A 56,192-nucleotide genomic window follows, 5' to 3' on the forward strand; every position below is an offset into this window, starting at 1 on the left:
GGGTCAGCGACAGGATCTGCTCGCCGGAGCGAGGAAGTGCCTGGCAGAGAAGGGCTACTCGCGCACCACCGCGCGTGACATCACCGCCGCTTCGGGGGCGAACCTCGCCGCCATCGGCTATCACTTCGGCTCCAAGGAGGCGCTGCTGAACGCCGCCGTGCTGGAATCCTTCGATGAGTGGGGCAACGCCATCGAGGAGGCCATGGCGGTTCCCTACGAAGGCGAGCCGATCGACCGACTCGAGGGGTTCCTCGCCCTCTTTCTCGCCGGCTCCGCCGAACATCGCACGACGCTCGTGGCGAGCGTGCAGGCGTTCGCCGAGGCCGAGTTCGTCCCTGAGATCCGCCAGCAGCTCGCCGCCGCCTACGATGGGGCCCGCCGCGGGATCGCCGCCATGTTGCTCGACGTCGAGCCCGATCGCGTCCGCGCGGAGGACCTAGCGCTCGGATCCCTCGCCCTGGCGATCATCAGCGGCATCGCGCTGCAGCTTTTCATCGCGCCCGAACCCACGCCGTCGGCCCGAGAACTCGCTGTAGCGATAAAGACTCTCGTTCACAACTAAACCGCGGCGCAGGACGAGCCCCGTTGGCGGCTCGACCCGCCTTCGCATCCCGTCGAGAGATTTCTACGTCTGCCGGGCCCCGCAGAGGTCACGGGCAGAAGTTGAGCTCGACTGCGCGCCGCAGTCGAACAGACTTCTCGTCGCCGTTGCCGTCCGGGTCGCGGAACTGCACGAACGCCACGCTCCCGATGTCGGCGACCTTCGAGGCGAGAGGGATATCGAGCCGTCCGAGGTGGTCGATGACAGCCGAGAGATCAGCGCCCCAGGCGAACCTCTGCGAGCGAGCGGATCACACGTTGAACCGGAACTCCACCACGTTACGTAGCGCACCACCATCTAGCTGATGCCCCAGCGCCACTCTTCGACTAGCGCGATGCGGGCAGTCACGTCGCGGACATGGGGCCTAAGACGGCACCTTCACCGGCCGGCCGCACCTGTAGCCTGAGTCCGTCAACTGCATGAGACGAACGGGTGAACACAGTGAGCGATCTCGAATCGGAGCTCGAAGAAGCGCGAAGGAACATCTCGACGGACAGCTACCTGCACGAGAAGAACGACGAGGAAATCGCAGGTATCCGCAACTTCCAGGATGGACTTGAAGAATTTGCCATCGACCTCGCTCTGAAATTCGAGGCTAACTACATGGAGCGCTCCGAAAACACTTTCCGCGAGACCTTCGACCGCCTACTGCAGGCGGATGAACGGATCCTCGGGAAGTGGGATGCCAGCAAGGGCGACTTCAAGGGAGGTTTCTTGAACTCGTCTTTTGAGGCGCTTGCGATCAGCCTCGGTTTCCTCCTGAGGAGCGGCTCGGAGGTGAAGACCGATCTGCGGCAGTGCGCGATTGACTTCTGGAGCCTACCCGAAATGACCACCCGGTTCGCGACTGGAAAGTCGACTGAAGCACGGCTCAACATGATGGTCCCCGCCGGTCGAAAAATCATCAGTGCGTGATGGCCAAGATCCGGTCGGTTGAGGCACTCGATGATGCCATTTCGGCCGAGATAGCCTGGCGCAAGCAAGAGCTCAGCACAGCACGGAAGCTAATCCACCGAAGTAGTGGCCCAGCGCTGCAGGCGAACCTTCGCTCAGGAGTCGTCATCCTATACGCGCACTGGGAAGGGTGGGTGAAGGCAGTAGCGCAGCTCTACATCAGATATGTGAACACAAAGGCGTTCCCATATGACCAGCTGAGCACCGCTTTTCTCGGCACCGCGCTTGAGACCAAGATGTCAGGAATCGATGAGGCGAGCAACCCTTTGATACACAACAGCTTCGCCGCTTTTATCCAGGACCATCTCTCGGAGCGCGCCTCAATATCCGAGTCTTTGGTTCGGACGGAGAGCAATCTGTCATCTAGCGTCTTCCTCGCGATCATCGATCGCTTGGGTCTCGAAAGACGAGAAAAGTACAAGCTTCGAGCGAACATGATTGACCATGACCTCGTAAATCGCCGCAACACAATAGCCCACGGCGAGTATCTCGACCTGGGCGTCGATGATTTCACAACGCTTCGAGCCAATACGCTCGACCTACTTGAGCTCTTCACGGACGATGTACGAAATGCCGCCTCGACGGGTCGACATCTCAAGTTGCCGACTGCTCAACAATAGGTGGCGCCAGACGGCACGGGACCGCCGGAAGACGCTACACCAGGGGTTGCACGGCGAAGCGGAACTCCACCGGGTTACGTAACCGATAAACATCACACCGTTGGGCAACGGCGAGCTCTGGACGAGCGACGCCTCACCGCCACTAGGGCAACCAGATCTTCAGCGATGCATTGCCACCGGTTAGACGGGTCCAGTACGCATGCCCAAGCGCGAGACCAACGGACGTCAACGTCATTGCGCTTAGCCCGGTCTGTTCGTTCTCCCATGCGTCACGCAGGTGAGCAATTCGAGGAACTCTGTTAATAGCCTCGTTCGCCACATCTTCCTCTGACATGCGCCCGCGCGTCACTACCGTCTTGAGGTCCGGGATCCGAGCGGCGAGGCCCGCCTTGGTTGCCTGCTCGTCGAGATCCTCGTCGGCGAGAAGTTGCAACTGTAACCGACCCGGGTCTCGCAGCGCCGGAATCACGAAGTTGCGGGTCCTCAGCTCCGCCAATAGGTCTGCGTCAATCTCAGAGGCGGCGAAGCCTGTAGTGTACAGGCCCTCCACACCGGACATAATGCCTTTTGCGAATGTGGTGGTGCCAATGCTCAACGACCCGGCGCCGACATACTCGATGTGCTGATAGTCCGCCTGGCCGGTAGGCACGTCAACCCCAAGCGCAGAAGTCTCCCGCTCGAGTCTGGAATAGTAGGCATCTGGCGTGCCAACACCGACAGGTCTCGTGTACCTCAGGTAGAAAACCCACGCGATCGCGCGTCGCTGCTTCTCAGTCAGCTTCGGCGCCGATGCTATGGCCTCGTTGAGCGCGAGAGTCCGCAGATTGCGGTCGTCCTCGCCGACACGTTGGGCGAGGAGGTCCACGAGCGCGACTCGGAGATCTTCCTCTCCCGATCGGGCGAACTCCCTCTGCGCCTGAAAGACGACACTCTGAACATCTGGGTCCGCGAGTGCGTTGGCGCGCTCGGGCATCTCTGCCTCGAGCTTCGTCAGAAAGTCATTGGTGAGCTGCTCCGCACGTGCAACGGCGATCGACTGGGCAACACCGGCAAGTTCGATGGCGTTGGCCTTGAACACGTCAAGTGCCACCGTTCGCGCTTCGTCAACGGTTAGACCGTGAACATGGATATCTTTCCCGGCTTGGTAGTTTGTCGAGTAGTCGCCGGCATCTTGGCTCTGTCCTCCCCTACCGGTCGGCGTCACTGTTTCGCCCAATCGTCATGTCCCTGCCCGCCTGGTAATTGGTCGACCGCTTCCCACCGCTCTGCTTCAACGTTTCCGCGGGGGTTTCGCGCCCGAGTAGCCCGAGCACGAGCAGCAACAGACCAAGACCCGTCGCGACAACCGCTGCCACGCCCGGCCAGGACCAAAATGGCTGCGCGGATTCTAGCGAGTAGATGTAATACGCGACGCCTAGCGCTCCGCCCAAGCCGACGATCGCCCCTCCGGCCGCAACTAGCTTGTCCGCTGTGCTCACACGGAAAGAGTATCGACAAGCTGGTACACGGCGTCGTTACCCGTTCGGCCAGTTCGACGCTGAACCTCTTGGCCTCAAACCACCCAACGATGGACTACACATTAAATCTAAACTCCACGACGTCGCCGTCCTGCATGACGTAGTCCTTGCCCTCGATGCGGACGCGGCCCTTCGACTTGGCCTCGGCCATCGAGCCGGCCTCGTCGAGGTCCGCGAACGAGACGACCTCGGCCTTGATGAAACCGCGCTCGAAATCGGTGTGGATGACGCCGGCCGCCTGCGGGGCGGTCCATCCCTTGCGGATCGTCCAGGCGCGCGACTCCTTGGGGCCCGCGGTGAGGTACGTCTGCAGGCCCAGGGTCTCGAACCCGACGCGGGCGAGCTGGTCAAGGCCCGACTCCTGCTGGCCCAGCGACTGCAGCAGTTCGAGCGCCTCGTCGGGGTCGAGGTCGATCAGCTCCGACTCGACCTTCGCGTCGAGGAAGACGGCCTTCGCCGGCGCCACGAGGGCGGCGAGCTCGTCCATCCGCTCAGGGGACGTGAGCACGCCCTCGTCGACGTTGAAGACGAACAGCGTGGGCTTGGCCGTCAGCAGGCCCAGCTCGCGGATGGGCGTGACGTCGAAGCCCGCCTGGAAAAGGGTCTTGCCAGAGTCGAGCACGTCCTTCGCCGCCTGGGCGGCCTCGAGCACCGACGCGTCGGCCTTCTTGCCCTTGACCTCCTTCTCGAGGCGCGGGATCGCCTTCTCGAGCGTCTGCATGTCGGCGAGGATCAGCTCGGTGTTGATCGTCTCCATGTCGGACGCGGGGTCGACCCTGCCGTCGACGTGCACGACGTCCGAGTCGGCGAAGCCGCGCACCACCTGGGCGATCGCGTCGGCCTCGCGGATGTTCGCGAGGAACTGGTTTCCGAGGCCCTCGCCCTCGCTGGCGCCGCGCACGATGCCGGCGATGTCGACGAACGACACGGGCGCCGGCAGGATGCGCTGCGAGCCGAAGATCTCGGCCAGACGGTTCAGGCGCGGGTCGGGCAGCTCGACCACGCCGACATTGGGCTCGATGGTCGCGAACGGGTAGTTCGCGGCGAGCACCGTGTTCTTGGTCAGCGCGTTGAAGAGGGTGGACTTGCCGACGTTGGGCAGGCCGACGATGCCGATAGTGAGAGCCACGGGAGACCAGTCTACGCGGGCGCCCGCAGCTCACCCATGCCCGCCCGCCCCTCCGAGCAAGCGTGGAGGTGCAGATGCGAGCCTGGAACGATGAGCACCAGCGCGCCTTCCTCCCCTGCCGCCGCGCCCGCGAATCGCGACCGGCGGTTCTTCGGGCATCCGCTGGGGCTCTTCACCCTCTTCACGACCGAGATGTGGGAGCGCTTCAGCTTCTACGGCATGCGCGCCATCCTGCTGCTGTTCCTCACGGCCGAGCTGGCCGAGGGCGGTCTCGCGCTCGACGACACCACCGGTCAGGCACTCGTGGCCATCTACGGCACCGGCGTCTACCTGCTGACGATCGTGGGCGGGTGGCTCGCCGACCGGATGATCGGCTCGCGCCGCGCCGTGCTCTCCGGCGGCGTCGTGATCGCCGCGGGTCACGTCAGCCTGGCGCTGCCCGGGGCGGCGTTCACATTCCTCGGCATGATCCTGGTGGCGGTCGGCACAGGGCTGCTGAAGTCGAACGTGTCGACCATGGTCGGCGACCTGTACACGCGCGACGACCCCCGCCGCCAGTCGGCGTTCTCGATCTTCTACATGGGCATCAATCTCGGCTCGTTCTTCTCGCCGCTGATCATCATGCCCGTGCGCCTCGCGTTCGGGTTCCACGCCGGATTCCTCGTCGCGGCGATCGGCATGGCCTTCGCTGTGGCGTTCTTCGTCGCCGGGCGCCGCCTGCTCGCCGCCGAGGGGGATGTCGTGGCGAACCCCATCGCGCGCGACGAGGTGCCGAAGGTGCTCCGGATGATCGGGATCATCCTGGTCGGCGTGGCGATCGTCGCGGTGATCGCATCGATCCTGCAGGGCGGCTGGGGCCTGGGCGCCATGATCGACACGCTCAGCTACGTGGCGCTGATCGCCCCCGTGGTCGCGTTCGTGCTCATGTACCGCTCGCCGAAGGTCACGGCCCCCGAGCGCAGCCGCCTGCTGGCCTACATCCCGCTGTTCATCGCCGCGATGCTGTTCTGGATGATCCTGGATCAGGCCGCCACCACGATGACGACCTTCGCCGACCAGCGCACCGATCTGCACATCTTCGGGCTGCAGCTGGGCGCCGAGCTGTTCCAGTCGATCAACCCGTTCGTGATCTTCGTGTTCGCGCCGGTGTTCGCCTGGATCTGGGTCAAGACCAACGACCGCCCCGCGGTCCCGTACAAGTTCGCGATCGGCCTGTCGCTCGCCGCCGTGTCGTTCGTGGTGCTCGCGGGCGGGGCCTGGCTCGCGGGCGACGGCAAGGCCCCCGCCATCCTGCTGATCACCGTGTACGTGATCCAGACGATCGGCGAGCTGTTCCTCTCGCCCGTGGGGCTGGCGGCCACCACGCTGCTGGCGCCGAAGGCGTTCCGCGGGCAGGCCATGGGCCTGTGGTTCCTCGCCCCCGCCGCCGGCTCGGCGATCACGGCGCAGGTCGTGCAGGCCACCGAGGGCGCGTCGGATGTCGCCTACTTCGGCTGGACGGGCGTGATCGCGGCGGTCTTCGCCGTGGCGCTGTTCGCCGTGTCGCCGTGGGTGCGTCGCCTGATCCACGAGGCCGACCGCGCAGAAGGCGTGCACACCTCCGGCGACTGATCGCCCGGACTGCGGAGCGGCGTCGATCGAGGCCCCGGCGGCGCGCCTGCCGGGGCCTCGTCGCGCCGGCACGCACACTCGATGGGTGGCACTGGACTTCACGGCGATCGACTTCGAGACGGCGAACGGGTCGAGGGCGTCGGCGTGCCAGGTCGGCCTGGCGCGCGTGCGCGACGGTGTGGTCGTCGAGAAGACCGGATGGCTCATCCGCCCGCCCGCAGGACACGACGAGTTCCTCGAGTGGAACACGCGCATCCATGGCATCACCGCCGCCGACGTCGCGGATGCCCTCGGCTGGGACGAGCAGATCGAGGATCTGATCGGGTTCGCCGGCGACGACGTCCTGGTCGCCCACAATGCCAGCTTCGACATGGGCGTGCTGCGCGCGGCGTGCGAGGCGACGGCGTTCGACCTGCCCGCCTACCGCTACGTCTGCAGCCTGCAGGTGGCGAGGAAGGCGTACACGCTCCCCTCCTACCGCCTGCCCGTCGCGGCCGAGGCGGCCGGGTTCACGGGCTTCGCACACCACGACGCGGTGGCCGACGCCCTCGCCTGCGCGCACATCGTGATCGACGCGGCACGGCGCATGGCGGCCGGCGACGTCACGACGCTCGCCGAGACCCTGAAGGTGCGCGTGTCCGCCCTGGCTCCGGCAGTCGTCGCGGCCTGATCCGTGCGGTGAGCCGCAGGATGTCGGTGGCCCCCCGCATGATGGGGGCATGGACGCACTCGCCCTGATCCTCGCCGTCGCCGCGCTCGTCGTGGGCGGGGCGATCGGATGGCTCGCTCGGGCCGCCCGAGCGACACAGGATGCCGCCGACGCACGCGCCCTGCTCGCCGCACGCGAGACCGAGGCCGTGGCCCTGCGCGAGGCGCTGGAGCGCCAGGAGGATCTGCGCCGGGACGCGATCGCCCACGAGCAGGCCCAGCGCGCCGCCGCGGAAGAGCGGGCGCGACGCGAGAACGCCGTGCTGACGGCGCTCTCCCCCGTACGCGAGAGCCTCACCCGCATGCAGCAGCGCGTGGACGAGATGGAGCGCGAGCGCCACAGCCAGTTCGGCACGCTGGCCGAGCAGCTGCGCCGGGCGCAGCAGTCGGACGAAGCGCTTCGCGCCACGACCGAGTCGCTGGCGGGGGCTCTGCGATCGACCACGGCGCGCGGTGTATGGGGCGAGGCGCAGCTGCGGCGTGTGGTCGAAGCCGCCGGTCTCGTCCGCCACGTCGACTTCGACACCCAGGCCGTGCTGACCGAGGGCGACACGGCCGGTCGTCCCGACATGGTGGTGCGCCTTCCTGGCGACAAGGCCATCGCCATCGACGCGAAGGCCCCTCTCGACGCCTTCCTCGACGCAGCAGCGATCCCCGAATCGGCGAACGGCGACGAGGCTCGCCGCCGCCGCGAGCTGCGGGCGCGGCATGTCAAGGCGGTGCGCGCGCACGTCGACGCGCTCGCGAAGAAGGCGTACTGGACAGGCCTTCCCGCGAGCCCCGAGTTCGTCGTCTGCTTCCTGCCGAGCGAGTCGATCCTGGCGGTCGCGCTGGACGAAGACCCGGGCCTCCTCGAATACGCGTTCTCCAAGCGCGTCGCGCTCGCGTCGCCCGTCAACCTGTGGGCCGTGCTCAAGACCGTCGCGTACGCCTGGACCCAGCAAGAGGTGTCTGACGAGGCGCGCACGCTCTTCACCCTGGGCAACCAGCTCTACGAGCGCCTCGGCACGCTCGCCCAGCACGCCGACGGTCTGCGCCGCGCGATCGAACGCACGGTCGACAGCTACAACACCTTCGTGGGATCGCTCGAGTCGCGCGTGCTCGTCACCGCCCGCCGGTTCCCCGGCGTGGACGAGACGAAGCTCGCCGCCACGTCGTCGCCGGCGGTGCTGCACGCCGCGACGAGGCGGATGACAGCCCCCGAGCTCATCGAGGCGCTCGACGAGGCCCCGCTGACGGAGTCGATCGCCTCACGCCTGGATCAGTCGCGCCTGGGCGCGGTCGACGCGGGAGACGGTGCCACGAGAGAAGGCGTGATGGACCCGGGCCTGCGGGGCGACGAGACGATCGGCGACGAAGCGATCCGTGACGGCGCCGAAACCGGCGTCAGCCGGGGATCAGGCTCAGCAGCGCGGTGACCGCGCCCGAGAACACGACGAACGCGCCGACGAACCACCAGGCGCTGGGCTCCTGACCGGGAGCGCGACGCACGCGCAGCAGCACATCCGGGCGACGAGCGGGATCCGCGGCCACCTGCTGCGGGGTCTGCTGATCCGGCACATGCTGAACCGACGCGTGCTGAACTGACATGCCTCTGAGCCCCCTGCTGTGTCGGACGTTCCGCCGCGCCCATTCTCCCAGACCGAACCTCCGAACTCGGTCACAGGTGCATCACGCGTGGCGGACGGAACCCGCGCCTCTCAGGCGCGCCCGATCAGAGCCACTTCGAGACCATGTGATCCGACGAGATGCGACGCAGCGTGCCCGAGTGGCTGCGCAGCACGACGCTCTCGGTGTACACGTAGTCCCCCTGGCGACGCACGCCCGCCACCAGCTGGCCGTCGGTCACACCGGTCGCGACGAAGAGGGTGTTGTTGCCCGCGACGAGGTCGTCGGCCTCGTACACATGGTCCATCTTGAGCCCGGCGTCGATGCCCTTCTGCCGTTCCTCGTCGTCGCGCGGCCACAGGCGCCCCTGGATGTGCCCGCCCAGCGCCTTGATCGCGCACGCCGTGACGATGCCCTCCGGGCTGCCGCCGACCCCCACGCACATGTCGGTGCGCGCGTCGTGCCGGGCGGCGTTGATCCCGCCGGCCACGTCGCCGTCGCTCATCAGGCGTGTTCCCGCGCCGGCCTCGCGGATCTCCTGGATCAGCTTCTCGTGGCGGGGACGGTTCAGCACCGACACGACCATCTCGTCCACGGGCTTGCCGAGCTCCTTGGCGAGGAGGCGGATGTTCTCGCCGATCGGAAGGCGGATGTCCACCACGCCGACACCGGCCGGGCCGGTCACGAGCTTGTCCATGTAGAACACGCTCGACGCGTCGAGCATCGTCCCGCGATCCGACATCGCGATGACCGACAGCGCATTCTGGCGCCCGGCGGCAGTCAGCGACGTGCCGTCAATCGGATCCACCGCGATGTCGTACGAACGTCCCTTTCCGGTGCCGACGTGCTCGCCGTTGTAGAGCATCGGGGCGTTGTCCTTCTCGCCTTCGCCGATCACCACGACGCCGTCGAAGTCCACGGTCGTCAGGAACGCGCGCATCGCGTCGACCGCCGCGCCGTCGGCCGCTTCCTTGTCGCCACGGCCGATGAACGGCACGGCCCGGATGGCGGCGGCCTCCGTGGCGCGCACCAGCTCGAGCGCGATGTTCCGGTCGGGGTGGAGCGGGGACATGTCGGAGGTCTGCATGCCTCGAGCGTATTGCGATCCGCGGGGGGATTTCCGCGCGTGTCCGCCACAGGAACCTGCCTTCTTTCCAAAACGGCAAAGGTCCGCTTCCCGAGCTGTCCCGTCGGGGCAGGAACGGCCGAGTTTCCCTAGACTGGCGAGGACTCATCGGCTACCCCCCAAGGAGCAGACATGGCCTTCGCCACCCCGGATCAGTACGCAGAGATGCTCGACCGTGCGAAGGCCGGCGGCTTCGCGTATCCGGCGATCAACGTCTCCAGCTCGCAGACCATCAACGCCGTGCTGCAGGGTCTCCAGGAGGCCGGCAGCGACGGCATCCTGCAGGTCACCACGGGCGGTGCCGACTACTTCGCGGGTCACACCGTGAAGAACCGCGCGGTCGGCGCGATCGCCATGGCCGAGTACGTCAAGCGCGTGGCGGCCTCGTACGACATCACGGTCGCCGTCCACACCGATCACTGCCCCAAGGATGCGCTCGACAGCTTCCTGCTGCCGATCGTGGCGGCGTCGGAGGAGCAGGTGAAGGCCGGCGGCGCGCCCATCTTCCACTCGCACATGTGGGACGGCTCGGCCGTGCCGCTCGACGAGAACATCGAGATCGCCGGCGAGCTGCTCCCCCGCATGCACGCCATCGGCTCGATCCTCGAGATCGAGGTCGGCGTGGTCGGCGGCGAGGAGGACGGCGTCCGGCACGAGGGCTCCAACGACGCGCTCTACACGACGGTGGCCGACGTCGCGAAGGCGGTCGAGGCGCTCGGCCAGGGTGAGAAGGGCCGGTACATCTCGGCACTGACGTTCGGCAACGTGCACGGCGTCTACAAGCCCGGCAACGTCAAGCTGCGCCCCGAGCTGCTCGGCGAGATCCAGGAGGGCATCGCCGCCCAGTTCGGCACCGACCCCAAGCCGCTCGACCTGGTCTTCCACGGCGGCAGCGGCTCGACCGACCAGGAGATCGCCACCGCGGTCGCCAACGGCGTCATCAAGATGAACATCGACACCGACACTCAGTACGCGTTCACCCGCTCGATCGCCGGCTACATGTTCTCGAACTACGACGGCGTGCTGAAGGTCGACGGCGAGGTCGGCAACAAGAAGCAGTACGACCCCCGCGCATGGGGCAAGGTCGCCGAGACCGCCATGGCGGCTCGCGTGGTGGAAGCCACGAAGCAGCTCGGCTCGCACGGCCAGTCGCAGAAGGCCTGATCCGCCGCTTCCCGGACAGGCCGCTTCCCGGACAGGCCGCTTCCCAGACAGGCCGCTTCCCGAAGGCCCAGCCTCCCCGAACGCCCCGGCGCGACTCGACGCGCCGGGGCGTTCGCCGTCCCTCCGCCGTTCGCGGCTCGCACCCGTTCGACTGCACACCAATGTGCGTGTGCACTCGAAGGCGGCCGAGGACACACGCACATTGGTGTGCATACGAGCCTCGCTCAACCGCCGCGCCGACGCCCCGGCGAGCGCCCCGCCCGCGAGGTCGCCGCGCGGCGGGTCAGTCCGCGGCGGGTCAGTCCGCGGCGGGTCAGTCCGCGGCGGGTCGCCCCGCGGCGGGGTCAGCCCTCGGCGAGAAGCGCCTCGACGTCGGCGTACAGCGACCGGGACTCGATGAAGCGCGCCTCGTCATCGGCCTGCGACAGCACGACCGCGAACACCCGCACCGTGCGCTCGCCCACGACGATGTCCTTCGCCGAGAGCAGGTTGCTTCCCTCCAGCGTGCCGGTCTTGATGCCCACCACGCCGGGGTCGGACAGCAGGTCGTTGGTGTTCTCGACGAGTCCCGCACCGGGAAGCTCGGCCGAGGACTGCGCCACGATCTCGGCGATCACCGGATCGGCGAGCGCCAGGCGCCCCAGCTCGATCAGCGCCGAGGGGGTGGCGGTGTTGGCGGGATCGATCCCAGTCGGCTCCACGACCGTGATGCCGCCGAGACCCTTCTCCTCCAGGAACTCGCCCGCCGCGGCGGCGAACGCGGCGTCGTCGCCCCAGATGTCGGCGACGAGGATGTCCGTGTAGTTGCAGGCCGAGCCGAGCAGCATCCCCTGCAGCAGCTGATACTGGGTGAGCGTGCCGCCCGCCGGCACGGGAAGCGCAGACTCGTCGCGGTAGAGGTACTCCTCGTACGAGTCGTTCCACTTCTCGACGAAGTGGTAGTCCGGCCCCGTCTCACCGGGCCGCAGCGGCTTGGCCTCCAGCACCATCAGCGCGGTGAGCAGCTTGGTGATGCTCGCCATGGCGTGCGGCTCATCCGCGCTCGTGAGCGTCGCGCCCTCGCCGACCGCCACGGCGGATGCGCCCGTCGCCGGCCACGTGATGTCCGCCGCCTCGATCGTGGCGACCGGGGACGGCCCGGCGACGACGGGCTCCTCGGCCACAGCGGCCGGCGCCGCGTCGCGCGGCGCGACGGCCGAGTTCGCGAAGGTCGTGATGCCGGCACCGAGGCCGACGGCGAGTGCGACGAACAGCCCGAAGCGGGCGAGGCGCAGGCGGCGGCGACGGCTGAAGGGACTCATGTCGCTCCAGTCTCGTGGCGACCGGCGCGCGCGGCGTGAGGCGCTCCGGTATTTCGCGGTATCAGCCGCCCGACTGGCGCAGCACAGCGTCGAACACGGCCGGATCGGCCAGCAGCCCGATCGCCATCATCACGCCCGACACGGCGTTGAAGACCAGCCCGCCCGCGAGCGGGATCCAGAACACGACCCACCCGCGGCGGTGCGCCCTCCACGTGAGCCACGCCGTGAGCACCCACCCCAGCACGAGCACCGCGATCGCCGCGACGCCCCAAGCGCGCGTCGCGGCGAGCCCCGCCGGGTCGACATCGAGGGCGAGCAGGTCCAGCAGGGCGGACGGATCCAGGATGGCCGGAATCGCGTTCGCGAGACTCAGCAGCCCGTACGCCAGCAGCGCGACGGCCGCACCACGGTCGACGACGCGGCCCGGAGTCATGGCGGCCGGCGTCCGCACGCCCGGCGTCGCGACCGGCGGCGCCGCCGGGGCGGGTGCCGAAGACAGCGGCGGCAGCGGCTGGCGGATGCGCGCGGCCTGTTCCTCCGGCGTCGCGTACTCGCCGTACTGCGGGCGCGGGCGGGACGCGTCGCCGTCGGTCACGCACGCCCCCGGCCACCGAGCGCGCGCTCGTCGCGGCGACCCGTCGCATCCTGCCGCAGCTCCTTCGGCAGCGAGAACATGAGGTCCTCCTCCGCCGTGCGGACCTCGTCGACGTCGCGATACCCGGCGCCTGCGAGCTCGGACAGCACCTCCTGCACGAGCACCTCCGGCACGGACGCCCCGCTCGTGACGCCGACGGTCTCGACGCCCTCGAGCCACTCCTGCCGGACCTCGTCGGCGTAGTCGACGCGGTACGCCGCCTTGGCGCCATGCTCGAGCGCGACCTCCACGAGTCGCACGCTGTTGGACGAGTTCGCCGACCCCACCACGATCACGAGATCGGCGTGCCGCGCGACCTTCTTGATCGCGACCTGACGGTTCTGCGTGGCGTAGCAGATGTCATCGGACGGCGGATCCTGCAGCTCCGGGAAGCGGGCGCGCAGGCGGCGCACGGTCTCCATGGTCTCGTCGACCGACAGCGTGGTCTGCGAGAGCCAGACGACCTTGCTCGGGTCGGCGACCACCACCGTGTCGGCCTCCTCCGGAGAGTTCACGATGGTGACGTGGTCCGGCGCCTCACCCGCGGTGCCCTCGACCTCCTCGTGCCCGACGTGGCCGATGAGCAGGATCTGGTAATCGTCTCTCGCGAAGCGCACGGCCTCGCGGTGCACCTTGGTGACGAGGGGGCACGTGGCGTCGATCGCCTGGAGGCCCCGGTCCGAGGCGGCGTCGACGACCGCGGGAGAGACGCCGTGGGCGCTGAAGACGACGTGTGCGCCCGCGGGGACCTCATCGACCTCGTCGACGAAGATCGCGCCCTTCGCCTCGAGCTCGGTGACGACGTGGATGTTGTGCACGATCTGCTTGCGCACGTAGACGGGCGCTCCGTAGCGCTCGAGCGCCTTCTCCACCGCCACGACCGCGCGGTCGACGCCCGCGCAGTAGCCGCGCGGAGCGGCCAGCAGCACCCGCTTGTGTCCGGGCACGGGGATATCCTGAAGGGGCTCGCGACGCACCTGCACGCGGCGTGCCGGGATCGCAGGTACGGGCAGCGAGATGGCGGTGGCGCTCACAGCTCGATTCTACGGGCGTGCCCCTGGGGGCGGCCCGAGTGCCGGCCACGCGCGGATGCGCGATCCGCCGCACCGACCCGAGACGAGAGATGGCATGACGTCGTTCCAGCCCGTGACCGTGCCCGGCGAGGCGCCGCCTGCCGACAGCGTCTCGCCCCGCGACTCCACGCCGCAGGCGCCCACCTCGATCGGGCGCCTGAACCAGACCATCAAGGGCTTCATCGAGCGCTGGGGATCGGTGTGGGTCGAGGGCGAGATCACGTCGTGGAACGTGCGCGCGGGAGCCGTGTACGCGCGGCTGAAGGATCTGCAGGGCGACGCGCAGATCTCGATCCGGATCTGGTCGAGCACGCGAGGCCGCATCCCCGCCGACCTCAAGGTGGGCGACCACGTGGTGGCATGCGTTAAGGCCGACTACTACGTCAAGGGCGGCGACTTCAGCTTCCAGGTCTCCGCCATGAAGCACGTCGGCCTGGGCGAGCAGCTCGAACGGCTCGAGCGCCTGCGCGCGCGGCTGCGCTCGGAGGGACTGTTCGACGCCGCGCGCAAGAAGCCGCTGCCCTTCCTGCCCCACTGCATCGGGCTGATCACGGGCGAGCGCAGCGACGCCGAGAAGGACGTGCATCGCAACGCCGAGCTGCGCTGGCCGCAGGTGCGCTTCCGCACCGCGTACGCCGCCGTGCAGGGCGACCGCTGCGTGCCCGAGACGCTCGCCGCGCTGCAGCGTCTCGACGCCGACCCCGAGGTCGACGTGATCATCATCGCGCGGGGCGGGGGCGACCCGCAGACGCTGCTCGGCTTCAGCGACGAGAGGCTGCTGCGCGCCGTGGCCTCGGCTCGGACGCCCATCGTCAGCGCGATCGGGCACGAGAACGACCATCCGCTGCTGGACGACGTGGCCGACCTGCGCGCCTCGACCCCCACCGATGCGGCCAAGCGCGTCGTGCCGGATGTCGGCGAGCAGCGCGCGATCGTCGCTCAGCTCCGCTCGCGCATGACGATGCGCCTCACGCAGCGCGTCGCCCACGACATCGCCCAGCTCGAGCAGCTGCGGTCACGACCGGCGCTGCGCTCCCCGGAGCATATGGTGCGCACGCGCACGCAGGATGTCTGGCAGCTCCTCAGCCGCGGGCGCGATCTCGCGCAGCGCCGCGTCGAGAAGGGGCGGCTGCGCACGGCCGAGCTGCGCGCGTCGCTGCGGGCGCTCTCCCCGGCCGCGACGCTGGCCCGCGGCTACGCGATCGCCCACGCCGAGGGCGGGGTCATCCTGCGTGACGCCTCGCAGGCGCCCGCCGGCACGCGCATCGTGGTCACGCTCGACCGAGGCTCGCTCGGCGCGACCTCGACGGGCGAGCTGGCCGAGGGGCCCACCACCTCGGCCGACCGGGCCGAGACGTCGGAGGCCGGAAAGTAGGATGGATGCCGTGACCCCCGACCCCGCCCGCTCCGCATCGGAGCCGTCCGACGTCGCCACGTTGTCGTTCGAGCAGGCCCGCGACGAGTTGGTCCGCGTGGTCGGTGAGCTCGAGCAGGGCGCGCCCACGCTCGAGGAATCGCTCGCGCTCTGGGAGCGCGGCGAGGCCCTCGCGGCCCGCTGCGACGAGTGGCTGCGCGGCGCCAAGCGGCGTCTCGAGGCCGCGCAGGCTGCCGGCGATGCGGGAGACGAGGCCTGATGGCGCGTACACCCCGCGTGGTGGCCGAGCTGGGCCGCCCCGAGACGGCGGAGGAGACGGCCGCGCGCAAGGCCGCCAACTCGAAGGCCTACCGCGAGAGCCAGAACTTCCGCAATCTCATCGTCGCGATGGCCGCGACGCTCCTGATCGTGGCGGTCGTCTGGCTCATCGTGCCGCGCGGCGGTCCCGTCTCGGAGGGCGGCAGGGTCGATGCCGGGGCCGCCGGCGAGCTGGTCGCCTCGTCGTACGACCGAACCGTGATCGTGCCGGATGTGCCCGAGCCCACGGGAAGAGAGGGCAACGGCTGGTTCGTCAACGAGGCGAAGGTCGTGCCGGGCTCGCCCGCGTCCTGGCAGGTGCTGTACGTGCCGGGCGACGACAGCTTCCTGCGCTTCGTGCAGGGGTTCGACGCCGACGCCACCTGGGCCGCGCAGCAGCTGGGCGGTACCGCACCGACCGGCGAGACCACCATCGACGGCGTCACCTGGCAGACCTACGACATCGACCCGCGACGCAATGCGAACGTCAGCTATGCGCTCGGCACGCAGGCGGGCACCGACCACGTGCTGCTGTACGGCTCGGCGACACCCGAGAAGACCGCTGAGGTGGCGGAGATGATCGTGCCGCAGGTGCGCGCACTGGCAGAGGAGCAGGGATGACCCAGACCGAGACCGCTCGCCCGGCCACGCCCGACGAGGCGTGGAACGAGATGCTGGCGGGCAACGCGCGCTTCGTCGCGGGCACGCCCGAACACCCGCACCAGGACGTGGAGCGTCGCAGCCTGATCGCCGCCGCACAGACTCCGCGGGCCGCGCTGTTCGGCTGCTCCGACTCGCGGCTGGCGGCCGAGATCATCTTCGACATGGGCCTGGGCGACCTGTTCGTGGTGCGCAACGCCGGCCAGGTCGCGGGCGACTCCATCGTCGGCAGCCTCGAGTACGCAGTCGAGGTGCTCAAGGTGCCGCTCATCGTCGTGCTCGGCCACGACGAGTGCGGTGCCGTACGCGCGGCCATCGAGAGCACGTACACCGACGCCCCGGTGCTGCCGCCGACGATCTGGCGCCTGATCGCCCCCATCGTCCCCGCCGTGCGCCGCGTGCTCCGCGCGGGGGCCGCCGAGGGCGTGACGCCCGAGACCGTCGACTCCGAGCAGGTCGGCCGCGAGCACCTGCGCGACACCGTCACCGCGCTGCTGCAGCGCTCCGAGCTGATCAGCACCGCGGTCGCCGAGCGTCGCCTTGCGATCGTGGGCGCCAACTACCGCCTGGCCGAGGGCTCCGTCGTGTCCGACGTCATCCTGGGCACCGAGAACGACGCCGCCTGACCCCTACCCCTACCCGGAGGACAACGAAGTGACCGAGACCGAGTACCGCATCGAGCACGACACCATGGGCGAGGTGCGCGTTCCCGCGTCCGCCCTCTACCGCGCCCAGACACAGCGCGCGGTCGAGAACTTCCCGATCTCGGGCAAGGGCCTCGAGTCGACGCAGATCGCCGCGCTCGCGCGCATCAAGAAGGCCGCAGCGCTTGCCAACAAGGAGCTCGGCACGCTCGACGGCGCGATCGCCGACGCGATCGCCGCAGCGGCCGACGAGGTCGTGACCGGCCAGCACGACGCCCACTTCCCCGTCGACACGTACCAGACGGGTTCGGGCACGTCGTCGAACATGAACATGAACGAGGTGCTCGCCACCCTCGCCACGCAGAAGCTCGGCGCCGACGTGCACCCGAACGACCACGTCAACGCATCGCAGTCGTCGAACGACGTCTTCCCGACCTCGGTGCACGTCGCGGTGACGCAGGCCCTGATCGAGGACCTCGTGCCCGCCCTCGACCACCTCGCGAAGGCTTTCGAGGAGAAGGCCGAGCTGTGGAAGGACGCGGTCAAGTCGGGACGCACGCACCTCATGGACGCGACGCCCGTCACGCTCGGTCAGGAGTTCGGCGGGTACGCCCGTCAGATGCGCCTCGGCATCGAGCGCGTGGAGGCGGCGCTCCCCCGCGTCGCCGAGGTGCCGCTCGGCGGCACGGCCGTGGGCACCGGCATCAACACGCCGCTCGGCTTCCCGCAGAAGGTCATCGAGCTGCTCGCGGGCGAGACGGGCCTGCCCATCACCGAGGCGAAGGACCACTTCGAGGCTCAGGCCAACCGCGACGGTCTCGTCGAGGCGTCGGGCGCCCTGCGCACCATCGCCGTGTCGCTCACCAAGATCAACAACGACCTGCGGTGGATGGGATCGGGCCCGAACACGGGTCTGGGCGAGCTGCACATCCCCGATCTGCAGCCCGGCTCGTCGATCATGCCCGGCAAGGTCAACCCCGTCGTTCCGGAGGCCGTGCTCATGGTCGCCGCGCGTGTCATCGGCAACGACGCCACGGTCGCCTGGGCCGGCGCTTCGGGCTCGTTCGAGCTCAACGTCGCGATCCCGGTCATGGGCACCGCGCTCCTGGAGTCGATCCGCCTCCTGGCCAACGCGTCGCGCGTGCTGGCCGACAAGACGGTGACGGGCCTCGAGGCCAACCTCGAGCGCGCCGCGGCCTTCGCCGGCATGAGCCCGTCGATCGTGACGCCGCTCAACAAGCTGATCGGCTACGAGGCCGCCGCCAAGATCGCCAAGCACTCGGTCGCCAAGGGCATCACCGTGCGCGAGGCCGTGATCGACCTCGGCTACGTCGAGCGCGGCGAGATCACGGAGGCGCAGCTCGACGAGAAGCTCGACCTGCTGTCGATGACCCACGCGGGCTGATCGATCAGCCCTGAGAGGGCGGCGAGCTTCGGCTCGTCGCCCTTTCCCATTGCCGGACGGCCCAGGCACGCGACCTCGCCGCCAAGGCCACAGAGAAGGGCCCGGGGAACATCCCCGGGCCCTTCTCACGTCAGCAGCAGCGCGACCCGGGATTGGCGTCCTGATCGCGGTAGACGCACCGCCAGTACTCGCGCTCGGTCATCGGCTCGCGGTCGGGATGCGCGGCGCGTTCGTGGGCGAGATACGCCGCGTACCTCGATTCGCCCGTCAGCCCGTTGACGTACCACCGGACGGCACCCCAGGCCCGGCCCAGCGCCACGCGGACGCTGAGCCGGGCCGACGCGGTGTCAGTGGCCACGAGTGGGCTGCATCTCCGTGGGAAGCGCGTTCCACTCCTTCTCGAGCGCGCGCTCCTCGGGCGAGGCGACGAGCCCGGCGGGGGCGAACCGCTGCGACGGAACCGCCGGGTCCTCCCTGTCCACCACCTCGGTGGCGCGGAACGCCTTGACCACCTGGATGACCGCCACGGTGATCACGATGGCGGCCAGCACCAGGAAGACGACCGAGAGCGTGCCCTGCACGGCCGTGTTGCGCACGGTGGCCTCCGCGGCCGCCAGCTTGGCGGCATCGTCGGCGCCGGGCGCGAACTCGGTGTACGACCCGTCGGCGATGCCGTTGCGGAACCGGACGTGGTTGGCCCAGTAGCCCACCGCCGGCGTCGGCGAGAAGATCTTCAGCACCGACCCCGTGAAAGTGACCACCGTCACGAACGCGAGCGGCACGGCCACGACCCACAGGCCCTTGAACGTGCGCCGGCGGGCGATGATCACCATCACGACCGCCAGGGCGATCGCCGCGAGCAGCTGGTTCGAGATGCCGAACAGCGGGAACAGCGTGTTGATGCCGCCCAGCGGATCGGTGACGCCCATGAGCAGCACGGCACCCCAGCCGGCGACCATGATCGCCGTGCACAGCCAGGCGCCGACGCGCCACGACGTGTCCTTGAACTTGGGGATCACGTTGCCGATCGAGTCCTGCAGCATGAAGCGCGCCACGCGCGTGCCGGCGTCGACCGCCGTGAGGATGAACAGCGCCTCGAACATGATCGCGAAGTGGTACCAGAAGGCCATCCACGATGTGCCACCGAGCCACTGGTGCAGGATGTGGGCCAGACCGAAGGCGAGCGTGGGTGCGCCGCCCGTGCGGGAGATGATCGACTCCTCGCCGACGTTCGCGGCCGCGCCCGTGAGCTGCTCGGCCGTGACGTTCACGCCCGTCAGACCGAGGCTGTTGATGAACGCCACAGCGCCCTCGACGGTGCCGCCGGTCGCGGCGGACGACGAATTCATCGCATAGTAGATGCCCTGGTCGATCGAGATCGCGGCGACGAGCGCCATGATCGCGACGAACGACTCCATGAGCATGCCGCCGTAGCCGATGAAGCGGGTCTGCTTCTCCTTCTCGATCATCTTGGGCGTCGTGCCCGACGAGATGAGCGCGTGGAAGCCCGAGAGCGCGCCGCAGGCGATGGTCACGAAGAGGAAGGGGAACAGGCTTCCGGCCCAGACCGGTCCCGTCTCGCCCGCGGCGAAGATGCTGAACGCGGGCATCTCGACCACGGGACGCACGAACAGGATGGCCACGGCCAGCAGCACGATCACGCCGATCTTCATGAAGGTCGACAGGTAATCGCGCGGGGCGAGCAGCATCCACACGGGCAGCACCGCGGCGATGAAGCCGTAGATGATGATGCACCAGGCGAGCGTCGTGCGGTCGAGACCGAACACCGCCTGCCCCCACTCGCTCGCGCCCACGTACTGGCCGGCGACGATCGCCGCCATCAGCAGCACGAAGCCGATGATCGACACCTCGGTGATCTTGCCCGGGCGGATCCAGCGCAGGTAGGCGCCCATGAAGAGGGCGATCGGGATCGTCATGGCCACCGAGAACACGCCCCACGGGCTCTCGCCGAGGGCGTTGACCACCACGAGCGCCAGGATGGCCGTGATGATGATCATGATGAGCAGCGTGGCCAGGATGGCGGCCGCGCCGCCGAAGCGGCCGAGCTCGTCCTTCGCCATCTGGCCCAGCGATCGTCCACCGCGGCGCATCGAGAAGAACATCACGAGGTAGTCCTGCACGGCACCAGCCAGCACGACGCCCACGATGATCCAGATGGTGCCGGGAAGGTAGCCCATCTGCGCCGCGAGCACGGGGCCGGTGAGCGGGCCGGCGCCCGCGATGGCCGCGAAGTGGTGGCCGAACAGCACGCGACGGTCGGTCGCGACATAGTCCTTGCCGTCCGCCTTGTACTCGGCGGGCGTCGCGCGGCGGTCATCCGGCCGCACGATCAGGCGCTCGATGTACTTCGAGTAGAAGCGGTAGAAGATCAGGTACGTGCAGACGGCGGCGAACACGAACCAGATCGCGTTCACGCTCTCGCCGCGGACGATCGCGAGCATCGTCCAGCCCAGGCCGCCGAGCAGCGCGATCACGGCCCAGACCGCGATCTTCACCGGGGTCCATCTGGGCTTCTCATCCACCGCCACGGGCGGAAGCGCCCGTTCGGGCGCGGTCTTGGTCTCGGACACGGGGTGCGTCTCCTTCGTCAGTGAGGGATCCTCGATGCAGGGAATGGGAGCGGTCGGCGTCGACCGCATCCTCCGAGTCTAGGAATCCGCTGAGTGCGACGCAGGACGGATGCCGCCCCCAGACGCCGCGGTGCCCGGGGACTTCTGCCCCGGGCACCGGCGACCGCTGGATGAGCGGCTCATGCGAGCTCGCCGACCTCCAGCAGGTCGGTGACGAGCGCCGCGATCGCGGAGCGCTCCGAGCGCGTGAGCGTCACGTGGCCGAACAGCCCATGACCCTTCAGGGTCTCGATCACACTGGCGATGCCGTCGTGACGCCCGACCCGCAGGTTGTCGCGCTGGGCGACGTCGTGCGTGAGCACGACCCGCGAGTTCTGCCCCATACGGCTGAGCACCGTGAGCAGCACGTTGCGCTCGAGCGACTGCGCCTCATCGACGATCACGAACGCGTCGTGCAGCGACCTGCCGCGGATGTGCGTGAGCGGCAGCACCTCGAGCAGCCCGCGCTGCACGACCTCGTCGAGCACGTTCGCCGAGACGACCGAGCCGAGCGTGTCGTAGACCGCCTGGCCCCAGGGGTTCATCTTCTCGGCCTGGTCTCCGGGCAGGTAACCGAGCTCCTGGCCGCCGACCGCGAACAGCGGGCGGAACACGATGATCTTCTTCTGCTGCTGCCGCTCGAGCACGGCCTCGAGACCCGCGCACAGGGCGAGCGCCGATTTGCCCGTGCCGGCGCGTCCGCCCAGAGACACGATGCCGACCTCCGGGTCGAGCAGCAGGTCGATCGCGATGCGCTGCTCCGCCGACCGGCCGTGCAGCCCGAACACGTCGCGGTCGCCGCGCACGAGCCGCAGCTCGCCGTCACCCGTGACGCGTCCGAGCGCGGACCCTCGCTCGGACTGGATGACCAGGCCCGTGTTGACCGGCAGTCCGCGCACGTCGTCGTGCGACGCGACCTCGCTCTCGTACAGGTCGGACATGTCGTCGCCCGAGAGGTGCAGCGGGGCGATGCCGGTCCATCCCGAGTCGACGGCCTGCTCGGCGAGGTACTCCTCGGCCGAGAGGCCGAGCGACGCGGCCTTCACGCGCATCGGCAGGTCCTTCGAGATCACCGTCACGTCGTTGCCATCCTGCGCGAGGTGCGTCGCGACGGCCAGGATGCGGGTGTCGTTGTCGCCGAGGCGGATGCCGCTGGGCAGCACGTTCGCGTCGGTGTTGTTGAGTTCGACACGCAGCGTGCCGCCCTCGCCGACCGGCACGGGGAAGTCGAGACGTCCGTGCTCGACCCGAAGCTCGTCCAGGTGACGCAGCGCCTGACGCGCGAAGTAGCCGAGCTCGGGATCGTGCCGCTTTCCCTCGAGCTCCGAGATCACCACCACCGGGATGACGACCGAGTGCTCCGCGAAGCGGAAGAAAGCCCGCGGATCGCTCAGCAGCACCGACGTGTCGAGCACGTAGGTGCGCAGATCCTGCGCGCTTCGGCTGGGTGAGGCCTCGCGCGCGGCCGCGGCCCGACCGTTGTTCTGGTCAGTGGCGGTGCTGCTGCGACGGCTGGCCTGCTGAGTTGTGCTGATGGTCACGCCCCACTCCCGACCCGGGAACCTGCCCGGCTTCAGACGAGTCGACCTGGGGCCACGAGTCGCGATCCTGGATGGCCGACTCGACCGGGCGCCTTGCCCGATGCGGCCAAGCTACGACCATGTCGGCGGAATCCGCCACGAATCACACGCGTGTCGTTCGTTACGAACGTGTGAACAAAGTCGGGACGAACCGGCGGACCGTTCGCGATGAGACGGTGACGAGACAGCGCCCCGTGCGCGCTTCACGCGCGCTGTTGCGCGAACGCGGCGCACGCCTCGTCGAGCAGGGCCAGCGTCTCGTCGTCCGTGCCGACATGGGGAGCCACGCGAAGCATGCCGGCGCGCGCCGTCGCGGTCACGCCGCGGTTCGACAGCTCGGCGCCGAGTGCGGCGACGTACTCGGGTCGCGGGGCCAGCGCGACGATCCCTGCCCGACGCCGCGGGTCGAGCGGCGTGATCACCGGGATGCCGTGACGCTGCGCGATGTCCATGACGCGATCGACGCGCTCGCTCAGCGCCGCCTCGATCTCGGCCACCCCCACGCGCGCGATCTCGTCGAGCGAGGCGGCGAGCCGGGCCGCTGCCAGCGGGTCGGGGACCGTCACGGTGTAGGCCTGCGCCGACGCGGCGGGCGGCGGCACGGCGTCGACCGTGAGGCCGCCGTCCACGGCCGCGAATCCCGACAGCACGGGCGCGATGCTCGCGCGGGCACGCCCGCTGAACCACGCGAATCCGGTGCCCCGCCCGGCGCGAAGCCACTTGTAGCCGTTGCCGCACACCACGTCCGCGACGGACCAGTCGACCTCGATCATGCCGAACCCCTGCACAGCGTCGACGATGAGCAGCCGGTCGGGGCCGATGACCTCGCGCAGCGCGGGGAGATCGGCGCGGTACCCGGTGCGGAAGTCGACGAGGCTGACGGCGAGCGCTGCCGTGTCGTCGTCGATCGCGTCGGCCACGAGCTCGGGGGTGACCACTCCATCGGGCGGCGTCACCCACTGCGGACGCACGCGGCCGGTCGCGTCAGCCGCGCGCGTGAGCGCGGTCGGGATCGTGGGGAACTCGGCGGTCGAGGCGATCACTCCCCCGTCGATCCCGTACACCGCGTGCATGATGCCGTAGGAGGTCGACGGCTGCAGCGTGACCTCGTCCGCCCGGGCTCCGAGGAGCCGCGCCACGAGCCCCCGCGCCTCCTCCTCACGCTCGGCGACATGCGCGATGCTGCTCGGCCGGCCGGTGCCGAGCATCTCGAGGTCGGCCACCACCTCGTCGCGCACCGACGGCGAGAGCGGGCCGAACGACGCCCAGTTCAGGTACCCGGGCTCGCCCACGAACGTCGCGCGATAGTCGTCGATGCTGCTGCTGGTCACACCGACATTCTGGCAGGTCGAGGCGGCGCATATGCCTCAGCACCGCTCGCTGGCCGCAGTCGGCCGGTCAGCCGCCGAAGCGACGCTCTCGCGAGGCGTAGTCGCGGATGGCCCGCAGGAAGTCGACCTCGCGCAGGTCCGGGCCGAGCGCCTCCATGAAGTAGAACTCGCTGTGCGCGCTCTGCCACACGAGGAAGTCGCTCAGCCGCTGCTCGCCGCTCGTGCGGATGACGAGATCCGGATCGGGCTGCCCCCCCGTGTACAGGTGCTCGCCGATCGCCTCGGGCGTGAGATTCTCCGCGAGCTCCTCGAGCGTGCCGCCGCGCTCGTCGTGCTTGACGATGATGCGCCGCACCGCGTCGACGATCTCGTGACGCCCGCCGTAGCCCACGGCGAGATTCACGTGCAGGCCCGTGTGATCCCGGGTGCTCTCCTCCGCGTCGCGCAGCGCATCGGCGAGCGAGGCGGGCAGCAGCTCGGCGCGACCCGCGTGCTGCACCCGCCAGTCCCCGTCTGCCGCCAGCTCCCGGGCGAGGTCGGCGATGATGTCGATGAGATCGGCGAGTTCTCGCGAGTCGCGCTTGCGGAGGTTGTCGTTCGAGAGCAGGTAGAGCGTGACGACCTTCACCCCCAGCTCCTCGCACCAGCCCAGGAAGTCGATCATCTTCGCCGCACCGGCGCGGTACCCGTGCGCGACCGTCTCGTACCCCAGCTGACGCGCCCAGCGACGGTTGCCGTCGATCACCATCGCGACGTGATGCGGCACCCGCGCGGGGTCGATCTGGCGACGCAGCCGGGAGCTGTACAGCCGGTACAGCGGGCCGCGGCCCTCGGCCTGACGCATGGTTCGCACGCCAATACGCTACTCCGCGGCGGTCGCGTGCCGCGTACGGCATGCATTCGCACGTACGCTCTGAGCATGACGCGCAGGCCCGATGACTCCCCCGCTTCGGCCGACGGCGTGCCCCAGCTTCCGCTGCTGGACGCCGCTCACCGAGACGCGACGGTCGAGATCAGGCCGACCTGGCGCGGCTGGATCCACGCCGGCACCTTCCCCGTGGCCGTGGCCGCGGGGATCGTGCTGATCTGCCTCGCCCAGGGGTCCGCGGCGAAGTGGGCCTCGGCCGTGTTCATGGCCTCGTCGCTACTGCTGTTCGGGAACTCGGCCGTCTATCACCGCTTCGACTGGCAGCCCCGGGTGAAGGCCGTGCTGCGACGCATCGATCACGCGAACATCCTGCTGCTCATCGCGGGAACCTACACGCCCATCGCGGTGCTGGCCCTGCCGCCCGCCAAGGGCACGCTGCTGCTCGTCGCCGTCTGGGGCGGTGCCGTGCTCGGCATCCTGTTCCGGATCTTCTGGCTCGGCGCGCCCCGGTGGCTGTACGTCGCGCTCTACCTCGCACTCGGCTGGGCGGCCGTGATGTACATGCCGGATCTGTTCCGGGCCGACGCGGCGATGATGGTGCTCGTGATCGTGGGCGGCCTGCTCTACTCGTTCGGCGCCGCGGTGTACGCGTTCAAGCGCCCGAACCCGTGGCCGGGCCACTTCGGCTTCCACGAGATCTTCCATGTCTGCACGGTGCTCGCGTTCCTGTGTCACTGGACGGGCGCCCTGCTGATCGCCCTGGAGCCGGCATTCAACGGACCCGTGTGACACATATGGCGGGCACCGCGCGGCGCCCGCCAGCCGACAGGTCTCAGGCCCGGGGGTGGTCGCCGTCGTCGGCGCTCTCGCCCGCGGCCTCGCGACGGGAAGCGGCTTCCTCGGCGTCGAGCGCCTCGTTCGCCTCGGCGCGATAGCGCGTGCGGCGCACGCGGCGCAGCATGTCGAACACCAGCAGGGCGACCAGCACGACGAGGATCGCGATGACCGTGAAGCCCTCGGGCCCGGGGGTGACCAGCTCGGGGTCGACCGTCGGCGTGGGGGTGGGCGTCGCGCCGAGAAGGTACATCGCTGGCTCCTGTTCTAGCCTGGAGTTCCCAGCCTAACTTTCCGAGGAACACCCGATGACCACGCAGGCCGAGCTCGACGACCGCTACGGCCGAACGCGGAATCCCGCCCGCCGGCGCCTCCTGTGGATCGGGGGCATCGCCCTCGCCGCGGCCGGCGCCGGATGGCTCGGCTGGACGGCCGTCGCCAACTCGATCGACGCGGTGTCGGTCGACGGGCTCGGCTTCGAGGTGCGTGACGAGCACACGGTCCAGGTGTCCTTCCAGCTCACGGCTCCCGCGGGTCGCTCGGTCGCCTGCGCCGTGCAGGCGCTCGATCAGGAGTTCGGCGTCGTCGGCTGGAAGATCGTGGAGTACCCGGGCGGCGACGACCACAGGATGCGCTTCACCGAGACCGTGCCGACCGTCGCCGAGGCCACGACGGGTTTGGTCGAATCCTGCTGGGTCACGTAGTCTGAACCGCAGAACTCCGACGCCCCGGCCGAACGCCGGGGCGTCTTGCACTATCTCCGCCCGATCGAAGGGGGTTCGCCATGTCGAACAACGCGCCGACGAACGATGCTCAGGTCACCTTCCTCACGCAGGAGGCGTACGACCGGCTGGCCGCCGAGCTCGAGGAGCTCTCGACGACCGGCCGCGAGGAGATCGCCAAGCGCATCGAGATCGCCCGGGAGGAGGGCGACCTCAAGGAGAACGGCGGCTATCACGCCGCGAAGGACGAGCAGGGCAAGATCGAGATGCGCATCCGCCAGCTCCAGGGGCTGCTGAAGGGCGCCGTCGTGGGCGAGGCGCCCGAGTCGGACGGCACCGTGCAGTCGGGCACCGTCGTGACCGCGCTGGTGCTGGGCGACGAGGAGCGCTTCCTGCTCGGCAGCCGCGAGATCGCCGGCGGCACCGACCTCGACGTCTACAGCGAGCAGTCGCCCCTGGGCGCCGCCATCCTGGGCCTGAAGGAGGGCGAGAAGACCTCGTACAAGGCCCCGAACGGCAAGGACATCGCGGTCGAGATCGTGAAGGTCGAGACGTTCACCGGGTGAGCTCCTCCCTTCGGTCGCGCATGGAGCGTTCGCGACCGCCATCGAGACGGTCGTGGGTCGCTTCGCTCCACTCGCTTTGCTCGCAGCTGCCTCGAGGCACGCGTGACAAGAAGGCTCCCGTTCCTCGCGAACGGGAGCCTTCTGATTAATCCGGCAGCACCTCGGGGCGGAAGCCGGCGTCGCGCAGGATCTGCAGGGTCAGCTCGCGATGCTCCTGACCGCGGGTCTCGACCGAGATCTGCAGGATGACCTCGCTGATCTGCAGGCCCTGGCCATGGCGCGTGTGCAGCACCTCGATCACGTTGGCCCCGGCCTCTGCGAGCAGCTCGGAGACCTGCGCGAGCTGGCCCGGGCGATCCGGCAGCGGGATGCGGATGGTCATGTAGCGGCCCGAGGCCGCGAGGCCGTGCGACACGACACGCTGCAGCAGCAGGGGGTCGATGTTGCCGCCGGACAGCACCGCGACGGTGCGACCGGTCGCGCGCACCTTGCCGGCCAGGATCGCGGCGACGCCGACGGCTCCCGCCGGCTCGACGACGACCTTGGCGCGCTCGAGAAGCACCAGCAGCGCGCGAGCGATGTCGTCGTCGCTGACCGTCACGACCTCGTCGACGAGCTCGCGGATCACGGCGAACGGCACATCGCCCGGGCGGTTCACCAGGATGCCGTCGGCGATCGTGGGCTGCGTGGTCACCTGCACCGGCTGGCCGGCCTCGAGCGACACCGGCACGGGCGCGGCGTTCTCGGCCTGCACGCCGATGATGCGCACGTCGCGCCCCTCGGCGGCAGCACGGGCCTTGGCAGCCGCGGCGACGCCAGCGATGAGACCGCCCCCGCCGATCCCGACCACGATCGTCGTGACATCCGGCGCGTCATCCATGATCTCGAGCCCCAGAGTGCCCTGACCGATCACGATGTCGCGGTGGTCGTACGGATGGATCAGCACGGCGCCGGTGCGGGCGGCGTGCTCAGCGGCGCGGGCGAGGCCCACGTCGACCGTCGCGCCCTCGAGCACGACCTCGGCGCCGTAGCCGCGCGTCGCGAGCAGCTTCGGCACGGGAACGCCGAGCGGCATGTAGATCGTGGCGGGGATGCCGAGCTGCTGCGCGGCGAGAGCGACACCCTGCGCGTGGTTGCCCGCGGACGCGGCGACCACGCCGCGCGCCCGCTCCTCGGCCGTCAGCTGCGCGAGCCGGTACGTCGCACCACGCACCTTGAACGAGCCCGTGCGCTGCAGGTTCTCGAGCTTCAGGTCGACACGTGCCCCCAGCACCTCGGTCAGGTGCAGCGAGTACTCCATCGGCGTGTGCTCGATCACCCCCTCGAGGCTGCGCGCCGCCGCCTCGATCTCGGCCAGCGCCGGAATGGCCGCGGGGGCCTCGGTCGCGGCGTCGGCGGACGGAGTGGGGCCGGGGGTCGTCACAGTGCGGTTCCCTTCGAGGGGTCGGAGGGACGCGTCGCGGTCGGCGCCCCCGTGGCGGGGTTCGGCCTCACGGGGCCGATCGACTTGGGAACGGTGTCCCAGATGAGGTCGCCGTGCAGCGGCTCGCCCGTGCGCCAGGAGCCGGACGAGAGCGTGACCGCGACGACGTTGACGAAGGCCGCGAGCGGCACCGCGAACAGGGCGCCCGGGATGCCCGCGATCATGGAGCCGCCGGCGACGACCATCACGACCGCCAGCGGATGCACCTTCACGGCCGATCCCATCAGGATCGGCTGCAGCACGTGGCTCTCGAGCTGCTGCACCGCCAGAACGACCGCGAGCATCGCGATCGCGATCAGCGGGCCGTTGTAGACCAGCGCGATGAACACCGCCACCGCTCCCGTCAGGATCGCGCCGACGAGCGGCACGAACGAGCCGAGGAAGACCATCACCGCGATCGGGATCGCGAGCGGCACGCTCAGCGCGAACGCTCCGATCCCGATGCCGACCGCGTCGATCGTCGCGACGAGAAGCTGCGTGCGCGCGTAGTTGATGACGGTGCGCCAGCCGTTGCGCGCCGCCGTGTCGACGGCCGTGCGGGCGCCCTTCGGGAACAGCCGCACGGCCCAGCGCCAGATGCCGCCCCCGTCGGCGAGGATGCAGATCAGCGCGAACAGGGTCAGCAGCAGGCCCGCCGCGAGGTGCCCGACCGTCGTGCCGACCGCGAGCGCGCCGCTCATCAGGGTGCCCGACTCCTCCTGCAGCAGCGCGAGGCCCTGATCGATGTAGCCGTCGATCTCGGCCTGCGAGACGCCGATGCCCACGAGGAAGCCGCGCAGCTCGTCTACCGCGACGACCACGCGGTCACGGACGGCGCTGAACTCGCTGGAGACCTGCCAGGCGACGAGCCAGACGAGACCGCTCACGATCGCGATCGTGCCGACCAAGGTGAGCACGATGGCGGCCCACCGGGGCACGCGATGGCGCAGCAGCCACGACAGCGCCGGCCAGACGAGCGCCGTGATCAGGATCGCGACCAGCAGCGGGATCACGAGCAGCTTGAACTGGATCACGAGCCACACGACCACCCCGACCGCGGCCGCGACCACGAGGAACCGCCACGCGTAGGCCGTCGCGATGCGCAGTCCGGCCGGGACCGCGGCCTCCGCTGGAGCCGCCGCCGCGGGCTCGACGGAGCGCGACCGCAGCAGGTTCCAGATCGGGGTGCGGGTCTTGTCGTCGCTCATCCCGGTCAGTCTAGAACCGCGCACCGCTGCGCCGAGGCGCCCGCGTCGCGTCGCCCCTCGTGGCGATGTCGGCACCGCTGGGTAACGTGAGCGGCGTGAAGCAGCATCTTTCGCTCCCGGAGGCGCGCCGCGTGGCGCTCGCCGCGCAGGGCTTCGCGCGCCCCCGCCCGGCCGCCCCCGGCGTCCGTCAGCTGAACGCCGCGATCGCGCGCATGGGCGTGCTGCAGATCGACTCGGTCAACGTGTTCGCGCGCTCGCACTACATGCCGCTGTTCTCGCGGCTCGGCGGCTATGACACGACCGACCTCGACCGCCTCGTTCTGCGGCACGGCGTGGGCGGGCGGCCCCGCAGCACGGGCGCGTACATCGAGTACCTGGCGCACGAGGCCACGTTCGTGCCGCTGGCCGACTGGCCGCTCTGGCGTTTCCGGATGGAGGCCATGCGCGCCAAGTACGGCGGCCCGGGCACCTGGTACGCCGAGAACCGCGCGACCGTCGACTGGGTGCGCTCCGAGCTGGCCGAGCGCGGTCCGCTCCGACCCGCGCAGATCGAGTCGGACGCCCACCGTGGGCAGCGCGGACCCTGGTGGGACTGGGATGTCGTCAAACGCGCGCTCGAGCTGATGTGGCGCTTCGGGGAGGTCGCGATCGCGGGGCGGCGCGGGTTCGAGCGCCGGTATGGCCTGGCCGAGCATGTCGTGCCCGCGCACCTGCTCGACACCGAGGTGCCGCGCGCCGACGCGATCCGCGAGCTCGTGCGCCGTTCTGCCCGTGCGTCCGGTGTCGCGACGGCATCGGATCTGGCCGACTACCACCGCATCCGCGACCGCCGCGCCGTGCTCGCCGCGGTGTCCGACCTGGTCGACGCGGGCGAGCTCGCACCCGTCACCGTCGAGGGCTGGAGCCGCGGGGCGGCGGCCGTGCGCGCGTGGCTGCACCGCGACGCGACACTCCCCCGCCGCATCGACGCGGCCACCGTGCTCACTCCATTCGACCCGGTGGTGTGGTTCCGGGAGCGCGCGGAGCGCCTGTTCGACTTCGACTACCGCATCGAGATCTACACCCCGGCCGCGAAGCGCAGGTTCGGCTACTACTCGCTGCCGGTGCTCGTCGACGACCGCATCGTCGGACGCGTGGACCTCAAGGCCGATCGCGCGACGTCGACGCTGCGCGTGCAGTCGGCCTGGTGGGAGCGAGACGTGCCGGCGGACAGCGCCGAGCGCGTGGCACGCGCCCTGCGCGAAGCCGCCGCATGGCAGGGTCTCGAGCACATCTCGATCTCGACCTGGGGCGACGCGACCGCCGATCTGGCCTTCGCCATGCCAGACGCCGCCCGCCACGAGCCCGCCGGCACCGCGGCGACGACACTCGAACGGGAACTCAGCGCCGTGTGACGCCGTGCTGCGCCCCTCAGCGCCGCGCGAAATCGGGCGCCGGCTCCGGACGCGCGCCGACGCCGACGAGCCGCGCCGGGATCGCGGAGAGCTGCGGCATCGCGCGCAGTACGCGGGAGATGCGGGTGGGCACGAGCGGTGTCCAACCCGCGGCGAAAGCGCGGCCGATGCCCGCGTGGACCACCCGCTGCGCAGCCTGCGTGATCCTCGCCGGCAGCGCGCGGCGACGCTGCACCGCAGCCAGGCGCGCATCGGACATCCGGCGCGTGCGCAATGGCCCCGCGAGCATCGCGGCGGCCGCCACGCCGTCCTGCACGGCGAGGTTCACGCCCACGCCGCCGACCGGCGACATCGCATGCGCCGCATCTCCGATGCACAGCAGGCCCCTCGTCCACCAACGCCGAGCGCGGTTCAATCTCACGTCGAGCACGCGGACGTCGTCGAAGCGCAGGGTGCACGCCGGCTCAGCCAGCTCGGGCGCGGCCTCCATCACGGCCGCCCGGAAGGCGTCGATGCCCGCGGTCCGCAGCGCCCGCTCGTCGCCCTTGGGGATGAGCATGGCGGCCTGGACGTAGTCGCCGCGCGGGATCAGGATGAACAGTCGCCCTCCCGCACCGCGCGGAGTGAGGCTGCGCCCGACGTCGATGCGCGACCCGTCGGATCGCATCGCGGGGATCCGGAACCAGAGCACGTCGAAGGGCACCACGTGCTCCTTCATCGGCAGGGCCGCGAGGCGCCGCATGGCCGATTCGCGCCCGTCCGCCGCGATCGTGAGCAGCGCCTCCTGTTCGCCCTCCTCGCCCGTGGCGCGATCCGCGAACCGCACGCCGGTGACGCGACCGCCACGCTGCAGCAGCCCCGTCACCTCCGTCTGCATGCGCAGGCGGAAGAGCGGCTCCGCGCGGGCGGCGTCGGCGAGCAGATCGAGGAAGTCCCACTGCGGTGCGATCGCGATGAACGGGTAGGGGTGCCGCAGCCGACGGAAGTCGGCCACCGTGACCGTCGTGCCGTCAGCGGCCGGAACGCGCACCGCGTCGAGCCGCGAGTACGGGATGCGCCGAAAAGCGTCGATGAGACCCAGCTGGTCGAGCAGCAGCTGGGTCGATGGGTGGATGGTGTCGCCCCGGAAGTCGCGGAGGAAGTCGACGTGCTTCTCGTACACGGTCGTCTCGACACCTGCTCGGGCGAGCAGCAGCCCGGCGATCATGCCGGCGGGGCCGCCTCCCACGACGATGCATCCCGATGCGGCGTCGCTCATGCTCCCCACCTTGCCGCGGCCTCGCTCGATCCGGAAGGTCCGCCGCACGCGAACGGGGGCGCGGCGACGCTCGCTCCCGGTGCAGACTGCCCCCATGCGACTCCTCGTGCTCGGCGGCACCGTGTTCCTGTCCCGCGCCGTGGCGGAGGCCGCGCTCGCCCGCGGCCACGACGTCACGACCGTCAGCCGCGGCACGAGTGGTCGACCGCCGTCCGGTGCGCGGCACGTCACCGCGGACCGCGCCGCTCCGCTGCCGCGCGAGCTCACGCAGACCGCCTTCGACGCCGTCGTCGATGTGTCGTCCCGCCCGTCCCACGTGCGCAGCGCGCTGGAGCGTCTCAGCCACGCGCACTGGGTTTACGTCTCGTCCGTCAGCGTGTACGCCGACGACGCCACCCCGGGAGGCGGTCCGGGCATCCTGCCGCTGCATCGGCCGCTGTGGGACGACAGCGACGACATGGCAGACTACGGCCCCCTGAAGGCTGGCTGCGAGCAGCTCGTGGCCGAGGCAGCGGCATCGCATGCCGTCGTTCGGCCCGGCCTCATCGTCGGGCCCGGCGACCGGTCGGGGCGGTTCGCGTACTGGGTCGACCGGCTGCGCCACGCGGCGGACGGGGAGGTCGTGCTCGCCCCGGGCAATCCCCACGACCTCGTGCAGTTCGTCGACGTGCGCGATCTCGGTGCCTGGATCGCCCTCCTCGCGGAGCGGTCTACCACCGGGGTGCGCGACGCGATCAGCCCGCCGCTGACCATCGGCGATGTGCTCGATCAGGTGGCCGCGGGATGCGGCGCCCGTCCGCGCTGGCGCTGGGCGACGGACGAGCAGTTGCGCGGGCTCGGGATACGCCCCTGGATGGGCCCCCGCTCGCTCCCCCTCGGGTTGCCGCGGCCGGACTACGACGGCATGCAGACGCACCTCCCCGCCCCGGCGCGCGAGGCAGGCCTGAGGATCAGGCCGGTTGCAGACACGGCGCGCGACACACGGGCCTGGCTCGACGGCACTCCACACGCGGCGATCACGGGCCTCACCGCCGACGAGGAGCGCGAGGCGCTCGCGTCGCTCGGCTAGCCCCGGCGGCGGCCCTCAGTCGGTCAACCGGTCAGCCGCTCAGCCCAGGAAGAGAGCCCGCAGGCGCTTGGTCGTGAAGACGAGGCCGATGCCGATCATCACGACGTAGTAGAGCACGTGCCAGAGCATGTCGGCGCTCAGGACACCCGTGGTGAGTCCTCGCACGAGCTCGACGCCGTGCCAGAGTGGCAGCGCCATCACGATCTGCTGCACCCATCCCGGGTACACGGTGATGGGGTAGAACGTCGCCGAGAACAGGAACATCGGCAGCATCACGAAGTTGATCCAGTCCATGTGCTGGAAGGTCTTCATGTAGCTCGTCACCGCCATGCCCAGGCTCGCGAAGCCGAACGCGATGAGCAGCACTGCCGGCAGGGCGAGGATCGCGGTCCACGACAGAGTGAGCCCCGCGATCTGCATGATGAACAGGAATCCGCACGCGTACAGCAGGCCCCGCATCAGGGCGTACAGGATCTCGCCGAGCGCGACGTCGAGCGGGCCGAGCGATGTCGACAGCATGCCCTCGTAGAGCTTGCCGTAGTTGAGCTTGAAGAACACGTTCCAGGTGGAGTCGTAGATCGCGCCGTTCATGGCGGACACCGCGAGCAGCGCGGGCGCGATGAAAGCGGCGTAGCTGACCTCGACGCCCTGCGACGTCTGCACGTCGCCCACCAGAGCGCCCAGCCCGATGCCCATCGACGCCAGATAGAAGACGGGTTCGAAGAACCCCGACAGCACGACGACCCAGCTCGACGATCGGGCCGCGATGAGGCCGCGCTGCACCACGGCCCACGGGTTTCCCGCCCACAGCGCGCTCACCCCGCCGCGGCGGGTCGCCGACTCTCTCCTCTGCGCCACGGCGGTCATCGTGCGAGCCTCCGCACGAACACGCGACGGCCGCAGACGTAGCCGATCGCGCCCAGCACGAGCAGGTAGCCGATGTGAACCGCCAGCATCGCCGCCGAGACGTCGGCGCCGTACGTCGCGGCGCGTCCCAGCTCTGCGCCGTGCCACAGCGGCGATATCCACCCGATCCACTGCAGCCAGACGGGAAGCGTCTCGAGCGGATAGAAGGTGCCGGAGAACAGGAACATCGGCATGAACAGGAAGCGCTGCACCAGCGCGAACTGCCCCTTGTCGTCTTCGATCGAGCCCGCATACGCCATCAGGGGGATCCCGAACGCGAGGCCGGCCAGCGCGCCGACGGCGATCGACAGCCAGCCGGTCGCGGGCATCGGCACAGCGCCGAAGAGCCAGACGAAGAGGTAGTAGGCCCCTGCGGCGAGTGCCATGCGCGCCGTCGCCCCGGCGATGACACCGTGGGCGATCTGGGGGCTCGACAGCGGCGAGGCGTTGAATCCGTAGAAGTAGCGGCGCCATTTGAAGCCCGCCATGACCGGGTAGGTCAGTTCCTCGGAGGCGACCGCGATCGTCGCCGTCATGAGCAGCGCAGGCGCCACGAACACGAGGTACGGCACCTCGACGCCGTGGTGCACGATGGGAGCCTGGATCAGGGCCGCGAGCCCGAGCGCGAGGCCGAGCAGGTACATGATGGGCTGCCCGATCGCGCCCACCACGATGGTCCATCCGTACGCGCGCATCGCGCGCACCATGTGCTCGGTCACGTACCAGCTGCCGAAGCGCCGCGGCCGCCGGCCCCACTGCAGGGCCTCGGCACGCAGCTCGTCGAGCGACGGAGAGGCGGTCTCGGTCGTCGTCATTCGATCAGCGACCTTCCCGTCAGCCGGAGGAAGACGTCCTCGAGACTCGAGCGTCGCACGAGGCTCGTGATCGGCTGCAGCCCCTGCGCGGTGACCCGCTCGAGCGCGGCCTCGCCGTCCGGCGCGTAGATCAGGATGCGATCGGGCAGCACCTCGATGCGATCGCCGACGCCCCGTAGCTGCCCCGCGACGCGTTCATTGCGGTCCGAGCCGAATCGGAGCTCCAGCACCTCGCGGCTGGAGTGCTCGCGGATGAGCGAGCCCGGCGTGCCCTCGGCCATGATGCGCCCGTGGTCGACCACGATGAGCCGGTCGCACAGCTGCTCGGCCTCGTCCATGTAGTGGGTCGTGAGCACCAGCGTGGTGCCGCGCTCCTTGAGCCGGAACAGTCGGTCCCACAGCACGTGCCGCGCCTGCGGATCGAGCCCTGTGGTCGGCTCGTCGAGCAGCAGGATGCGCGGGTCGTTGATCAGGCCTCGCGCGATCGTCAGGCGTCGCTTCATGCCGCCCGACAGCTGATCGACCTTGCTCTTGGCCTTGTCCTCCAGCTGCGCGAACGCCAGCAGCTCGTCGGCCTTCTGCTGGCAGACCCGGCCCGGCAGGCCGAAGTAGCGCCCGTAGATGTAGAGGTTCTCGCGCGCGTTCAGCTCGCCGTCGAGGTTGTCCTGCTGCGGCACGACGCCGAGCCTCGAGCGGATCTCCGGCCCGTAGCGGTCGGGGTCGAGTCCGAGGATCGAGAGCTCTCCCCCTGTGCGCGCCGAGACGGCTCCGATCATCTTCATGGTGGTGGACTTGCCTGCGCCGTTGGGGCCGAGCAGCCCGAACGACTCTCCGGGGGCCACCTCGAAGCTCAGCCCGTCGACAGCGACGACATCGGGCTTGCCCTTGACCGTGTAGCTCTTGGCCAGGTTCGTCGCGGAGATCACGGCTTCAGACACGGCGTCAGCCTATCGAGGGCCTCGGACATGACAGCGCCCTCCCGAGGGAGGGCGCTGTCAGGAACGCGGTCCCATGCGGGTGCTGTCAGAACTGCACGCGCGGCGGCTCGGCGATGGCGGCGCCGTCGACCACCTCGAAGAACTCGCGCTCGGTGAAGCCCAGATTGCGCGCGAAGAGGTTGTTGGGGAACACCTTGATCTTGGTGTTCAGCTCGCGCACGCCGCCGTTGTAGAAACGGCGCGACGCCTGGATCTTGTCCTCGGTGTCGACCAGCGAATGCTGCAGCTGCAGGTAGTTCTGGCTGGCCTGCAGCTGGGGATACGACTCGGCGACGGCGAACAGGTTCTTCAGCGCCTGCTGGATGTGCCCCTCGGCCACCCCCGCCTCGGCCGGGCCCTTGGCCGACAGCGTCTCGGCGCGCGCCTGCGTCACGTTCTCGAAGACGGCCTTCTCATGCGCTGCATAGCCCTTGACGGCCTCGATCAGGTTCGGGATCAGGTCGGCGCGACGCTTCAGCTGCACCGTGATGTCGCTCCACGCTTCGTCGACACGGACGTTCAATTGCACGAGAGAGTTGTATGTGGCCCACAGGTAGATGCCCGCGATGACCACGATCGCGAGCACGATGACAACAGGAATCAGCCATTCCATCGGGAACCCCCCTCGGTGATGCCCCCCATCCTAGACGCGCGTGGTGACGCGCCGCGTCGGCCATCCGGCCGACGGAGCCGGCGCCGTACCGCCCTCCGGGAGAAGCGCGCCGACCTGCCGGGAGAAGCGCGTCGACCTGCGGGGAGAAGCGCTTCGACGTGCGGGAGAATCGGATCGGAGAAGGAGACTCGTGACCACCACCGACACGGCGCCGCAGCCCAGCGTCCTCGCGCGGACCGGATCCTGGATCCTGCGGGCCCTGCGCGTCGAGCTCGGGATCTACGCCAGCATCGGCCGCGCCGTCGCGCGGCGTCCCGCGCTCCCTCCGGGCGCCAGCGGCCACTCGTATCACCGACCGGTGCTGACCATCCTGATCGTGTTCATCGTGCTGTCGGCCGTCGAGATCCCGGTCATCGACCTCATCGTCCACCGGTGGCCTCTCGTGCGCATCCCGCTGCTCGTCCTCGGCATCTGGGGAGTGACGTGGATGCTGGGGCTGCTGTGCGCCTTCCTGATGCGTCCGCACGCCGTCGGACCGGAGGGCGTCCGGGCGCGCAACGGGCTCGAGATCGACGTGCCCCTGTCCTGGGACGACATCGCATCGGTCGAGATCGCTCGGCGCGTCGATGAGGAGCGATCGCCGCGGATCGCCGACGAGGACGGCCTGCGGACGCTGTCGCTGCGGATCGCCGACGAGACGAACATCCTGATCGCCCTCGAGCGGCCGACGCCGATCCGGCTGCCGGGGCTCCCCCCGAAGGGCGGCGAGCACGCGGTGGGCGCCGTGCGGATCTGGGTCGACGATCCGCAGGCGTTCATGCGCGCGGTCGCACGTCACATCTGACACGGCTCACGGGCGTGCGTCGGTGCGCGTCGCCACCGCCTCGGCACGCCGGCTCTTGACGAGGCTGGCCACGGTGGCCACGGCGATTGTCGCCGCGATGAACAGCAGCGAGAACCAGATCGGGATCTCCGGCGCCCACTCGACGTGCCGACCGCCGTTGACGAAGGGCAGCTCATTGACGTGCAGCGCATGCAGCACGAGCTTCACACCGATGAACGCCAGGATGACCGCGAGGCCCTGGGCGAGGTACACGAGCCGCTGCAGCGCCCCGCCGATGAGGAAGAACAGCTGACGCAGCCCCATCAGCGCGAAGGCGTTCGCGGTGAAGACGATGTATGCCTCCTCTGTCAGTCCGTAGATCGCGGGGATCGAGTCGACCGCGAAGATCAGGTCGATGAAGCCGATCGCGACGATCGTCAGGAACATGGGCGTGACGAAGCGCCGCCCGTCCTTCCTGACCGTGAGGCGGTCGCCGGCGTACTCGTCCGACACGGGCAGCATCCGGCGCACCAGACGCATGAATCGGCCGTCCGCCGGGTTGGAGTCGTGGCTGCCGAAGGCCTGCCGCCAGGCGATGAACAGCAGCAGGGCGCCGAAGACGTAGAAGATCCAGGAGAGGTTCTCGATCAGCGCCGCACCGACGGCGATGAACGCCCCGCGCATGATCAGGGCGATCACGATCCCGATCATCAGCACCTTCTGCTGGTACATGCGAGGAACCGCGAACCCCGTCATGACGATGAGGAAGACGAAGAGGTTGTCGATCGACAGCGCCTTCTCCGTCAGATAGCCGGCGAAGTACTCGCCGCCGTAGGTCCAGCCCGCAACGACGCCGATGCCGACGCCGAAGAGAAGGGCGAGCGCGATGTAGAACGCCGACCAGCGGGCGGACTCGCCCATGGTGGGCTCGTGCGGTCGACGGACGTGCGCGAAGAACTCGTACACGAAGAAGGCGACCGTCACGGCGAGGGTGATGATCCAGATGAGGGGCGTGACCTGCACGGGTCCTCCAGGGAGACATGGCGGATAGCGGCCAAAGTCTCCCTCGTCCTGGCGGGGCCAGAACCGGCGCGCCCGGGATGCGACATCGGATCCGTACTGGCGGGGGCGCCGAGGCGAAGTACTCCCTCTGCACCTCCACTGTAAGGCAGCCGAGGTCGGGATGGTGCCCCCGCTGGGATTCGAACCCAGACTGCGGCGAGTTTAAGTCGCCTGCCTCTGCCGGTTGGGCTACGGGGGCTTCGAACCCACGCTACCGGCGGGAACGGCGAGAGCCGCCATCCCGAGGAGGACGGCGGCTCTCGCGGAGCGTGCGACGCTTACTTCGGCTGGACCGCGGCGGCCTCGACCTGAGCATCGGCGGCGGCGGACTTCTGCGACTCGGGCGCGGCCTGCTCCACGGGCGCCTCGACCGGGGGCTTCGGCCGCGAGGCGAACGCCTCGAAGAACGCCCGCGGCGTCTGCACCGCCTCGAGCTGAACGGTGTCACGGCCGAGCCAGAGGTTGTGCCACCAGCCCCACAGCACGCGCCACTTGCGCTCCCACGTCGGCATCGCCAGACCGTGGTAGCCGCGATGTGCGACCCAGGCGAGGAAGCCCTTGAGGGCGAACTTGCCCGACTGGAACACGCCGTTGTAGAGACCCAGACCCGCTACCGCGCCGAGGTTCTTGTGGTAATAGTCCACCGGCGCGTCGCCGCGCAGCACGGCGACGATGTTCTTCGCGAGGCGCTTGGCCTGGCGCACGGCGTGCTGCGCGTTCGGCACGCACGTGCCGTCGGGCAGGCCGCCGGTCTTGTCGGGCACCGCCGCGATGTCACCGGCCGCCCAGGCGCCCTCGACGACGGTCTCGCCGTCGACGACGCGCAGGTCGGCCTGCGTCGTGATGCGGCCACGGGGCTCGACGGGCAGATCGCTGCCCCGCACGACGGCCGGGTTCGCCATGACGCCGGCCGTCCACACGATGAGCCCGCTGGGCAGGCTCAGGCCGGTGGAGGTCTCGACCACGCCGTCGACGGCGCTGGTGACCTGCGTCTCGAGGTGCACGTTGGCACCGCGCTGGGCGAGGTCCTTGAGCACCCACTCGCTCGTGGGGAGGGAGACCTCGGGCATGATGCGGCCCATCGCCTCGATGAGGTGGAACTGCGTCTCGTCGAACGAGATCTCCGGGTACTGCCCGACCAGGGCCGAGGCGAGCGAGCGCAGCTCGGCGAACGTCTCGATGCCGGCGAAGCCGCCGCCGACCACAACGACCGTCAGAAGGCGCTGGCGCAGCGGATCGCCCGCGGGCAGCGCCGCGGCCTTCTCGAAGTTCGAGATGAGGGTGTCGCGGACGTACACCGCCTCCTCGACCGACTTCAGGCCCACGGCGTTCTCGGCGATGCCCGGGATCGGGAAGGTGCGGGAGACGGATCCGGCCGTCACGACGATCTGGTCGTAGGCCAGCTCGTAGGGCTCACCGCCCTCGGGCGTGATGGTCGCGGTCTTGTGGGCGTGGTCGATCTTCGTCACCTTCGCGGTGATCATCGTCGTGCGCGTGAGGTGACGGCGGTGCGACACCACGGTGTGGCGGGCCTCGATCGAGCCGGCCGCGACCTCCGGCAGGAACGGCAGGTACGTCATGTACGGAAGGGGGTCGACCATGACGATCTCCGCCTCTCCGCGACGCAGGTGCTTCTCGAGCTTCCACGCGGTGTAGAAACCCGCGTAACCGCCACCGACGATGAGGATCTTGGGCACGAGTGAGGAACTCCTTGAGTCAGGGATTGCCCGGCGACCGCCGCACACGGGCCGAACGGACGCGTCGCACAGCCGCGATGACGCCCAGCACCACGAGAATACCAGCGCCGCTGAGGGCCACGAGCGGCAGCGTGCCATATCGCAGGGCGTCGGCGGACGGCAGGTACGGCGACGCGGCCTCCGCGGGCGGGTCGGCGGGCGGCAGGGGCGGCACCTCGACCGGCGTGACCGTCGGCTCTGGCTGCGGCTCCGCGGGCCGGTAGCGGTAGAGCTCGATCCAGCGCTCCAGGTCGCCCATCGGGTTCGCCGTCACGTGCGGCACGGATGCCGTCACCGCGGCGCCCGCGTCGACCAGTCCATAGCCGTAGAACGCGTCGGGGACCTGGACCCCCTCCGGTTCGCGCGCGGTCTTCACGATGCGGTTTATCACGTCGATCGCGCTCAGCTCCGGATGTGCCGAGCGCACGAGCGCCGCGACGCCCGCCACGATGGGCGCGGCGCCGCTGGTGCCGTTCCATTCCTCGACCTTGCCGTCGATCGTGACGCCCAGCAGCTTCTCGCTGGGCGCCGAGACCCCGATGGTGATCCCCTGCGTCGACGCCTCGACGCTCGCCCGCCCCTCCGGGTCGACGCCCGCGACGGTGAGCACGCCGGGGATCGTGGCGGGCGCTCCCACCGACGACGTGCCGCTGCCCCGGTTGCCCGCCGCGACCACGATGACCACGTCGTTCTGCATGGCGTACAGGAACGCCTCGTCCCACGACTCGTCCCAGCCCTGCTGATTCGTGGTGAACGACATGTTGATGACATCGGCGCCGTTGTCGACCGACCACACCACGGCCCGGGCCACCTGCTCGGCGAACGGCACGGTCGCGGCGGATCCGAATCCCAGCGACACCGACAGCAGGTTCGCGCCGGGGGCGACCCCGACCATGCCCTTGCCCTTCTCATCGGGGACGGCGCGACCGGCGGCCAGCGACGCCACCTTGCTGCCGTGATCCGGGTCGATCACGTCGACCGGCGTGCGCCCGTTCGGCGTGCCGGCGCCCGAGACGTCGGTGCCGCCCACGACGGCGCCGTCGAAGTGCTTCGGCCCCTCCGCGATGCCGGTGTCGATGACGGCGATCGTGACGCCCTCACCGCGCGTCGTCTTCCACGCGTCGGTGATGCCGTAGTCCTCGAGCCAGTACTCCCGCTCCCGCAGGGTCGGCGGCGCGGTGGGCGACGGGGTGGGCGTCGGCGCCGCGCCGGTCAGCAGCGTCGCCGCGACGGCGAGCGCGAGGACGCGCGCCCAGCGCGTCATCCGGCCTTCCCCGGCTCGGCGCACTCGCACCGGTCCGGCGACCAGGCCGAGCGGTCGAGCGCCGCGTCGCCGATCGGGTTGACGCCGGGACCCGCCGCGAGCGCGTGACCCGCGAGGGCGTGCAGGCACTTCACGCGCGTGGGCATGCCGCCCGCCGAGATGCCCTCGATCTCGGGCACGTCGCCGAAGGCGGCGCGGTCGGCGAGGTAGGCCTCGTGCGCGCGCCGGTACTGCGCCGCGAGCTCGGGCTCGTCGGCCAGGCGCGCGGCGAGCTCCGGCATGAGCTGTCCCGCCTCCAGGCGGGACATCTCGGCCGTCGCCGCGGGATGGGTCAGGTAGTAGAACGTCGGGAAGGGCGTGCCGTCGGGAAGCCGCGGCGACGTGGCGACGACCGTCGGGTTGCCGCACACGCAGCGCGCCGCGACGCCCACGACACCGCGGGCCTCACGGCCGAGCTGAGCGGAGACCACCTCGAGGTCGACAGGGCGCGGGGGTTCGAAGGCGGCAGTCGTCACCTCTCCAGGCTACCTGCGCGCCCATCACGCCCCCGGCGCCGACGGGCCGTTGCCAGCAACCCGGCAGGTGGCGATCAGGGCGCCATCGCCGAGCGCGACGTTCCCGCGCCGAGCACGGACCGCAGGAGGCCGTCCATCCAATCGGACTGCTTCTCCTCGACGTCGGCGCTCACCGGCTCGGGATCCTGCGGCGTCTCCGTCTCCTCGAGATCGTCGATCACGAGGAACCGCACCTCGCCCGGCTTCGTGTAGTAGAGCCGCTCGCGCGCCTGCGCCGTGATGTACGCGGGGTCCTTCCACCGCTCCCGCTCGCGCTCGAGCGCGGCGATCTCGTCCTGCGTGACCTGCACGGCTTCCTGAAGCGCGGCGATCTTCTGCCGCTGCTCGACGTACGTCGCCACACTCGGCGCGAGAACGAGCACCGCGAGCACGACGAGGCCCAGCATGATGGCCGCGAACCCCGAGAACCGGATGCCGCCCAGCCAGTCGCGCGCGTCGGCCGCGGTTCCCGCGGCGCGTGCCCCGCGACCGCGGCCCGGGGAGCCGCCCGGAGAGACGGAAGAGGGAGCCGGCTGTGCTCTCACGGCTCCCCCTTCGTCTCGCTTCCGGCTCGCGCCGGCGCTGTCTGCGCTGCGCTTACGCGGTGAACCGCGGGTAGGCGCTGCGGCCGGCGAACGTCGCGCCCGCGCCGAGCTCCTCCTCGATGCGCAGAAGCTGATTGTACTTCGCGACCCGGTCGCTGCGAGCGGGCGCGCCCGACTTGATCTGCCCGGCGTTCACGGCCACCGCCAGGTCGGCGATCGTGGTGTCCTCGGTCTCGCCCGAACGGTGCGACATCATCACCGTGTACCCGGCGTTCTGGGCCATGGCGACCGCGTCGAGCGTCTCGGTCAGCGTGCCGATCTGGTTCACCTTGCACAGCAGCGAGTTGGCCACACCGCGCTGGATGCCGTCGGAGAGGCGCTGCGGGTTGGTGACGAAGAGGTCGTCGCCGACCAGCTGCACCTTGGAGCCGATGCGCTCCGTGAGCGCCTTCCAGCCCTCCCAGTCGTCCTCGGCGAGCGCATCCTCGATCGTGACGAGCGGGTAGTTCGCGAGGAGCTCCTCGTAGTACGCGGTGAGCTCCTCGCTCGAGAGCTCCTTGCCCTCGAAGCGGTACACGCCGTTCTCGAAGAACTCGGTGGAGGCCACGTCGAGGCCCACCGCGATGTCGACGCCCGGCGTGTATCCCGCCTTCTCGATCGCGGTCATCAGGAAGTCGAGCGCGCCGCGGTTGCTGGGCAGATCGGGGGCGAACCCGCCCTCGTCGCCGAGGCCCGTGGCGTAGCCGCCCGCCTTCAGCTCGCTCTTGAGCACGTGGTAGGTCTCGGTCCCCCAGCGCAGCGCCTCGCTGAAGCTGTCGGCGCCCAGCGGCACGAGGAAGAACTCCTGCATGTCGACGCCGGTGTCGGCGTGCGCACCGCCGTTGATGACGTTGAGCGCCGGCACGGGCAGGATGTGGGCGTTCGGGCCGCCGATGTAGCGGAACAGCGGCAGGTCGGCGCTGTCGGCCGCGGCCTTCGCGACGGCGAGGCTGACGCCCAGAATCGCGTTCGCGCCCAGGTTCTTCTTGTTGTCGGAGCCGTCGGCCTCGATGAGGGCCGCGTCGATCACGCGCTGCTCGCTGGCCTCGATGCCCTCGATCGCGGGGCCGAGCTCGTCGATCACCGCGTCGACGGCCTTGAGCACGCCCTTGCCCGCGTAGCGGTCCTTGTCGCCGTCGCGCAGCTCGTACGCCTCGAACGCCCCGGTCGAGGCGCCCGACGGGACGGCGGCGCGCTGCACCGTGCCATCCTCGAGCAGCACCTCCACCTCGACGGTCGGGTTACCGCGCGAATCCAGGATCTCGCGCGCGCCTACAGCTTCGATCAGTGCCACGGATTGACTCCCTCTGAGTGGACGTGAGAGGGGCCGCAGAGCCCCGCGGCCAGTCTAGGCCGTGGCCGGCGACCCGCGAGGACGCGCCGTCGCGCCGTCGCGCCGTCGCGCCGTCGCGCGAACCGTGTCAGCCGAGCACGAGGGCGATCGCGATGCCGTCCCAGCCCTTCAGCCCGACCGTCTGCAGCGCCGTCGCCTCGAACCGGGGATCCGACCCGAGCATCTCCAGCGCCTCGCGCGTGCCGCGCACCTTCGTGTCGTCCGCGTCGGCGTGCACGATCTCGCCGTCGCGGCCGATGTTGTCGAGCACGACCACCGCACCGGGGCGGCCGAGCCGAGCGGCCCAGTCGAGGTAGCGCGTGTTCGACTCCTTGTCGGCGTCGATGAAGACCAGGTCGAACGGCCCGTCGAGCGTCGGCAGGATGTCGAGCGCGACTCCGACGCGCACGTCGACGCGGTCCGCGACTCCCGCCCGCGCGAGGTTGGAGCGCGCGACGTCCGCATGGTCCGGCTCCGCCTCGATCGTGACGACCTCGCCGTCTGGCGGCAGCGCGCGTGCGAGCCAGATCGTCGAGTAGCCGCCCAGCGTGCCGATCTCGAGCACGCGTCGCGCGCCCGACATGCGAGCGAGCAGGTGCAGCAGCTTGCCCGCCACGGGCGCGACCTCGATCGCGGGCATGCCGGCGCTCTCCTGATCGGCGATCGCCTCGTCGAGGGCGGGATCCGGCCCGATCAGCACGTCGGACAGCCAGCGGTCGGCGGTGGCCCAGTTCTCCGGGGTGGGTTCGGCCATGCCGTCATCCCAGCCGGGTGCCGCCGTCCGCGTCAAGCCCGTGGCGGAACGCGGGCTTCCCGTCCCGCCACGGCTTCTCGGCCAGCGCCACGCCGTCGAGCAGACCGCGACGGAACTGCCCGGCCGCGGCCAGCGCCACCACGACCACGGCGAGCACGCCCCAGGCGACGAGGCCGAGGGGACCCACCACGCTCATGTCAGGCGTGTGCCCGGCCGCGACGAACAGCATCACGGCGCCGCCCGCGGCGTTGAGAGACGCGTGACCGGTCACCGCGGGCCACACCGACGCGGTGCGAAGGCGGACCCAGCCGAACAGCACGCCCCACGCGACACACGCGGCGATCATCAGCAGCACGCCCCCCACGTCGGGGCGACCGAAGTTGTAGCCGAGCAGGATGATCGGCGCGTGCCACACGCCCCATACCGCCCCGGACAGGAGCAGCGCCGGCCACACCCCAAGCGGGCGCAGCGCCGGCAGCAGCCACCCGCGCCAGCCGATCTCCTCGCCGAACGTCACGAAGCAGTTGACGAGCGCTCCGAGCGGGAGCGCCGCGAGCTGAGCGAGCACGACCGCCTGGATGGGCACCGACGCGGGGTCGACGCCGGCGACGGCCAGCGTCGGCGCCAGCGCCTCCGCGAAGCCGGAGAAGCCGACCAGGTCGAACGCGACGAGCCCCAGGGCCGCGCTCGCGAAGGCCACGGCCAGCACGATGAGCGCCGGTGCGAACAGGAACACGACGGAGAACCAGATCGTGCGGCCGAAGGGCCGCAGGGGCCACACGCCGAGGAATCGCGCACGGGCGCTGTGCGGCGAGCGCAGTGCGAACACGGCCACGAGCGTCGCGACCGCGGGCGTGAACATCATCAGGATCGCGAGCGGCCCGAACAGCGGCGACGCCAGGCCGTCGCCGAGCCACAGCGGCAGCGCCACGAGCCAGGCCAGCGCGATCGCGGTGATCGCGAAGGCGGTCACGGCTGGCCACGGCACGCGCGCGAGCCGGTCCTCCGCGTTTTCGATCGTCATGCCGCGCTCCTCTCCTTCAGGCCGCGCAGCAGCGCGGCGGCGGTCGCGGCGTCGTCGACCGTCACGGTGAAGACCCCGCCATCGGTGCGCGTCACGCGCAGCCCCTCGCCGCGGCGCAGCACCGCTCCCCAGCCGCCGCGATAGCGCCATCCCCAGCCCCCGAACTCGCCCATCGGGTCGACGTGCGCGACCTCGACACGGGCGATCCGATCGAGCGGGACGCGCACGCGCGGCCAGCTGACCAGCGACCGCACGGTCAGCCCCGTCTCGTCGGCGCGCACGCGCACGCCGGCGGAGGTCGGCACCAGGACGAGCGCCAGCAGCGCCACGGCGAGCGTGATCCAGCCGCTGCCCGACATCGCACCGTCGCGGCGCAGATCGCCGCCGATCACCAGCACCGACACCGTCACCAGCACGACGGCCGCGATCCCGAGCACGATCGCGCCGCCGCGATCGATGGTCGCGCTGCGCAGCCAGACGGCCCGCTCCCCGGCGCTCAGCGCGACGACCCCGGTCGGGTCGGGCTCCTCTTCTCCGGGCAGGTCATGCGTCGCGCGGGCCGCGAGGCATCCCGCCGCGACGCCCAGCACGAAGCCAGCCGCCAGCATGGGCAGGATGCCCGGTGCGTCGGCGGCGCGCGCGAGACCGATCTGGCCGATCAGGGCGCCGGTCGAGATCACGCCGATCAGCACCGTCGCCCACCAGACCATGCCCGCCACGAATCTCAGCTGCCGGCGCCCGGCCGGGCCGTCGAGCCCGCGGAGCGCGAGCCCGCCGATGAACAGCGGCAGTCCCGCCCCGATCGCCAGGGTGAGAACGGGATATGTCCACGACGGACCATAGCCGTCGACCGCGCCCGACGCTCCCCAGTGGATCGCCACGGTCCGCGGCACGAGCGGCAGCAGCGCGAGCTGTGCGAGGGCGAGCACGGCCGCGATCGAGATCGGCAGCACGAGGGCCACCAAGCGGAAGCGGCGGACCACGCGCTCGCGCGGGATCGTGGGGGCTGTCACGGTGTCCTCCTCGAGTTCGACGGGCGGGTGGTCACGGGCGGGCGTCGCGCACCAGCGAGGCCAGCGCATCCCGCGGGATGCCGAGCTCGTGGGCGCGCCGGGCGAGCGCGACCACCTCGGCGTGCAATTCGACGATGGGCCGCACCGCATCGGTCAGGATCGCGCCCCGGCCGGGGCGCATGTCGACGAGGCCCTCGTCGCGCAGGGCCTGATAGGCGTGCAGCACCGTGTGCAGGTTGACTCCCAGCGATGATGCGACCTCGCGGGCAGCCGGGAGGCGATCCCCCGGCGCCAGACGACCTGCGGCGGCATCCGCGCGGATGGACGCCGCAAGCTGTGCGAAGACGGGCTCTTCGCGGTGCGGATCGATCCGAATCAACACATACTTATTCTACTCCAACTAGAACATCGGGGAACGGTTGGAACGAGGCCATGTGCCCGCCACGCGCGCCGCCTATACTCCGCCGCATGACGACCGCTCCCGCCCTCGCCCGACGTCTCGGACTGACGGATGCCGTCGCGATCGGACTGGGCGCCATGATCGGCGCTGGCGTGTTCTCGGCTTTCGCGCCCGCCGCGCAGGCCGCCGGCTCCTGGCTGCTCGCGGGTCTCGCGATCGCCGCGGTCGTGGCGTACTGCAACGCCACGGCCTCGGCGCAGCTCGCCGCCGTGCACACCACGTCGGGCGGCACCTACGCATACGGCCGCGCCGAGCTCGGTGCGTGGTGGGGGTACGCCGCGGGCTGGTGCTTCGTGATCGGCAAACTTGCCAGCTGCGCCGCCATGGCCATGACGTTCGCGGCCTACGCCGCGCCCGCCGGGTGGGAGCGGCCGATCGCGATCGCCGCGGTCACCGCGCTGGTCGGCGTGAACCTGCTCGGCGTGACGCGCACCGCCCTGGCCGCCAAGCTCATCGTGGTCGTCGCCCTGCTTGCCCTGGGGATCGCCGTGGCGGCCGGAACCATCGCGCCCGCGGCGTCGGATGGTGCGTTCTCGACCGACCTCCCGGCGGGCGCGTGGGGTCTTCTGCAGTCCGCGGGGCTGCTCTTCTTCGCATTCGCGGGCTACGCGCGCATCGCCACGATGGGCGAGGAGGTGCGGGATCCGGCGCGGATCATCCCGCGCGCGATCACGATCGCGTTCCTCGCGGCGCTGGCCGTGTACGCCGCGGTGGGCGCCGGCCTTCTGCACGCTCTCGGCGCCGCGGGCACGGCGGCATCCGACGCTCCGCTGTCCGACGCCGTCGCGGCGGTCGGATGGGCGTGGGCGGAGCCGGTGGTGCGGATCGGCGCGTCGGCCGCGTCGCTCGGAGCGCTGCTCGCGCTCATCGCCGGCATCGGGCGGACCGGTCTCGCCATGGCCCGGGAGCACGATCTGCCCGCGCCGCTCGCGGCGATCCATCCGCGGTTCCACGTGCCGCACCGCATGGAGCTCGCGGTCGGTGCGATCGTGATCGCCGTGGTCGCGTTCGCCGACCTGCGCGGCGCCATCGGCTTCTCGTCGTTCGGCGTGCTGCTGTACTACCTGATCGCCAATCTCGCCGCGTTCCGTCAGGCGGCCGCGGTGCGCCGCTATCCCCGCTGGATGCAGGCGGCCGGGGCCGCCGGATGCCTCGCGCTCGCGTTCACGCTGCCGTGGCAGAGCGTGGCGGCCGGCACCGCCGTGCTCGCGATCGGCCTCGCGGCGCGCGCGCTGCGGATCGGGATCGAGCGGTCGCGCGCGAGCCGTTGACCTCCTCAGCCGAGCGACGTCACGGCGGCGCGCAGGGTGGGCAGCGCCTCGACGCGCCGCCCGTCCGGCCAGGCGGTGAACAGCCGCCAGACCTCCCCCGCGTTGTACAGCGACACCATGTAGTCCGCCTCGCTCACCTGCAGCGTCTCATGGTCCGCCAGCGTCACGGGAGCCGTGACCAGTCGCGGCCCGTCGTCGCGCATCCCCGCGACCTCGAGCACCAGCGCGAGCGAGGGGTCGGACGCGGCGACCGCGATCCGATGCGCGAGCGGATCCCCTGCCGCCCGCCGCTCCACCTCGGCGTCGATCATCAGGATGAGCAGCATCGCCTTGCGACGCGAGAGCGGCGAGCGCTCGAGCGCCGCCAGCGCGGCGCGGAGGTCAGCCGACATGCGTGCGGAAGAACTCCCGGGTCCGAGCGCCGGCGAGAGCGCACGCCGCCTCGTCGAAGCGATTCCGCTCGTCGCAGCAGAAGCCGTGGTCGGCGTCGTAGGCGTACACCTCCACGTCGGGGTGAGCAGCCTTCAGCTCCTCGACCTGCTCCAGCGGGATGCCCTGATCGAGAGCTCCGAAGTGCATCTGCGTGGGCACTCGCGGCGTGAGTCCGATGTAGTTCGGGATGCCACCGCCGTAGTAGCCCGATGCCGCCGCGACGCCGTCGATCTGCGCGGCGGTGCGCCACGTGTTCGCACCGCCGAAGCAGTAACCCGTGACCCCGACCCGGCCGCCTTCGGCTGCCGCGGCGACGGCCGCCGCCATGTCGAGCAGGGCGGTCTCCTGGCTGTACTCCTTGAAGATCTCTGCCGGCATGCGGGAGTAGTCGTCGGTCTCATAGCCGAACTCCACGCGGTCGAACATCGCCGGCGCGATCACCAGGTACCCCTCATCGGCCCACTGGTCCGCGACCTTGCGCACCCAGTGGTTCAGCCCCCAGACCTCGCCGTAGAGGACGACCCCGCCCCGGGGCGCTCCCTGGGGTTCGGCACGGTAGGCGTTCAGCGTGAATCCGTCGGATGCGGTGAGGGTGATACGGGTCCCCATGGCCTGACTCCTTCGTCTCGACATTCCCGCCCCACGCTATCGGCTCCGCGGCGCGCCCGTCCGCTGCGCGGCGACCGCGAGAATGGACGCGTGACCCAGCGATACAGCCAGGCGTATGCCGCAGCCCACGGGCGCTTCACCGTCATCCCCGCCGTGTACGTGCTGCTGCGCCGCGGCGACGAGGTGCTGCTGCAGCTGCGAGAGGGCACCGGCTACTACGACGGGCACTGGGCGGCCGGCGCCGCCGGCCACGTCGAGCGGGGCGAGTCGCTGCTCGACGCCGCGGTGCGCGAGACCGCCGAGGAGCTGGGCGTGACGGTGCGGGCCGACGCGCTCCAGTTCCTCACGCTCGAGCATCGCACGGGCGACGGAGCGGCGATCGACGAGCGCATCGACGTGTTCTTCGCGTGCCGCTCCTGGGAGGGCGAGCCGAGCCTGGTGGAGGAGAAGGCCAGCGACCTGCGCTGGTTCCCCCTCGCCGCGCCGCCCACGCCCGTCGTGCCCCACGAGCTCGTCGTGCTCGACGCCTGGCGCGACGGCGCACTGCGCCCGATCACGCCGATCGGATTCTGACCTCGCCGCAGGCTCAGCCGAGCGGCTTGATCTCGAGGGCTTCGCGGCGGGTGCCGGCCGTCACCGTCGCGAACGACGTGTAGCCGTCTGCCTCGGCACGCGCCAGCAGAGCCTTGAGGTTCTTGGTGCGCTGCTCCAGGCGCACGCGTGAGCCCTCGGCGACGAGCCGCGCCTTCAGCGCGATCAGCTCGGCCACCGGAACGTCCTTGTCGTGCAGGAGCACGACCGACGCGGCCGCGTCGTCCGCCGTGTCCCCGACGAGATCGACGATGCGTTCGAAGCCGATCGAGAAGCCGACCGCCGGCACGTCCTGCCCCAGGAACCGCCCGATCATGCCGTCGTAGCGACCGCCGCCACCCAGCGAGTACGAGACGGAGGGGTGGGCGAGCTCGAAGATGGTCCCTGTGTAGTAGCCCATGCCCCGCACGAGGAACGGGTCGAACTGCAGGGGCGCGTCGGCCCCGCCATCCGCCGCGCTCTCCCGGCCCGCGGCCACCGACTCCCCCACGCCCACCAGGTGGGCGATGACGTCGTCGGGCACGCCCTCGGGGAGGGCCTTGCGGATCTGCGCCTCGCCGTACGGCAGGAACTCGCGCGTCTGGGGCCGGCGCAGGAACTGCTCGAACGCGTCGACCGCCGTGGCCGTGGCCCCGCGGTCGCGCAGCTCGGCCGTGACGCCGTCGGGTCCGATCTTGTCGAGCTTGTCGATCGTGATCAGCACGCCGGGGCGCTCATCCGGCGCGAATCCGAAGACGTCGAGCATCGCGTCCAGCGCACGCCGATCGTTGATGCGCACGGTCGCTCCCTCAAGCGACAGGGCCGCGAGCGCGTCGAGCGACGCCGTGATGAGCTCGGCCTCGGCGCGGGACGACGCGTCGCCGATGATGTCGATGTCGCACTGCATGAACTGGCGGTAGCGACCCTTCTGCGGCCGCTCAGCCCGCCACACGGGCGCGATCTGGATGGCGCGGAACACGGCCGGCAACGCAGCACGGTGGGTCGCATAGAAGCGCGCCAGCGGCACGGTCAGGTCATACCGCAGACCGAGATCCGTCAGCTTCGCCGGGTCGTCCGCCGCCGCGCGGATCGCATCGGCGTCGAGGCCGCGCTTGAGGATGTTGAACGCGAGCTTCTCGTTGTCGCCGCCGATGCCCGCGTGCAGGCGCGCGTACTCCTCCACCACGGGCGTCTCGATCTCGTCGAATCCGTGCGCCCGGTAGCGCTCGCGGATGACGGCGAGCACGCGCTCGCGACGGGACTTGTCTGCGGGGAGGAAGTCGCGCATGCCGCGCGGCGCATTCACGGAAGCCATAGCGGATCTATTTTCCCACGCCCGGACCTTCGATCCTGCGGCTCACCCCTCGGCGTCGCGGATGTCGGCCTCGAGAGCCCGCAGTCGTTCGCGCAGCGCGCGCTCGGCATCCCATCCGTTCGCGCGCGCCGCAGCCGTCAGCGTGAGCAGCAGGTCGCCCAGCTCCTCCTCCGACTCCGGCACCGCACCGACCTCGGACGCGTCGTGCACGGCGAGCGCGACCTCGTTCCCCACGCCGACCTGCGCCGCCTTGCCGATCAGCTTCTGCGCGAGCGCGAGCGACGGCATGGACCGCGCGACGCCGTCGAGCACGCTCACCCGCTGCCGCTTCTCCGCCGCCTTCGCGGCGTTCCACAGCTCGAGCACGCGCTCCGGGGTCTCGGCGGTCTCCCCCGCGAAGACGTGGGGATGCCGCCGGACCATCTTCTCGACGAGGGTCGCCGCGACGTCGTCGATGTCGAACGGCTCCCCCGCGCCCGCCTCCGCGACGGCCCGAGAGGCGATCTCGGCGTGGAACAGCACCTGCCACAGCAGGTCGCCGAGCTCCTCCCGCATGTCGGCGGCGTCGCCCGACTCGATCGCGTCGATCAGCTCGTGGCTCTCCTCCAGCAGATAGGGCACGAGCGCACGGTGATCGATCGCCTGGGTCCATACGCAACGGTCTCGTACGGTCCGCATGGTCTCGACGGCCTGCCTCAGCGCGTCCTCGGCCATCGGCATCCTCTCTCGATCGATCTCTCCGGACGGCGTCACGAAGACGCGGCCACCGTGCGATGCCAGCGGGCCCGCCACGACACGATGGCGGCCGACAGCACCAGGGCGATCATCGACCCGCCGAGCACGCCCAGGATGGCCTCGTCGCGCACGAGCGCGTCGTCCGCATACGCCAGGTTGGCCAGCAGAAGCGACACCGTGAACCCGATGCCGCCGAGCGCACCCGCCGCCAGCAGGTCGGGGAACGCCACGGTCGGAGCCGTTCCCTTCGGGCGCAGGCGCATCGCGATCCATCCGAACAGGCCGATGCCCACGATCTTGCCGAGCGGCAGCGCGAGCACGATGGCCCACAGCGCGGGCGACAGCTCGCTCGGCGACACCTGCGGGATGACGACGAGCGCCGCGACGAACGCGAACACGGGCAGGATGCCGCCGTTGATCCACGGCTCCAGCGCGTGGCGCGCGCGCATGCCGGCGCTCTGCTGCACCGCCAGGCCGAGCAGCACGCCCGCGATCGTGGCGTGCACGCCCGAGAGCAGCACGAACGCCCATGCGGCGACGGCGACGGCGATCATCGCGGCGACGATCGCGATGCGAGCGCCGCGTCGGTTCGCATCGATGCGGCTGAGGATGGCGAACACCACCACGAGCACGATCCCGATCGCCAGCATGCCCAGGTCGAGGCCGTGCGCGAACAGCACCGCGATGAAGACGATGCCCACGATGTCGTCGATGATCGCCAGAGCGAGCAGGAAGATGCGCACGGGCGAGGGCAGGCCGCGGCCGAACACCGCGAGCACGCCCAGTGCGAACGCGATGTCGGTCGCCGTGGGGATCGGCCAGCCGTCACGTGTGGCCGGGTCAGCGCCCGCGATCGCGAGGAACACCGCGATCGGGACGATCACGCCCCCGGCCGCCGCGATGGCCGGCTGCAGCGCCTTGCGCGGGCTGCTCAGCTCGCCGCTGGTGAGCTCGTACTGCAGCTCGACCGCGACGCCGAAGAAGAAGATGGCGAGCAGACCGTCGGACACCCAGTGCGCCAGTGACAGGTCGATGGGCGTGCCCGGGATGGCGAGGTGGCCGTGGCTGATGCCGATGACGGTGGGGCCGATCGGCAGGTTGGCGACGAGCAGCCCGAGGGCCGCCGCCGACAGCAGCAGGATGGCGGGGAAACGGTCGGAGCGGAGCAGCTTCATGTGCACCTTTCGGGGAAGGCGGGAATGGTCAGACGGGGCTCTCCCCCGCCGCCGACCAGACTTCCCGGCACTCCTGGCCCCAGCCTACCTGCCCCGGCGGGGCAGCCCGTGGGGGTCACTTCCAGACGATCGGATCCGTTCCTCGGAGCGACCACTGCTTCGCGACGACGTACACGCTTCCGCCCTTCTTGCTGTACGCGCACAACGGGTACCGCTTCGAGTGGGCGGTGTGGACGAAGCTCACCGATGAGCCGAACTGACGTCCCGCTCCCGCAGCTCCCTCGTAGCAGCTGAACGTCCACGTCGTCCCGAGTGGCATGTTCGTGAGCTCGACGCCGAGCGTCGTGCAGTTCGCGCCCGCCGCGTCGCAGCCCAGGCGCACTGCGCTGTACGTGCGCGTGCCGGGTGGTGGGCCGGTGACAGCGTGAGACGCCGGCGCGCTCTTGGCTCCGTTGGCGTCGACCACCTGTGCCGACAGCTCGTAGCGGGTGTCTTCCGCGTACGGAGCCTCGTACGTCGGCGTCGTGTCGCTCCCGCGGTACACCTCCGCGCCGTTCAGCCGCAGGATGATCTCGCGCACGGGGCTGCCGTCGGCGGAGCCCGTCGCGTCCACCGACCACACCAGGATCGCTCCGACACCGGGTTCGACCTCCGCCCGGATCGTCGGCGCACGCGGCGGTCCGGACGGCGTGACGGCCTTCGAGGCCGCCGATCCCTCGCCGGGATGCGGCCACTGCCTCTCGCCGTGCGGGTGGGACACTGCGCGGATCCTCACGGTGTACGAGGTGCCGTTGCTCAGACCGCCGATCACGCCCTTCGTGGCGCCCTGCGTGCCGCCGCTGGCCCATCCGCCCGACCAGGCTCCGCCGTTCAGCGAGAACTGGTAGTCGACCCACGAGGCACTCGCGCCATTGAGGGCCCCCGCCGTCCAGCTCACCGAGATCTGCCGGTCGCCCGGCGTCGCCGTGACGCCTGTGGGAGCGCCCGGCTCGAACATGGCGCGTGTGCGCCCGACGAGCGGCTCGCTCCAGCCGGCCTTGTTCTTCGCTCGCACCTCGAAGGTGTAGTCGGTCGTCGAGACCGGGATCACCAGGGTGGCCTCTGTCGTGCCGCCCGACACCTCCGTCTTCTTCACGAGGTCGCCGTTGAGCAGCGCCCGCACCTCGAACTTCTGGATCGCGTCGCCGCCGTCGTCCGACGGAATGAGCCAGCGGATGGTCATCTGCGCCTGGCCGTCGATGCCAGCCCCGCGCCCCATCTCAAGGCGAGTCGGGGCGCCCGGCACCGTGGCCGGGATGCCCGTGGGCGACCATCCGCTCCAGCTCGAAGGCTCGGGAGCGTCGTTGTGGGCTCGCACGCGGAAGCGGTACGCGGTGCCGTTGCGCAGGCCCTCCACCACCCGGAACGTCTCCTTGGGGTTCGTCTCGGTCACCTCGATCTGGGAGATGCCGTTGGCCAAGGCGGGCTGCACCTCGAGCGTGTACCGGGTCACGGGAGATCCCGAGGAGTGCGGCTCGACCCACGCCACGCGCAGGCTCCGGTCGCCGAACGCCGGAACCGTCGGCGGCACGGGCGTGTCGGGGCGCACGTCGGGGCGCACGGCCTCGCTGAGCGGCGACGGGACCGACTCGCCGATGCCGTTGACCGCCACGACCTGGAAGCGGTACTCGACGTTGTTGGTGAGGCCGGTGAGCGCGCACGTCGACGTCGGACACTCGTAGCGGTGCTCGCCGTCCTGCGAGGTCACCACGTAGTGCGTGATCGGCGACCCGTTGCTCGGCGGAGGCGTCCAGGACATCAGAACGCGGCGATCCTGCACGCTCGTCGGAGTCGGTGTCCCGGGGGCGTCGGGAGCGCCCTTCACGGTCAGCGTGATGCGGCCGCTCACCTCGCGCGAGGGGTCCTTCGTCGCGTCCTGCACGCGGTAGACCACCACCATCGTGCCGAGGAAGTCCGCCGCGGGCGTGACGCGCACGCTGTCGCCGTCGAGCTCGGCGGCGCCGCGCCCCGTCTGCACCGAGGCGTCGACGACCCTCAGCTCCTCGCCGGGGAACGGGCTGCGGTCGTTGGCCAGCACCGACACGGTCACCGTCTCGCCCTGCGCCGCCTCGGGCACGGTGTCGTCGGTGACCGTCGCACGTTCAGCCGTGGACGAGGTCACGGTGATGCGCACGTGGCCCTCGACCGGATCCGCCTCGTCGTCGCTCACCCGGACGACGAGGTCGCCCGTCAGCCCCTTTCGGCCGGCCTCTGCCGTGACCGCGAGCGTCGTGCCGTCGATGGACGCGTTCACGCCGTCCGGCGCCGCGCCGCCGAGCTCGAACCGCAGCCGGTCCTCGGGATTGGCGTCGGTCGCGAGAGCGCCGAGGTCGAGGGTCGCGGGCTCCGGGTCGCCCTCGCCGACGGCCAGTTCGGCGTCGACGAACGTGGGCGGCGCGTTGTCGGGCGGCAGCACGGTGATGGGGATCGCCAGGGTGGCCTTGCGCCCGGCGGGATCGTCGACGCTCGCGCCGTCGGTGACCTCGAACGACACGGCGTCGGCGCCGACATAGTCGGGCAGCGAGGTGTACACGAGCGTGGACTCGTCGCGGAAGAGGGACGATCCGTCCGAGTGCGAGGCGCGCACCCGATCGGCCTCGGTCAGGCGCACCTCGCGTCCCGTGGCCGACTCGACGTGATCGGCCAGCGGCAGCTCGATCGTCTCGCCGCTGCGCACCTCCACCGGCTCGGTATCCGTGAGGGTGGGCCGCAGATCCTCCACGCCGGGCACACGCACGAATGCCCGCGCGGTCTGCCCGTCCTGATCGGTCAAGGTGTA

The 56,192-nt window shown here is 70.4% G+C and carries 56 protein-coding genes and 1 tRNA gene (2 of these 57 only partly in view); 20 read left to right on the forward strand and 37 right to left on the reverse strand.

Annotated features, from left to right (window positions below):
* From ABTW64_RS05005 to ABTW64_RS05015, 3 genes are all read left to right on the forward strand, one after another.
* Positions 1–562, forward strand: the 3' portion of a protein-coding gene (locus ABTW64_RS05005; RefSeq protein WP_350619850.1) for a TetR/AcrR family transcriptional regulator. It extends 2 nt beyond the left edge of the window; 562 of the gene's 564 nt are visible here — the last part of the coding sequence; its start codon straddles the left edge of the window (only 1 of its three bases is visible, at position 1); the stop codon is at positions 560–562.
* A gap of 480 nt (positions 563–1,042) precedes the next feature.
* On the forward strand, positions 1,043–1,516 hold the full coding sequence (locus ABTW64_RS05010) for a hypothetical protein (RefSeq protein ID WP_350619852.1): 474 nt from the start codon (positions 1,043–1,045) through the stop codon (positions 1,514–1,516).
* Positions 1,516–2,175 (forward strand): MAE_28990/MAE_18760 family HEPN-like nuclease, encoded by a 660-nt coding sequence (locus ABTW64_RS05015; RefSeq protein ID WP_350620505.1) that lies wholly within the window; start codon positions 1,516–1,518, stop codon positions 2,173–2,175. Before ABTW64_RS05010 ends, ABTW64_RS05015 begins: the two co-directional genes overlap by 1 nt.
* Positions 2,176–2,317: 142 nt before the next feature.
* Here ABTW64_RS05015 and ABTW64_RS05020 read toward each other — a convergent pair whose 3' ends face one another.
* Complete coding sequence (locus ABTW64_RS05020; protein ID WP_350619855.1) at positions 2,318–3,379, reverse strand: LPO_1073/Vpar_1526 family protein; 1,062 nt, start codon at positions 3,377–3,379, stop codon at positions 2,318–2,320.
* Between the two features lie 368 nt (positions 3,380–3,747).
* Positions 3,748–4,821: a redox-regulated ATPase YchF gene (ychF, locus tag ABTW64_RS05025; protein WP_350619858.1), complete on the reverse strand. Its 1,074-nt coding sequence runs from the start codon at positions 4,819–4,821 to the stop codon at positions 3,748–3,750.
* A 90-nt stretch (positions 4,822–4,911) separates the two neighbouring features.
* Here ychF and ABTW64_RS05030 point away from each other — a divergent pair, with 90 nt between their 5' ends.
* The 3 genes from ABTW64_RS05030 to ABTW64_RS05040 all read left to right on the forward strand — a co-directional run bounded on the left by ABTW64_RS05030 (position 4,912) and on the right by ABTW64_RS05040 (position 8,558).
* Positions 4,912–6,432 (forward strand): peptide MFS transporter, encoded by a 1,521-nt coding sequence (locus ABTW64_RS05030; RefSeq protein WP_350619860.1) that lies wholly within the window; start codon positions 4,912–4,914, stop codon positions 6,430–6,432.
* A gap of 85 nt (positions 6,433–6,517) precedes the next feature.
* A complete protein-coding gene (locus ABTW64_RS05035) occupies positions 6,518–7,102 on the forward strand; it encodes a 3'-5' exonuclease (protein ID WP_350619862.1) in 585 nt (194 codons plus the stop codon).
* A 49-nt stretch (positions 7,103–7,151) separates the two neighbouring features.
* The gene (locus ABTW64_RS05040) at positions 7,152–8,558 is read left to right on the forward strand and encodes a DNA recombination protein RmuC (RefSeq protein ID WP_350619865.1); all 1,407 of its coding nucleotides are present in this window, start codon (positions 7,152–7,154) and stop codon (positions 8,556–8,558) included.
* Here ABTW64_RS05040 and ABTW64_RS05045 read toward each other — a convergent pair.
* Together ABTW64_RS05045 and glpX are read right to left on the reverse strand one after the other, a co-directional pair.
* Positions 8,527–8,730: a UDP-N-acetylmuramyl pentapeptide phosphotransferase gene (locus tag ABTW64_RS05045; protein ID WP_350619867.1), complete on the reverse strand. Its 204-nt coding sequence runs from the start codon at positions 8,728–8,730 to the stop codon at positions 8,527–8,529. The genes ABTW64_RS05040 and ABTW64_RS05045 overlap by 32 nt on opposite strands.
* A 124-nt stretch (positions 8,731–8,854) precedes the next feature.
* The gene (gene glpX / locus ABTW64_RS05050) at positions 8,855–9,835 is read right to left on the reverse strand and encodes a class II fructose-bisphosphatase (RefSeq protein ID WP_350619869.1); all 981 of its coding nucleotides are present in this window, start codon (positions 9,833–9,835) and stop codon (positions 8,855–8,857) included.
* A 171-nt stretch (positions 9,836–10,006) separates the two neighbouring features.
* Here glpX and fbaA point away from each other — a divergent pair, with 171 nt between their 5' ends.
* Positions 10,007–11,038 carry a class II fructose-bisphosphate aldolase gene (gene fbaA / locus ABTW64_RS05055; protein WP_350619871.1) on the forward strand — a complete coding sequence of 344 codons (1,032 nt, stop codon included), beginning with the start codon at positions 10,007–10,009 and terminating at the stop codon, positions 11,036–11,038.
* 344 nt (positions 11,039–11,382) lie between these two features.
* On the opposite strand, the gene ABTW64_RS05060 is transcribed toward fbaA, so the two are convergent.
* The 3 genes from ABTW64_RS05060 to ABTW64_RS05070 all read right to left on the reverse strand — a co-directional run bounded on the left by ABTW64_RS05060 (position 11,383) and on the right by ABTW64_RS05070 (position 13,956).
* Positions 11,383–12,339, reverse strand: a complete 957-nt coding sequence (locus tag ABTW64_RS05060) for a D-alanyl-D-alanine carboxypeptidase family protein (protein ID WP_350619873.1) — start codon at positions 12,337–12,339, stop codon at positions 11,383–11,385.
* Between the two features lie 61 nt (positions 12,340–12,400).
* Positions 12,401–12,934 carry a DUF6264 family protein gene (locus ABTW64_RS05065; RefSeq protein ID WP_350619876.1) on the reverse strand — a complete coding sequence of 178 codons (534 nt, stop codon included), beginning with the start codon at positions 12,932–12,934 and terminating at the stop codon, positions 12,401–12,403.
* Positions 12,931–13,956: a 4-hydroxy-3-methylbut-2-enyl diphosphate reductase gene (locus tag ABTW64_RS05070; protein ID WP_350620507.1), complete on the reverse strand. Its 1,026-nt coding sequence runs from the start codon at positions 13,954–13,956 to the stop codon at positions 12,931–12,933. The genes ABTW64_RS05065 and ABTW64_RS05070 overlap by 4 nt, the downstream gene beginning before the upstream one ends.
* Positions 13,957–14,101: 145 nt before the next feature.
* Between ABTW64_RS05070 and xseA the strand changes: the two genes are divergently transcribed.
* Genes xseA through ABTW64_RS05095 form a run of 5 tightly spaced genes read left to right on the forward strand, consistent with a single transcriptional unit; the run spans position 14,102 to position 18,427 of the window.
* Positions 14,102–15,421, forward strand: coding sequence for an exodeoxyribonuclease VII large subunit (gene xseA / locus ABTW64_RS05075; protein WP_350619878.1), 1,320 nt, complete (start codon positions 14,102–14,104; stop codon positions 15,419–15,421).
* Position 15,422: 1 nt separating this feature from the next.
* Positions 15,423–15,680, forward strand: a complete 258-nt coding sequence (locus ABTW64_RS05080) for an exodeoxyribonuclease VII small subunit (protein ID WP_350619881.1) — start codon at positions 15,423–15,425, stop codon at positions 15,678–15,680.
* A complete protein-coding gene (locus ABTW64_RS05085; protein ID WP_350619883.1) occupies positions 15,680–16,339 on the forward strand; it encodes a DUF4245 family protein in 660 nt (219 codons plus the stop codon). Before ABTW64_RS05080 ends, ABTW64_RS05085 begins: the two co-directional genes overlap by 1 nt.
* Entirely contained in the window at positions 16,336–17,004 is a 669-nt protein-coding gene (locus tag ABTW64_RS05090; protein ID WP_350619885.1) for a carbonic anhydrase, read from the forward strand. Before ABTW64_RS05085 ends, ABTW64_RS05090 begins: the two co-directional genes overlap by 4 nt.
* A gap of 28 nt (positions 17,005–17,032) precedes the next feature.
* Positions 17,033–18,427, forward strand: a complete 1,395-nt coding sequence (locus ABTW64_RS05095; protein WP_350619889.1) for a class II fumarate hydratase — start codon at positions 17,033–17,035, stop codon at positions 18,425–18,427.
* A 130-nt stretch (positions 18,428–18,557) separates the two neighbouring features.
* Here ABTW64_RS05095 and ABTW64_RS05100 read toward each other — a convergent pair whose 3' ends face one another.
* The 5 genes from ABTW64_RS05100 to ABTW64_RS05120 form a co-directional block, all read right to left on the reverse strand.
* Positions 18,558–18,785: a YbdD/YjiX family protein gene (locus tag ABTW64_RS05100; RefSeq protein WP_350619891.1), complete on the reverse strand. Its 228-nt coding sequence runs from the start codon at positions 18,783–18,785 to the stop codon at positions 18,558–18,560.
* The gene (locus ABTW64_RS05105) at positions 18,775–21,087 is read right to left on the reverse strand and encodes a carbon starvation CstA family protein (RefSeq protein WP_350619894.1); all 2,313 of its coding nucleotides are present in this window, start codon (positions 21,085–21,087) and stop codon (positions 18,775–18,777) included. Before ABTW64_RS05105 ends, ABTW64_RS05100 begins: the two co-directional genes overlap by 11 nt.
* Positions 21,088–21,197: 110 nt before the next feature.
* Positions 21,198–22,484, reverse strand: a complete 1,287-nt coding sequence (phoH2, locus tag ABTW64_RS05110) for an RNA 5'-3' helicase PhoH2 (RefSeq protein ID WP_350620509.1) — start codon at positions 22,482–22,484, stop codon at positions 21,198–21,200.
* A 356-nt stretch (positions 22,485–22,840) separates the two neighbouring features.
* Positions 22,841–23,968 carry an aminotransferase class V-fold PLP-dependent enzyme gene (locus ABTW64_RS05115; RefSeq protein WP_350619897.1) on the reverse strand — a complete coding sequence of 376 codons (1,128 nt, stop codon included), beginning with the start codon at positions 23,966–23,968 and terminating at the stop codon, positions 22,841–22,843.
* A 67-nt stretch (positions 23,969–24,035) separates the two neighbouring features.
* On the reverse strand, positions 24,036–24,812 hold the full coding sequence (locus ABTW64_RS05120) for an isoprenyl transferase (RefSeq protein ID WP_350620510.1): 777 nt from the start codon (positions 24,810–24,812) through the stop codon (positions 24,036–24,038).
* A gap of 75 nt (positions 24,813–24,887) precedes the next feature.
* On the opposite strand from ABTW64_RS05120, the gene trhA reads away from it, so the two are divergent.
* On the forward strand, positions 24,888–25,625 hold the full coding sequence (gene trhA / locus ABTW64_RS05125; RefSeq protein ID WP_350619900.1) for a PAQR family membrane homeostasis protein TrhA: 738 nt from the start codon (positions 24,888–24,890) through the stop codon (positions 25,623–25,625).
* A gap of 43 nt (positions 25,626–25,668) precedes the next feature.
* On the opposite strand, the gene ABTW64_RS05130 is transcribed toward trhA, so the two are convergent.
* Positions 25,669–25,923 (reverse strand): hypothetical protein, encoded by a 255-nt coding sequence (locus tag ABTW64_RS05130; protein WP_350619903.1) that lies wholly within the window; start codon positions 25,921–25,923, stop codon positions 25,669–25,671.
* 55 nt (positions 25,924–25,978) lie between these two features.
* Between ABTW64_RS05130 and ABTW64_RS05135 the strand changes: the two genes are divergently transcribed.
* Together ABTW64_RS05135 and greA are read left to right on the forward strand one after the other, a co-directional pair.
* Positions 25,979–26,374, forward strand: coding sequence for a DUF4307 domain-containing protein (locus ABTW64_RS05135; protein ID WP_350619905.1), 396 nt, complete (start codon positions 25,979–25,981; stop codon positions 26,372–26,374).
* Between the two features lie 80 nt (positions 26,375–26,454).
* Positions 26,455–26,958, forward strand: a complete 504-nt coding sequence (greA, locus tag ABTW64_RS05140; RefSeq protein ID WP_350619908.1) for a transcription elongation factor GreA — start codon at positions 26,455–26,457, stop codon at positions 26,956–26,958.
* A gap of 145 nt (positions 26,959–27,103) precedes the next feature.
* Here the strand turns inward: greA and ilvA are convergent, their stop codons facing one another.
* Together ilvA and ABTW64_RS05150 are read right to left on the reverse strand one after the other, a co-directional pair.
* Positions 27,104–28,381 (reverse strand): threonine ammonia-lyase, encoded by a 1,278-nt coding sequence (gene ilvA, locus ABTW64_RS05145; protein ID WP_350619910.1) that lies wholly within the window; start codon positions 28,379–28,381, stop codon positions 27,104–27,106.
* Entirely contained in the window at positions 28,378–29,628 is a 1,251-nt protein-coding gene (locus ABTW64_RS05150) for an AI-2E family transporter (RefSeq protein WP_350619912.1), read from the reverse strand. Before ABTW64_RS05150 ends, ilvA begins: the two co-directional genes overlap by 4 nt.
* 95 nt (positions 29,629–29,723) lie before the next feature.
* Here ABTW64_RS05150 and ABTW64_RS05155 point away from each other — a divergent pair, with 95 nt between their 5' ends.
* A complete protein-coding gene (locus tag ABTW64_RS05155) occupies positions 29,724–31,022 on the forward strand; it encodes a winged helix-turn-helix domain-containing protein (RefSeq protein ID WP_350619915.1) in 1,299 nt (432 codons plus the stop codon).
* Between the two features lie 16 nt (positions 31,023–31,038).
* Here the strand turns inward: ABTW64_RS05155 and ABTW64_RS05160 are convergent, their stop codons facing one another.
* Positions 31,039–32,280: an FAD-dependent oxidoreductase gene (locus ABTW64_RS05160; protein WP_350619917.1), complete on the reverse strand. Its 1,242-nt coding sequence runs from the start codon at positions 32,278–32,280 to the stop codon at positions 31,039–31,041.
* Between the two features lie 94 nt (positions 32,281–32,374).
* Here ABTW64_RS05160 and ABTW64_RS05165 point away from each other — a divergent pair, with 94 nt between their 5' ends.
* A complete protein-coding gene (locus ABTW64_RS05165) occupies positions 32,375–33,349 on the forward strand; it encodes an NAD-dependent epimerase/dehydratase family protein (protein ID WP_350619920.1) in 975 nt (324 codons plus the stop codon).
* Between the two features lie 39 nt (positions 33,350–33,388).
* On the opposite strand, the gene ABTW64_RS05170 is transcribed toward ABTW64_RS05165, so the two are convergent.
* The 4 genes from ABTW64_RS05170 to ABTW64_RS05185 form a co-directional block, all read right to left on the reverse strand.
* Positions 33,389–34,216 carry an ABC transporter permease gene (locus ABTW64_RS05170; protein WP_350619923.1) on the reverse strand — a complete coding sequence of 276 codons (828 nt, stop codon included), beginning with the start codon at positions 34,214–34,216 and terminating at the stop codon, positions 33,389–33,391.
* Complete coding sequence (locus ABTW64_RS05175; RefSeq protein WP_350619926.1) at positions 34,213–35,070, reverse strand: ABC transporter permease; 858 nt, start codon at positions 35,068–35,070, stop codon at positions 34,213–34,215. The genes ABTW64_RS05170 and ABTW64_RS05175 overlap by 4 nt, the downstream gene beginning before the upstream one ends.
* Positions 35,067–36,008: an ABC transporter ATP-binding protein gene (locus ABTW64_RS05180; RefSeq protein WP_350619929.1), complete on the reverse strand. Its 942-nt coding sequence runs from the start codon at positions 36,006–36,008 to the stop codon at positions 35,067–35,069. Before ABTW64_RS05180 ends, ABTW64_RS05175 begins: the two co-directional genes overlap by 4 nt.
* An 85-nt stretch (positions 36,009–36,093) precedes the next feature.
* Positions 36,094–36,660 (reverse strand): LemA family protein, encoded by a 567-nt coding sequence (locus tag ABTW64_RS05185; RefSeq protein ID WP_350619933.1) that lies wholly within the window; start codon positions 36,658–36,660, stop codon positions 36,094–36,096.
* A 190-nt stretch (positions 36,661–36,850) separates the two neighbouring features.
* Here ABTW64_RS05185 and ABTW64_RS05190 point away from each other — a divergent pair, with 190 nt between their 5' ends.
* Positions 36,851–37,504, forward strand: coding sequence for a hypothetical protein (locus ABTW64_RS05190; protein ID WP_350619937.1), 654 nt, complete (start codon positions 36,851–36,853; stop codon positions 37,502–37,504).
* A gap of 6 nt (positions 37,505–37,510) precedes the next feature.
* Here ABTW64_RS05190 and ABTW64_RS05195 read toward each other — a convergent pair whose 3' ends face one another.
* The 11 genes from ABTW64_RS05195 to ABTW64_RS05245 form a co-directional block, all read right to left on the reverse strand.
* A complete protein-coding gene (locus ABTW64_RS05195; RefSeq protein WP_350619940.1) occupies positions 37,511–38,506 on the reverse strand; it encodes a TerC family protein in 996 nt (331 codons plus the stop codon).
* Positions 38,507–38,667: 161 nt separating this feature from the next.
* Positions 38,668–38,744: transfer RNA gene (locus ABTW64_RS05200), tRNA-Leu, on the reverse strand.
* A gap of 79 nt (positions 38,745–38,823) precedes the next feature.
* Complete coding sequence (locus ABTW64_RS05205; RefSeq protein ID WP_350619941.1) at positions 38,824–40,242, reverse strand: NAD(P)/FAD-dependent oxidoreductase; 1,419 nt, start codon at positions 40,240–40,242, stop codon at positions 38,824–38,826.
* A 19-nt stretch (positions 40,243–40,261) separates the two neighbouring features.
* Entirely contained in the window at positions 40,262–41,545 is a 1,284-nt protein-coding gene (locus ABTW64_RS05210) for a S8 family serine peptidase (protein WP_350619943.1), read from the reverse strand.
* A complete protein-coding gene (locus ABTW64_RS05215; RefSeq protein WP_350619946.1) occupies positions 41,542–42,060 on the reverse strand; it encodes a DUF501 domain-containing protein in 519 nt (172 codons plus the stop codon). Before ABTW64_RS05215 ends, ABTW64_RS05210 begins: the two co-directional genes overlap by 4 nt.
* Before the next feature lie 74 nt (positions 42,061–42,134).
* Entirely contained in the window at positions 42,135–42,644 is a 510-nt protein-coding gene (locus tag ABTW64_RS05220; protein ID WP_350619949.1) for an FtsB family cell division protein, read from the reverse strand.
* Between the two features lie 52 nt (positions 42,645–42,696).
* On the reverse strand, positions 42,697–43,977 hold the full coding sequence (eno, locus tag ABTW64_RS05225; RefSeq protein WP_350619952.1) for a phosphopyruvate hydratase: 1,281 nt from the start codon (positions 43,975–43,977) through the stop codon (positions 42,697–42,699).
* Positions 43,978–44,104: 127 nt separating this feature from the next.
* Positions 44,105–44,770, reverse strand: a complete 666-nt coding sequence (locus ABTW64_RS05230; RefSeq protein ID WP_350619954.1) for an O-methyltransferase — start codon at positions 44,768–44,770, stop codon at positions 44,105–44,107.
* A 4-nt stretch (positions 44,771–44,774) separates the two neighbouring features.
* Positions 44,775–45,794: a CPBP family intramembrane glutamic endopeptidase gene (locus ABTW64_RS05235; protein WP_350619957.1), complete on the reverse strand. Its 1,020-nt coding sequence runs from the start codon at positions 45,792–45,794 to the stop codon at positions 44,775–44,777.
* The gene (locus tag ABTW64_RS05240) at positions 45,791–46,807 is read right to left on the reverse strand and encodes a DUF1648 domain-containing protein (protein WP_350619960.1); all 1,017 of its coding nucleotides are present in this window, start codon (positions 46,805–46,807) and stop codon (positions 45,791–45,793) included. The genes ABTW64_RS05235 and ABTW64_RS05240 overlap by 4 nt, the downstream gene beginning before the upstream one ends.
* Positions 46,808–46,838: 31 nt before the next feature.
* Entirely contained in the window at positions 46,839–47,189 is a 351-nt protein-coding gene (locus tag ABTW64_RS05245; RefSeq protein WP_350619963.1) for a GntR family transcriptional regulator, read from the reverse strand.
* 86 nt (positions 47,190–47,275) lie between these two features.
* Here ABTW64_RS05245 and ABTW64_RS05250 point away from each other — a divergent pair, with 86 nt between their 5' ends.
* Entirely contained in the window at positions 47,276–48,538 is a 1,263-nt protein-coding gene (locus ABTW64_RS05250) for an APC family permease (protein ID WP_350619966.1), read from the forward strand.
* Positions 48,539–48,543: 5 nt separating this feature from the next.
* Here the strand turns inward: ABTW64_RS05250 and ABTW64_RS05255 are convergent, their stop codons facing one another.
* Together ABTW64_RS05255 and ABTW64_RS05260 are read right to left on the reverse strand one after the other, a co-directional pair.
* Positions 48,544–48,930: a hypothetical protein gene (locus ABTW64_RS05255; RefSeq protein WP_350619969.1), complete on the reverse strand. Its 387-nt coding sequence runs from the start codon at positions 48,928–48,930 to the stop codon at positions 48,544–48,546.
* The gene (locus tag ABTW64_RS05260) at positions 48,920–49,579 is read right to left on the reverse strand and encodes a dienelactone hydrolase family protein (protein ID WP_350619971.1); all 660 of its coding nucleotides are present in this window, start codon (positions 49,577–49,579) and stop codon (positions 48,920–48,922) included. Before ABTW64_RS05260 ends, ABTW64_RS05255 begins: the two co-directional genes overlap by 11 nt.
* 90 nt (positions 49,580–49,669) lie before the next feature.
* Between ABTW64_RS05260 and ABTW64_RS05265 the strand changes: the two genes are divergently transcribed.
* Complete coding sequence (locus ABTW64_RS05265) at positions 49,670–50,152, forward strand: NUDIX hydrolase (RefSeq protein WP_350619974.1); 483 nt, start codon at positions 49,670–49,672, stop codon at positions 50,150–50,152.
* A 13-nt stretch (positions 50,153–50,165) separates the two neighbouring features.
* On the opposite strand, the gene hisS is transcribed toward ABTW64_RS05265, so the two are convergent.
* The 4 genes from hisS to ABTW64_RS05285 all read right to left on the reverse strand — a co-directional run.
* Entirely contained in the window at positions 50,166–51,464 is a 1,299-nt protein-coding gene (gene hisS / locus ABTW64_RS05270) for a histidine--tRNA ligase (RefSeq protein ID WP_350619978.1), read from the reverse strand.
* A 42-nt stretch (positions 51,465–51,506) separates the two neighbouring features.
* On the reverse strand, positions 51,507–52,178 hold the full coding sequence (locus ABTW64_RS05275) for a nucleoside triphosphate pyrophosphohydrolase (RefSeq protein ID WP_350619981.1): 672 nt from the start codon (positions 52,176–52,178) through the stop codon (positions 51,507–51,509).
* Positions 52,179–52,213: 35 nt separating this feature from the next.
* Entirely contained in the window at positions 52,214–53,374 is a 1,161-nt protein-coding gene (gene nhaA / locus ABTW64_RS05280; protein ID WP_350619984.1) for a Na+/H+ antiporter NhaA, read from the reverse strand.
* A 115-nt stretch (positions 53,375–53,489) separates the two neighbouring features.
* Positions 53,490–56,192, reverse strand: the end of a protein-coding gene (locus ABTW64_RS05285; protein WP_350619987.1) for an Ig-like domain-containing protein. It continues 3,459 nt past the right edge of the window; 2,703 of the gene's 6,162 nt are visible here — the last part of the coding sequence; its start codon lies beyond the right edge, outside the window; the stop codon is at positions 53,490–53,492.

This window comes from Microbacterium sp. NPDC096154 (genome assembly GCF_040302945.1).
GTDB lineage: Bacteria > Actinomycetota > Actinomycetes > Actinomycetales > Microbacteriaceae > Microbacterium.

Excerpts from the sequence above, each read along its gene's own strand:
- ABTW64_RS05060 (WP_350619873.1), bottom strand. The coding sequence starts at position 12,339 with ATGAGTCCCTTCAGCCGTCGCCGCCGCCTGCGCCTCGCCCGCTTCGGG.
- ABTW64_RS05175 (WP_350619926.1), bottom strand. The coding sequence starts at position 35,070 with ATGACGACGACCGAGACCGCCTCTCCGTCGCTCGACGAGCTGCGTGCC.
- ABTW64_RS05040 (WP_350619865.1), top strand. The coding sequence starts at position 7,152 with ATGGACGCACTCGCCCTGATCCTCGCCGTCGCCGCGCTCGTCGTGGGC.
- xseA (WP_350619878.1), top strand. The coding sequence starts at position 14,102 with ATGACGTCGTTCCAGCCCGTGACCGTGCCCGGCGAGGCGCCGCCTGCC.
- ABTW64_RS05085 (WP_350619883.1), top strand. The coding sequence starts at position 15,680 with ATGGCGCGTACACCCCGCGTGGTGGCCGAGCTGGGCCGCCCCGAGACG.
- ABTW64_RS05275 (WP_350619981.1), bottom strand. The coding sequence starts at position 52,178 with ATGGCCGAGGACGCGCTGAGGCAGGCCGTCGAGACCATGCGGACCGTA.
- ABTW64_RS05045 (WP_350619867.1), bottom strand. The coding sequence starts at position 8,730 with ATGTCAGTTCAGCACGCGTCGGTTCAGCATGTGCCGGATCAGCAGACC.
- ABTW64_RS05135 (WP_350619905.1), top strand. The coding sequence starts at position 25,979 with ATGACCACGCAGGCCGAGCTCGACGACCGCTACGGCCGAACGCGGAAT.
- ABTW64_RS05030 (WP_350619860.1), top strand. The coding sequence starts at position 4,912 with ATGAGCACCAGCGCGCCTTCCTCCCCTGCCGCCGCGCCCGCGAATCGC.
- ABTW64_RS05235 (WP_350619957.1), bottom strand. The coding sequence starts at position 45,794 with ATGACGATCGAAAACGCGGAGGACCGGCTCGCGCGCGTGCCGTGGCCA.
- ABTW64_RS05250 (WP_350619966.1), top strand. The coding sequence starts at position 47,276 with ATGACGACCGCTCCCGCCCTCGCCCGACGTCTCGGACTGACGGATGCC.
- ABTW64_RS05170 (WP_350619923.1), bottom strand. The coding sequence starts at position 34,216 with ATGACCGCCGTGGCGCAGAGGAGAGAGTCGGCGACCCGCCGCGGCGGG.
- ABTW64_RS05210 (WP_350619943.1), bottom strand. The coding sequence starts at position 41,545 with ATGACGCGCTGGGCGCGCGTCCTCGCGCTCGCCGTCGCGGCGACGCTG.
- ABTW64_RS05090 (WP_350619885.1), top strand. The coding sequence starts at position 16,336 with ATGACCCAGACCGAGACCGCTCGCCCGGCCACGCCCGACGAGGCGTGG.
- fbaA (WP_350619871.1), top strand. The coding sequence starts at position 10,007 with ATGGCCTTCGCCACCCCGGATCAGTACGCAGAGATGCTCGACCGTGCG.
- ABTW64_RS05230 (WP_350619954.1), bottom strand. The coding sequence starts at position 44,770 with ATGGCCGAACCCACCCCGGAGAACTGGGCCACCGCCGACCGCTGGCTG.
- ABTW64_RS05255 (WP_350619969.1), bottom strand. The coding sequence starts at position 48,930 with ATGTCGGCTGACCTCCGCGCCGCGCTGGCGGCGCTCGAGCGCTCGCCG.
- nhaA (WP_350619984.1), bottom strand. The coding sequence starts at position 53,374 with ATGAAGCTGCTCCGCTCCGACCGTTTCCCCGCCATCCTGCTGCTGTCG.
- ABTW64_RS05160 (WP_350619917.1), bottom strand. The coding sequence starts at position 32,280 with ATGAGCGACGCCGCATCGGGATGCATCGTCGTGGGAGGCGGCCCCGCC.
- ABTW64_RS05015 (WP_350620505.1), top strand. The coding sequence starts at position 1,516 with ATGGCCAAGATCCGGTCGGTTGAGGCACTCGATGATGCCATTTCGGCC.
- glpX (WP_350619869.1), bottom strand. The coding sequence starts at position 9,835 with ATGCAGACCTCCGACATGTCCCCGCTCCACCCCGACCGGAACATCGCG.
- ABTW64_RS05120 (WP_350620510.1), bottom strand. The coding sequence starts at position 24,812 with ATGCGTCAGGCCGAGGGCCGCGGCCCGCTGTACCGGCTGTACAGCTCC.
- ABTW64_RS05080 (WP_350619881.1), top strand. The coding sequence starts at position 15,423 with ATGGATGCCGTGACCCCCGACCCCGCCCGCTCCGCATCGGAGCCGTCC.
- ABTW64_RS05130 (WP_350619903.1), bottom strand. The coding sequence starts at position 25,923 with ATGTACCTTCTCGGCGCGACGCCCACCCCCACGCCGACGGTCGACCCC.
- ABTW64_RS05185 (WP_350619933.1), bottom strand. The coding sequence starts at position 36,660 with ATGGAATGGCTGATTCCTGTTGTCATCGTGCTCGCGATCGTGGTCATC.
- trhA (WP_350619900.1), top strand. The coding sequence starts at position 24,888 with ATGACGCGCAGGCCCGATGACTCCCCCGCTTCGGCCGACGGCGTGCCC.
- ABTW64_RS05260 (WP_350619971.1), bottom strand. The coding sequence starts at position 49,579 with ATGGGGACCCGTATCACCCTCACCGCATCCGACGGATTCACGCTGAAC.
- ABTW64_RS05105 (WP_350619894.1), bottom strand. The coding sequence starts at position 21,087 with ATGCGGTCGACGCCGACCGCTCCCATTCCCTGCATCGAGGATCCCTCA.
- ABTW64_RS05150 (WP_350619912.1), bottom strand. The coding sequence starts at position 29,628 with ATGAGCGACGACAAGACCCGCACCCCGATCTGGAACCTGCTGCGGTCG.
- greA (WP_350619908.1), top strand. The coding sequence starts at position 26,455 with ATGTCGAACAACGCGCCGACGAACGATGCTCAGGTCACCTTCCTCACG.
- hisS (WP_350619978.1), bottom strand. The coding sequence starts at position 51,464 with ATGGCTTCCGTGAATGCGCCGCGCGGCATGCGCGACTTCCTCCCCGCA.
- ABTW64_RS05165 (WP_350619920.1), top strand. The coding sequence starts at position 32,375 with ATGCGACTCCTCGTGCTCGGCGGCACCGTGTTCCTGTCCCGCGCCGTG.